Here is a 55,667-nt window from a genome sequence, read left to right on the forward strand (position 1 = left end):
TGTTGAGAGTACGTTGGATAAGCAGAGAGAGCGCCTGACGGCGGATATGGCCGGACTCGGTGAGCGCCTGGATGAACAAGGTGAAGTGCTGGCTGGACAGCTGGCCGGGCTTGCGGAGCAGGTTGGTTCGGTGGACGGTCTGGTAGACAGCCGTTTGCAGCGATTCCTGCAGGAGCGCCGCCTGGCCGATGAGGAAGTAGCAAGCCGGCTGGCTGCGTTGGAGCGGCAGGTTAGCCAACAGGCCGGCTCGGCGGAGCTGACGCAGGTGCGAAACCGGCTCACCGAGCTTGAACAGACCGTTAAGTCGATTGATGCGTCCCGCGCTCAGTTGACGTCCAGGCTGGTCGGACTGTCTGAAGAGCTGGCCAGGCTACGCCAGGGCGGTGGGGGGCAATAGACAGGCCCGCCGACAGCATCGCCGAAGACTTTGTAACGGATTGTAGTCATCTCTTGCGGTAGCTCTCAGTTCCCCTGGTGATCTGTTGCTAGTATTGCAGCATTCACCACGGACCTGGAGAGCTACAATAATGAAACCGTCCCTGCTGGCCAAAGCCGCCATGGCTTTATCCTTTACCCTACTGTCCGGGTGCCTGTACCAGTCTATTGGAAAGAGCACCGGAGCCTTCCTGCACCCGGTGTCTGGTCACAATTTCGTCCATATTGGCAATGATGAGTGGAGCCGCAGCAATGCCTTGCTGTACTTCTACCGAACCCATTCCCAGTGGGCTGCAGATGAGATTGAGGCGCCCAGCGTCTACATTGATGACAGTCATTACTTCAACATTCGCGACAACAGCTTTACCTGGTTAGAGGTCAGTCCCGGTGAACGCCATATCGCTATCCGTCGCCCGCTTCTGGGGCTGGAGGGGATGGGGGGCTTCAGCTTGAGCCTGATTGCCGATGCGAACTTGATGGTGGAGCCCGGGAAAGTCTATTACCTGCGCTACAACGAGCTGTCAGAACCAGAAACCCCTCACCCTGATCTCGACCCGGAACACCCGCTGGCAACCGGTGATTTGCAGCTGGTGACCCGTGAGGTGGCGATGGCCTTTGACGAGATCGTGTCCACTCGTTTTCTGAACAGTGACCTTTTAGCGCCCAATCATGCGGCCACGTCGATCGTGGAAGATAACCAGGATGCGGCATACGAACGGGACATGGCCCGTCTGGATGAAGAGCGGGAGGAGGAAATCGAACGCTTGACGGCCGAAGGACGGTACCAGGAGTCGCCTTGGTACTGGCCGTTTGGTGGCGAAGCGACGCCACTGGAAACCGACCGTAAAATCCGCGAGCGGGAGAATGCCTACGCCATGATTGAGCGGGAACGCGAACGCCAGCAGGAGTTGGCTGATCAGGCCTCAGGAGGTTGGTGGCCATTTTGATGTTGGTAGTGTGACTCCTGTCTCGGATACGTTGGCCAAAATGGCGTTGGCGGTTTTCGTTTATGCAATTGTTCCTCCGGTAGGTGGCTACTACACTAAGGATTGGTGAAATGGAGGGTAGGGAAATGTCGTTAAAGGATTCGTTGATTTCACGCATTCGCCAGGTATCCGACGACTGGGTGCCAGGCGTGAAATCGTCACTGGCAGATCGGATGGAACACATCCGCACCCGGATGGATGCACTGAACTGCTCTCTGGCGAGTAAGGCGCTGCCTGAGGGGCGTCGGGAGAGGGTGCGTGACCTGGTGCTTGACCAGAAAGCTATGTTGGCTGCTGGCAGCCGGAAAGTGGTTGGTGGTCACCGTGGGCGGAAGGTGTAAATCGGGTGAAATTTCACCAAAGTGTATGATGATTGAGCATTTTTGGGTGTGTTTCATTTTTTTTAAAGAAAATTCCTGAAAACGTTTGACAGCCTCAGAGAAATGCTTAAAATGCGCGTCTCAATTGGTTCAGACAGCAACGCTGACTTAGCCAATATTGAATGCTGAAGAGTTGGGCGGTTAGCTCAGCTGGGAGAGCATCGCCCTTACAAGGCGAGGGTCACTGGTTCGATCCCAGTACCGCCCACCAATTTTTCAGCATGCTGGGTAATTTACCTGGCACATGATTTGAGGTCATTCGTGACTTCGAGTCTATGCGGAGCGGTAGTTCAGTTGGTTAGAATACCGGCCTGTCACGCCGGGGGTCGCGGGTTCGAGTCCCGTCCGCTCCGCCAATTCCTTTCTCTGGGTGGTTAGCTCAGCTGGGAGAGCATCGCCCTTACAAGGCGAGGGTCACTGGTTCGATCCCAGTACCACCCACCATTTTCCCAACATTTAAAATCCTGTCGTTTATTGCTTACCTGGTCGGTTTTTGGCTGTCTGGGGTTTTCGCCTGTCTGATGGTTTTTACTTGGGCTTGTTTTGATGGCGGGTGTTCCCCGAACCCTGATTCGGGTCCGGGGTTATCTGGACGGTTTACTTGCCGATCAGGGATTGGCCGCACACCCTGACGACGTTGCCGTTGACGCCTACAGAGGTTGGGTTGCAATACCAGCCAATGGCTTCGGCCACATCTACAGGCAGTCCGCCTTGAGACAGACTGTTCATCCGACGGCCCGCCTCACGGATGGTGAGAGGCATGGCGGCGGTCATCTGGGTTTCGATGAAGCCCGGTGCGACGGCGTTAATGGTGATGCCGTTCTTCAACTGCTTGGCCATGGCTTCGACATACCCGATCACGCCGGACTTGGCGCAAGCGTAGTTGGTCTGGCCGAAGTTGCCAGCGATGCCACTGATGGACGATACGCAGACAATCCGCCCGTTTTCCCGTAGCAGGTCTTGTGACAACAGTTCTTCATCGATGAGTTCTTCAGCGGTCAGATTGACCGCGATGGCCATGTCCCAGAAATGCTCAGGCATGTTGCCGAGGGTTTTGTCCCGGGTAATGCCGGCATTGTGGATGACCAGGTCGATGCCGCCGAAATGCTCTTTTGCAAACGCTGCAATCTGTTTGGGGGCCTCTGCGCTGGTAATGTCGCAGGCCAGGGCTTTGCCTTTGATGCGGTCTGTCACCTTTTGCAGGTCTTCCATCGCTTGTGGAATATCCAGGCCGATGACGGTAGCGCCATCGCGGGCAAGGGTTTCAGCAATGGATTCGCCAATACCTCGGGAGGCGCCAGTGACCAGGGCTACCTTACCGGTTAGTGGTGCGACCGGGTTGGTGGCTACTTCGCTCTGGCTGGACTTGCTGATGCGGGCGACCTGTCCGGAGACGTAGGCAGAGCGTGGAGACAGGAAAAAGCGAACGCTGCTTTCCATCTGCTTTTCTGCGCCAGGGGCCAGCCACAGCAGGTTGGCGGTAGAGCCTTTTTTCCCAATTTCCTTGCCTACGGCTCGTGTAAAGCCTTCCAGCGCACGCTGGGAGGCGGCTTGGGCAGCGGATTTACAGTTGGCTGGGTCCTGGCCAATGATCAGGACGCGGGCATTGCCGCTCAGTTTACGAATGGTTGGGTGGAAAAAGTCGTACAGCGCCCGTAGTTCAGCGGTGTCCTTCATGCCGGAGGCGTCAAATACCAGGGCCGCGAAACGCTGGTTGGTGTCGCTTGGCACCAGAGCGGTCGACTTGCTCCCTGCTTTTGCGGAGTCTTCCAGGCTGGCTGGCGCGCTGGCGTGGAACAGTTCTGCCGGACTGGCACCAAGAATGGTTCCGAGGCTGGCAATGGCCTTTCCACCGGCGGATGCGCCAACCAGCACATGTCCTTCAATGAAAGGCTGGTCCGGGCGCTTCCAGCGGCTCAGGGGTACCGGGGACGGCAGTCCAAGGGTCTGGGCAGCTGACTTGCCGACAGGTGTGTTGACGAACTTAAGGTAAAGGTCTGACATGTTGTGTCCTTGTCCCTGGCGTGTTGTGAGCGCCTTTTTTCAGGGTTGGCTGTGAGTGGGTTTTATTTGCTTATCGGTTTGCTAGATTAAAGAAACTGCACCCATTTGAATTGACTTAATGCGGGGTCGCTGTTGTCAGGCCTGCCAATGAGCGGGGGTGTCGGCGCGTTAGACTGCTTGCCAGCACTCTTTGTTGAACTCAATCCAATCAGGACACCACTATGGCACAGACAAAAACTTCTACCCAGCGCAAGCGTTCGAATCCAGGCAGTCAGGCTGGAGGTGTTCGCCGGGTTGCGGTGATTGGGGGGAATCGGATTCCGTTCGCCCGTTCAAATACCGTTTACAGCAAGATCAGTAACCAGGAGTTGCTGACGGCGGCATTGCGCGGTTTGGTTGACCGCTTTGGGCTTCAGGGGCAGCGTCTGGGCGAAGTGGTTGCCGGTGCGGTGATCAAGCACTCCCGGGATTTTAACCTGACCCGGGAGGCGGTACTGAGTTCGGGATTGGCCCCTGAAACCCCGGCTTATGATATTCAGCAAGCCTGTGGGACCGGGCTTGAGGCGGCCATTCTGGTGGCCAACAAGATTGCTTTGGGGCAGATTGAATGCGGTATCGCGGGTGGTACCGATACCACGTCCGATGCGCCGATTGGTGTTGGCGAGGGGCTGCGGGAAATCCTGCTGGACCTGAATCGCGCCAAAACCAACGCGGAACGGCTGAAGATACTGGGTCGTTTCCGCCCCAGCCACTTGGTGCCGACGATTCCGGAAAACGGCGAGCCGCGGACGGGGATGTCGATGGGCGACCATTGCCAGGTGACCGCGCACGAGTGGGCGATTCCGCGGGATGAGCAGGACCAGCTCGCTTACGAAAGCCACCAAAAGCTGGCGGCGGCTTATGGTGAGGGGTTCTTTGAAGATTTGATGACGCCGCTGGCGGGTCAGGAGGTGGACAATATCCTGCGACCGGACACCACGCTGGAAAAACTGGCCTCCCTGAAGCCCTGTTTCGATCGTGAGAATGGCACCATGACCGCTGCAAACAGCACCGCGTTGACGGATGGTGCATCCTGCGTCCTGCTGGCCAGCGAAGAGTGGGCGAAGAAGAATGGATTGGAGGTTCAGGCGTACCTGAGTTTCTCCGAAGTGGCGGCAGTGGACTTCGTTGAAAAGAAAGAGGGGCTTCTGATGGCGCCGGCCTATGCGGTGCCCCGTTTGCTGGAGCGCGCTGGGCTGACCTTGCAGGACTTCGATTTCTATGAGATTCATGAAGCCTTTGCGGCTCAGGTGCTGTCCACGCTGAAGGCCTGGGAGGACCCGGCGTTCTGTAAGGAGCGCCTGGGCTTGGAGGCGCCGCTGGGTAGTATTGATCGCAGTAAAATGAACGTTAAAGGTAGCAGCCTGGCAACCGGGCACCCGTTTGCAGCGACGGGTGGTCGTATTATTGCGACTTTGGCCAAGCTGCTGGAGCAGAATGGTGGTGGTCGAGGTCTGATTTCAATTTGTGCGGCCGGGGGGCAGGGCGTAACGGCCATTCTGGAGCGTTAAGAGTGCCGATGATGTACTGATCTGAAAGGCCAACCGAGAGGTTGGCCTTTTTTGTGTCGGCCTGAGCTTGATCCTGTTGGGCGCAGTTCGCTGGAGTAGACATGTTTTCTAGGAGCTTTCAATACCATTTGTGTATCTATAGCAAGTGCACCTGTCACAAAATGCCAAAATTATAGTGACTTAATAGTATAAAAAATGAGCGCTATGTTCATATTTTTCTATTAAATCAAAGTGCTGTCGTTTTTCTTACCGACTTCTGTCGGAAAATTGACAATTCTGTAATTAGGCAGATGGCTCTCAGCACCCAGATAATCGATCGCGTTTTATACAGTTTTACAAAATCGACGAATATTTGGTGTGGAAAGCTTATGAATGGTGTCATTAAAAAGTCGCGAACGGCCCTGGCTTCTCTTCTGGTAATGGGCGCAGCCACTCTGGTTGGTTGTGGAGGCTCCGGTGGTGGAGATTCCTCCAACGCAAGCGGCTTGGATGGGACCCCTGGCACTCACTCGGCAACCCTGAGTTGGAATGCCCCGGCGACCCGTATCAACGGTGACGGCCTGGCCATGGGCGAGCTCCAAGGGTACGTGATTAACTACGGCCAGGAAGCGGGCAGCCTGTCGAATAAGGTCAGGATTGGTGATGCCAATGTGATGGACTACACCATCGGCGGGCTTGGTAATGGGGCCTGGTACTTTACGATTCAGGTTGTGGATACGAATGGCCTGATGAGTGCGCCGTCCGCGATGGTCAGCAAGACAATCTGATCCATCTCGTCAGTTGGGGATAGGGGCCGCTATGGGTAGCTTGATGGTAAAGGATGACCCCTCACCCAGCGTAGATTCCACTTCGATATGCCCCCGATGTTTTTCAACAACAACGCTCACAAACGATAACCCCAGACCGGCTCCCCGGTTTCCGGATACTTCACTGCTTTTCTGGCGGCGGTAGCGGTCAAACAGGTGAGGAATCTCCTCCTGTGCAATGCCTACGCCCTCGTCGCTCACAGTCAGGCAAGCCTGATATCCGGCCTGGTACACCTGAATGGTAATGGTGGACCCGGGCTCACTGTACTGAACCGCGTTGGTCAGCAGGTTGATAACCACTCGCTCCAGCAACTCGGCATTTCCCCTTAACCACAAGTCTTCATAACCCTGCAGCAGCAGTTTGATGTCTTTGTTGGCGGCCTGTTCGATCACGCTGTCCCTGGCGTTCTCAACAATGCTGAGAAATTCGCACTCGTAAAAGCGGGTCTCGGTCAGCTGCTCGGCGCGGGCCAGCTGAACAAACTCCTCGGCAAGCTGATAGCTGCGTCTGGCCAGTCGCCCGAGCTGCTCAAGCTGGCTGCTCTGGATGTCGGATGGGTTGCGTTTCAGGTGTTCAATCAGGGCAAGCTGGGATACCAGCGGGGAGCGCACGTCATGGGAAATAAAGTCGATGGCTTCCCGGTGCTGGCGCTGCTGCTCCCGCAGCTCGGTGATGTCTGAGATATTGGCAATAATGCCCTGATGACGTGTGTCCGAGCTTTTAAAGGGGGCGAGGTGAATCAGGAAGTCCTTGCCGTGGATGCGCAGGTCTACTGTTCGGCTCTGGGCCAGTGTCAGTGTCTCCGAAACAGTTTCCTGCCATGGCGGATTGTCTCGCGGGTCGTGTCCCTGGAGCAGGCGAGTGAGCGGCAGGCCGGTCAGGCTGGGCAGGGGCTCTTTGAACCATTCCTCGATGTGCCCGTTGGCAAACTGAATAACCCCCAGCTCATCTGTCACGATAATGCCATCGGGCATGTGTTCAAAGCTCTGGAGAATGAACTTCTGGAGATTGTTCATCCGCTCGGTGGCCTGGCGTACCCGTTCAATGCGAGCGGTGATGTTCTCAGTGGATGCACCCGCGTCGTTATCCTGTGCCAGTCCCGAAGCAAGCGGGAGCTGGCGCAGATAGCGCTGAATGGCTTCGCCACCCAGGGTCTCGGGGCGCTTGAGGCCAATGATATAAACCGTGTCTTCGCGGTCGGTTCTGAACCAGCTCAGGTTATCCTTGTGCACCCACTCGTTTAGGGGCAGTCGCGGAGGAATGTAGCCACTTGGCAGATTGTGCCGCTCAATAACTTCGCCGTTTTCTGTGAGCAGCCAGCCGTCCAGCATAAATAGCGCCGTCAGGTGATCCAGAAACAGGGGGGGATGTCGTTCGGAGATGTCCCGCAAGGTGAGTTGTGGCCCCTGGCCGAGCTCGTCGAGCTGACGATTAAGGAAGCGGTTTGTCATGGCCAGTCGCCGGGCGCTCCACAGTGGGAAGGCAATGACCGGGACGAGCAGGGCATTGGCGATTGGAATCCAGCGGTGCATTAACATCATCATGACTGCGAAAAACGCCAGCAATGAGACCGCGAGTGCTGAGCATAGCAGCAGGGTTTGAGTGGGGCGCATTCGCGGCAGGGCTGAGGCAACCAGAACAATGACCGCCAGCGCGAGGATGCCGGCCAACAGGCCTGAGGTCGGTCTGATCAGAGTCTGGTTGACCAGCGCCGCGAAGCTGTTGGCGTGGAACTCCACCCCGGACAGGGGGCGGGCCATGCTCGAAAATGGTGTGGGAAGTACGTCGCCAAACCCCGGGGCGGTGGCCCCTACAAACACCGTCTTACCATTGAATTCCTGTGGCGAGGGTGGAGCCAGCAGTACGTCGGCGTATGAGTACATGGCAAAGGTTCCGGCGGGCCCGGCCAGTGGCACCGCAACATAGTCTGCGCGTACATTGACGTACGGCGGCGGCTTTCCGCCACCAGGGTTCCTGGGGGGGGAGGGCTGGCCCCGGCCGGTGTCATAGGCGGCCTTGGCCAGGCTGGGCCATAGCTGCCGGCCGAGGCCGTTGTATAAATACAGCCCCCTTGCCAGGCCATCGGCGTCCAGTTCAACATGGGCGTGGCCGAGCCCGGCTGCCGCTTCGCTTAGCGCTGGGGAGGGCAGGTATTCCGAGATCGTCTGGTCCTGGGACGGCGCCGACAGGTGGATCGGAAGCACCACGTTGCCGTGCGCAGCCATAGCATCGGCAAGCTCCTGATCGTCAGTTGATGGTTCCGGGAACAGGACATCAAAAATGATGGTTCTGGCGCCGGCATCGTCGAGCTTGCGAACCAGCTCTGCATGGGTGGATCTGGGCCAGGGCCAGCGACCAAGCCAATCGAGACTGGCGTCATCGATGGCAACAATCACCACGTTACCGGGCGCACTGCCGGGATGGCTGGTGACCATGGCATCGTATAGCCAGAAGTTGATGCGTTGGGGGATCGCCGTCAGCTGAAGCAGCAGCAGGATGGAGAGAAGCGACAGGCCGAGTGTCCAAAATGCGCTGGTGGTAGGAAGCCTGTCTCTCGTCATGAATCGTCTGTGTTGCCGGTTATTCGATAAATAGCTCCCTGCCGGGGCCCCAGCGGCTAGCCAGTGGACCTTCGGATAAAGCTTTCAGCCGGACAAAATAACGTCTTCCGGGAATCAAACGCAAGGCTGCGGTTGTATCTTGCACGGTGGCTTCCTTGACGATGTTTCGGAACTCAGGCCCCTCGGACAGCTGCAGCAGGTATCCTCCGGCTGTGTCCGTTTTCTCCCAGAAGATCCTAACCTGGCTGTCGATATAGTTGATGCTCAGAATATGGACAGGGGGCAGCGTACCATTGATGACAAAGGGCCTGGGGCTGGTGGTGGCTACTGAGTTACCTCCAGCCTCGGTGACGACACGCCAATAGTACTGGCCCGGGGTCAGTGGCCGGGATGGCAGTGCGGTGTCATCCGGTGCCCATTCGCTGGTCGCGACCAGGTTGCCGAAGTCCTCGGTTTCCGATATTTCAACCCGGCCCACCTCGTTGCTGCCCCGGTAACTCCACTGGAACTCCGGCAAATCGTCGTTAACCCCAGCGCCTTCTTCCGGCGCCACCAGAGTCGCGGGCCGGGCGGTCAGGTCTACATCGACCATGACGTTTGCGGGAAGGCCCGCAACTCCCCGGGTGTCCAGTGAGGCAATATTGATGGTGTAGCGGCCATTATCCAGGTAATTCAGGGCGTAGTGGCTGCCATGAACCTCATCGCTTTTGATCCAACGACCGCTGTCTGCTTCGAAGATATCAATGCGGTGCAGGGCGTTGCTGTTCCAGCTGAGTTCGGCGGGCAACGCCTGTAGACGAGGCGGCAGGGGGTTGGGTTCTGGCGCGGGTGGAAGCCGATAGATGTCCACTACACCTGGTCGGTTTGCGTCGACACTGGCACTGAAGCCTGCGGGAATGTTGCGGGTTTTGCCTGCCGGGCCAAACGCGACTACGCCTTCGGTTACCTGAAGGTCGGTGGTTCCTGGGTGACTCTGCAGCGAAAAGGCGGTACCACGCACCGCAGCCACTGCCGATGGTGTTTCTACTTCAAAGCGGGCTCCACCACGCTCAAGCGGTCTGACATGTGTGCTGATGCCGCCGTGATCGAGTCTCAGACGGGTATCCACCATTCCGGCTTTCCCGTACTGGGTCAGCTTGTTGAAGATCAGCCGGGAGTTGGGGTTGATGCGAATGGTAGAGCCATCTGCCAGTTCAATGGTGGCATTGCCAGTTCTTGACAGGATTTCATCACCCACACGAATCAATGTGTCTTCGGCAAGTGGTCGCTGGCGGCCATCGCTGGCGGAAATGATCCGGACGTTTCCGGTCACTGCGGTGGCCTTCGCTGGCTCCGGTTGCTGTCTGAGCCAGGACAGGGGAATGCGTAGGGTATCCCCGGCTGCGAAAACGGTATGAGCTGGCAATCGGTTGTGGATCAGTAGCTGGGCACCCGTGAATGGGGTGGCCAGCAGTTCCTGGGCAAGACCGTCGAGGTGTTCACCTTCTTTGACGGTGTACACCCAGTCAGCCCCGGTGCTGGCTTGCTGCGTGGCGGTACGTCCTGGAAGCTGAGAGCCTTGGGCCAGCGGGAGCTGAGCCTGGGCGCCCGTACAGATCGCGGTAAGCGCCGCAAGCACCAGGGCGGGCGTGCGGCGGATAAGGGCGCGATGAGCTGTCAGTGAGCGTAACATGGTCTGCCGGTCCCGCATTAATCCTGAATGACCTCGTGTGTCACCGCGTTCAGCGCTTCCAGCCGGTAACCGCGCTGGTAGATCGTTTTTATCCGATAGCCGTTATCCGGATTCAGGCCGAGGCGCCGACGCAGGCGGCTCATGTGGGTATCGACCGTCCGAGTGTTGATGTCTCGGGTCAGTCCCCAGACGCGCTCCAGTAAAACCTCTCGGGTCAGCAGCCGGCCCTGGTTCTGGAACAGGAAAAGAGTGAGGTCGAAGTCTTTATCGGTGAGGGCAAGTTGCTCCCCCTTCAGGGCAATCGACCTTACCTGGGTGTCAATGGTAAATGGGCCAAACTGGAGAACTTCTTTTTCGGTTTCCGGCGTGGTACGCCGGGCCAGTGCATTGATCCGTGCGGCGAGCTCCGCCGGGCGGGCTGGCTTGGAAAGGTAGTCGTCAGCGCCCGCATCCAGTGCCTGAACAATGTCCTGCTCGCTATCCCGTTGAGTGAGGAAGACAACGGGGATGCGCCAGTTCAACTGGGCCCGGATGGCTTTAAGTACGTCGAGGCCGGTGCCGTCGGGAATCTGCCAATCCAGAATCAGCAAATCGTAGCTGCGATGGAGCACCGAGCTGATAAAGGCCTGGGCGGTAGGGTAGGCATCGCATTCGTGATGGCGTTCGGCCAGCAAACCTTTTACGTGCTGGGCCTGTTCCTGCTCATCTTCCAGCAGAGCAATGCGCATTTTAGATTCTCCTGTTTTGAATCCAGGGGATGCCCTGTAAAGACACGGCCAGTTAAATTGGGCCAGGTTGCTGAGTATTCTGGCAAATTCCAGTGGTTGGGTGCGTGTCATTGTGTAGCTTTTCGGTAACCTTCGCCAGGCTTTGGATGGCCCGTCTAAGGCTGGTTGATCCGCACCTTAGAGTTCGGGCTTTCCATCCTGGTCATTAACTGTATGTCGGCAGCCTGGGAAATTACTGCAGCCCCAGAACCAGCCTTTTGGCCCGCGTCGGCGGACGAGGGGGGAATAGCAGTGGGGGCAGGGTATGGGCTTTTGGCTGGTCCCGTCCTCTGGTGCTTGAGCTTCCAGTGGGCGAGTGCCTTTGCAGTCCGGATAGCGGGTGCAGGCGTGGAAGCGGCCGAACTTGCCGTCGCGGATGCGCATCGGGGCACGGCATTTCGGGCAGTGGACCGCGAAATCGTCCTGGTCCTGCTGGGCAGCATCCTTTCCGGCGGGTGCTTCGATGTACGCCTGAATCTGCTGTTGCAGGTCGCCGAGAAACGCCCGAGGGTCGCCATCGCCCTGGCGGATCTGTTCCAGGGTTGCTTCCCATACTGCCGTCATGTCTGGCTGGGTGATGGCGACTGGCAGGCTGTTGATCAGCGTTTGGCCCTTGTCGGTGGAGCGGATGTGGCGACCGTCCCGGACCAGGTAATCGCGACGGAAAAGCGTTTCGATAATCGCTGCTCGCGTCGCTTCTGTGCCCAGTCCATCGGTCTCGCGAAGTGTCTTACGCAGTTCGTCATCACTGACAAACCGGGCGATGTTGGTCATGGCCGCCAGTAGGGTGGCGTCGGTGAAATGCAGGGGTGGCTTGGTCTGCCGTTCTTTAATGTCGGCATGATCACAGAGAACCGGGTCTTCCACGTCTAGTCGGGGAAGGGGTGGTTTGGTTCGCTCTGGGTCGCCGTCCCGCTGGCGGATCTCCAGTCGTTTCCAGCCCGGGGTGGCAATGGCGGTTTCATTGGCCCGGAATTGGTGTTCGCCAATAGCGAGGTTCAGGCGCCCTTCCCGGTGGACTGCATCGGGATAGAACTGCATCAGGTAGTAGCGGCTGATCAGGTTGTATAGCTTGCGCTCGGCCTGACTCAGGCGGCCCTTGGCGGCGGCTCGGCTGGTGGGAATAATGGCGTGGTGAGCATCCACCTTGCTGTCGTTCCAGGCGCTGGAGCGGCGGGATGGGTCTGCAGTCGTGCACGCTTCGGTCAGGTCTGAATCCACCCGGCCGATGGCGTCAATCACTGACTGGCGTTGCTCGAAATGACCTTCGGGCAAGTAACGACAGTCGGAACGCGGGTAGGTGATGAGTTGGTGCCGCTCGTAGAGACTCTGGGCGGTATCCAATACATCCTTTGCCCCCATCCGGAACAGCCGCCCGGCTTCGATCTGTAGCGCAGACAAAGAGAACGGCAGTGGTGGCCGTTCCTTGCGGTCACGGAAGCGCGCTTCGGTAATACGGCCGGGGCGGCCTTCAACGTCGGCTTTGATCCGGTCAGCCAGCGCCTTGTCCAGCAGACGGTTTTCGTCATCCAGCTGATCCTGGAAACGCTCGTCGGGAAGCCAGCGGGCTTCAAATGTCGGTGAACCCGGTGCGGATTCCAGTTCGCGGACATGGGCAAGAATTCGGTAGTAGGGCTTGGGCTCGAAATTGGCGATGGTTTTGTCGCGCTCGACGACAAGCCCCAGAACCGGGGTCTGAACCCGGCCAACGGAATAGACCCCCTCGTTACCCTGTTGCTGATACGACAGGGTGTAAAAACGGCTCAGGTTGATGCCATAAAGCCAGTCCGCCCGTTGCCTGGCCAGGGCGGAGTGGGACAGGCGGCGGAACTCGCGGTTGTCCCTGGGGGTGTTAAGCGCGCGGGCGACCGCGGAAGGCGTCAGGTCATTGATCAACACCCGCTCCACCGGACAGCTTGCACCGCAATAGCGAATCACTTCGTCGACCAGCAGCTGGCCTTCCCGGTCTGGGTCTCCAGCGTGGACGATGACATCGGCTTTGCGAATCAGGGATTCCAGAACCCGCAACTGCTGGACGACGCTTGCCTTGGGGGTAACCTGCCAGCGCTCGGGAAACATTGGCAGATCCTGCAGGCGCCATTTCTGCCAGCGGGCATCGTAATGGCCTGGTTCTGCCGGCTCCAGCAGGTGCCCAATACACCAGCTCACCACGACCGCCTGCTTTCCCGAACCGCACCGTAACAGGCCGGGTCCCTTTTCCATCGGGCCGGGCAATGCCGCGGCAATGGCGCGACCGAGGCTTGGTTTTTCGGCGATATACAGGCGCATGTGCGAGAGTCTGCTGTGGGGAAGGGGGCGTTCAGGGAGTGGGACGATGGCGGTTTACCCGGAAACTGTCAAGCGTGAGGCTCCCTGGGTGTAGTAGACTGTATTGATATCACTGGAATCTTAACTGGGAGTGTGTCGATCCATGTCGGTGCAGAATACCATCGAACAGAAACTGGGCAGCGGATTCCGCGTGGAATTCCTGCAGGTGGAAAACGAGAGTCATCGGCATAGTGTGCCGCCAAATTCTGAAACTCACTTCAAGGTCACGCTGGTATCCGGTGATTTTGAAGGGCAGGGTAAGGTCAAGCGTCACCAGGCCATTTACCGGGTGCTGGCGGAAGAGCTTGCTGGTGAGGTTCATGCCCTGGCACTGCACCTCTATACCCCGGAGGAGTGGTCGGCAGTCGGGGCAGCGCCAGCGTCACCAAATTGCATGGGCGGGTCAAAACACGACCCCGCACTCAAAGGATAAGGAATCCTGCCATGAGTCAGTTTTTTCAGATCCACCCGGAAACCCCACAGAAGCGTCTGGTAAACCAGGCGGTGGACATCATCCGCAAGGGCGGGGTAGTCGTCTATCCAACGGATTCCGCTTACGCCATTGGTTGTCACCTGGGCGACAAGCAGGCGGCAGACCGTATCAAGCGGATTCGAAAGTTGGATGACAAACACAATTTTACCCTGGTGTGTGCCGACCTGTCGGAAATCGGCACCTACGCAAAGGTTGATAACAGTCAGTACCGATTGTTGAAGAATTACACCCCCGGGCCCTACACCTTTATCCTCGATGCCACCAGCGAAGTGCCCCGGCGCCTGCTTCACCCCAAGCGCCGTTCCATTGGTCTGCGGGTTCCGGACAACGCCATTGTCCAGGCCCTGTTATCGGAGCTGGGGGAGCCCATTATGAGCAGCACTCTGATTCTGCCGGGCGAAACAGACCCGATGACGGACCCCTACGAAATCCGCGAAACACTTGAGCACGAACTGGACCTGATTATCGATGGGGGGTTCTGTGGATTCGAAGCGACCACGGTGGTGAACATGCTGGAAGATGTTCCAGAAGTCACCCGGGTTGGTAAAGGCGACCCGGAGCCCTTCCAGAACGCCTGATCTGGGCTCAGGCCCGTGCGTTCAGGCTGAACGCGTAGTCTTGCCGGGTGCCAGCGGCTTCCAGTTGTTCGGCCCCCACCATACGGCGGATGCTGTCATACCGGTGGGACAGGTCGCCAAGCCCGTTGAAATGGTCATTTTCGCTGACCAGTGAGTCGAGTAGCGGGTTGCTCACACCATAGGCTTTGTTCAGCTTCATGGCGGTATCAACAAACGCCACGGTTGGTTCGTGGGTGCTCAGGCGCTGGAAAGCTTCGCGGAAGGCTTGGGTGTTATTCAGGTCCTGTTCAATCTGCTGGCGTTTCTCGGCTGGAATGGCAGCCTGCAGCGCCAGCGTTCCCTCTGGGCTCTTGCTGACGGACAACCGGGTACCGGGGTGTATGCCGTACTCGGCAATTTTATGCCGCAGGGTTTCCCGCACGTAATGGGAATCCTGGCCCACGGTGGTTTTGTATTGACCAATCGCCAGGCGGGATGAGGCCTTGGGCAAGGGGGCGCCAGAAAGTGTGACCTCCTCCGGGCTAACGCTGAGGGTGTCTGCCGGCGACTTGGCGGGCGAGGCCTCGGGCTGGTGTTGTGAACGTTGGCTGGCAGCCTGCTGCAGCCCCGCGCTCATGCGGGCAAGAGAAGTAAGAAGGGACACGGCAAGGTTCCTCCGGTGTCGGCAAAAAATCAGCGTTCACTACCGTATAAGCAAGGAACGTGCCTGAAAACCTATTTGTGACATGGGCATAATTTGTGGCTTAATCAGCGCCAACAATGGGGTTGAGTCATCGATGAGTAGCATTCAGTCTTATCAGCGATCGGGATACGCTGGCCGGCAACGTGCCTGGCTGGTTCTGGTGCTGTGCTGCTTCCTGCTCCAGGCCCTGACCCCACGTGGCTATATGCCCGCGACCAGCACCGAGGGCTTCCCGGTGCTCGGTTTCTGTGGTGACCCGGTCCCGGGGCTTGAACAGCTGCTGGGTATTGAGGCTTTCCCCGACACTGAATCTGACCATCCGGACCTTGCCCACGAGCAAATCCATTGTGTGTTTTCCGTGGTGGCACAGGTTGCTGCGGTTGCACAACCACTCTCGCCGCCTCAGGCGCCACGAGTTGTACAACTTCCTGCGGCTAGCGCCGTGCTGGCGGTGGCCAGCAATCTCCCATACCAGCTTCCCGATACCCGGGCCCCACCAGTACAGACCGCCTGACGTTCTCCTATTCCAGCCAGATCGCAGTTCCGCATAGGGGAGCTGTGCGCGTTCGCGCCAGCCTGTCCCGCGGGTAACTGTGCCGCCCCAACGGTATGGGGCTGATTTCGGCTGGGCACATTACACAGGTTGTTTCCTTGATGCTCAGCCCTTGTTGCGACCGGGCCAGGGAAATGACGGTATCGAGATAAGGAATGGTTATGTCTGTATTGAAATCAGTATCGCTGGTGGCGTGTACGTCCCTGTTGGCAGCCTGTGGGGGCGGCTCGTCCTCGACGGCGGAAACTGCAGGAGTCACAACCGCCAGCGTGACACTGCCGTTTGAGGCGGTCTACAACAGCAACAACGATCCGGTTAGCTGCAATGTCACCATGACCGGGCTGGGAGCCGGAGTCGATGCCCAGCTTCTGGACTTTCGCCTCTATGTGCATGATGTGACAGTGACGACCACTTACCAGCGTGAACTTGCACTGACCCTGGACAGCAACGCCTGGCAGGGGGCTGGGGTGGCGCTGCTGGATTTCCGGGACTACATCTCTTGCGAGACTGATCCCCAGGAGCCGCGGACAGTAATTACTGGCCAAGTGGATCTTGAGGAAGGTGAAGCTCTGTCCGGGGTGTACTTTACCCTGGGCGTGCCAGAAACCCTGAACCACAATAATCTCGCCACTGCGCCGACGCCGCTGAATGTACCCACCCTGCACTGGAGCTGGCAGACCGGATACAAGTTCCTGCGTATGGATGTCAGCGTTGACGGAGGTCAGGCGTTCAATCTGCACCTGGGCAGCACCGATTGTGCCGGTGATGCCACGGCCGGAGAATCCGTCAGTTGCAGTCGCAGCAATCGTCCAGAGGTGGGCTTTGCTGACTTCACCTTCGGACAGGATGTCATCGTCATCGACTATGGCGCCATGGTTGCAGGTGCAATTGACGGCGTTGACGATGGCGGAGCGCTGGGGTGTATGTCCGGGGTAACCGATCCTGAGTGTGGCCCGGTCTTCTCTGTGCTGGGGCTTGATCTGGATACTGGGGCGAGCACTGGAACCCAGACCGCTTTCCGTCTGAAGTAATGGGAGGCGAACGATGCGGACAACCTTAGCGTCCCATCGTTCCCGCCCCGGCCAGCTGCTCCTCCTGCTGTTGATGACGGTGGGGCTCGCTGGCTGTGGTGGCGACGGTGAAACGACTTTTGATGATGGCTCGCTAACAGCGACTGCCTTTGACTGGCGCGTGCCGGCTGGCACGCCACTGCCGGTGGAGCCGCTGGATAATCCCATGTCTCAGGCCAAGTTTGAACTTGGTCGGCATTTGTTCTACGACCCGCGGCTGTCCGGTAACGGGACCCTGGCCTGCGCAGGTTGCCACCTGCAAAGCCTTGGCTTCACGGATGGCGTCGAACGCTCGTTGGGGTCCACCGGACAACAGCACCCACGCAATGCCCAGCCGTTGCTGAACGTGGCTTACCACTCCACCAAAACCTGGGCCAACCCGTCACTGCTGACCTTGGAACAACAGATCCTTGTGCCGCTGTTTGGCGAATCTCCGGTCGAGCAAGGGCTTTCCGAGACCAACCTTGAACAGGTCTTGGACCGGTTGCGAAATGACCCGGTCTATCCACCGTTATTTGAAGCAGCGTTTCCGGAAACCGGGTCTCCGATCGACACCGGGGCAATTGTCAAAGCACTGGCGTCCTTTGTGCGGGGTATGGTGTCGTTCGAGACCGCCTTTGATCGTTTTGAACGGGGGGAGCTGGCGGCGTTGTCGCCCAGTGCCCGGCGCGGCCGCACCCTGTTCTTCAGTGAAGAGCTGGAATGTTTCCATTGCCACGGCGGTTACAACCTCAGTGACTCTACCCTTGACCGAACCATGAGTTTTGTTGAGCGGCCGTTCCACAATACCGGCCTGTTCAACATTGCCGGTACGGGGGATTACCCGGCAGATAACCAGGGGATTTTCGAGGTGACCGGCGACCCGTCGGATATGGGCAAATTCAGGGCGCCCTCGTTACGCAATATCGCGCTTACCGCGCCCTATATGCATGACGGCAGCATGGCGGACCTGGCGTCGGTATTGGAGTTCTACGCCGCCGGGGGCCGTCTTATCAGTTCCGGACCTGAGGCTGGAGACGGCCGTTTGAACCCGTTCAAGGACGGCTTCGTCAATGGGTTCGCCATGACCGAGCAGGACAAGGCAGACCTGCTGGCTTTTCTGGACAGCCTGACCGATTTCTCGTTCATCAATGACGCCCGTTTTTCAAATCCCTGGGAGGTTAGCCAATGAGGATGTTCATGCTGAGAGTGGTTTGGCCATTGGTTATGCCCAGCCTGGTGTTTGCCCATGCCGGGGAAAACCATCGCCGGGAGGCAGCAGCGCCCGGCCTGACACTGGACGCCGGCATTTCCACGACCTACCGGAGTGGGACAGCCATACCTGAGGACGGGGTATGGCAGGTGCCGGGGATTCTCATGGGCGGGGATGCTCATGGCGCCGATGAGGCATTCAACCTCGACAGCGCCAATATTCATCTATTGTGGGTAGGACCCCAGGGCGGCTACGCATCCCTGGATGTAGGCTCCCACCATGATGGCGAGGTGGAACTTGAGGAAGCCCGGCTCGGATATAAAGTTGCAGACGCATGGCCGGTAGTTCTGGAAGGCGGCAGGATGAAAGCCCGGTTCTCCCCGGAAAACCTGGGGCATGCCTATGCGCGGCCATTCAGTGAGAACAACCTTGTTTACGATGCCTTTTATGGGGGCCATTACGCCGACGATGGGGTTCGCCTGAAGACCCTGCCACTACCGGGTCTGGAACTGGGCATCGAGGCGTGGCGGGGTGACCATTACCCGGCAACCAGCGGCGGCGACGGCATGGCGCAGGATGCCTATATCCGTTGGCTGGCTGGTAGCGGGGTGTGGCAACTGGAAATGGGCGCCTGGGTGATGCTGGCTGATGCCAATGAGCGGCCAGATGATCGTCTGGTTGGAGGGCATGCCCATGGGGCCAGTGCGGATCAGAATACCGATCTGGTTTTCTCGGGCAACCAGGACAGTGCCGGTGCCCGCTTTTCTCTGGCCAGGCAGGAGCCCGGGGGCTGGTTGTTTGCCCTGACCGGCGAGGTGGTTACCGTCGATGTGGAAGGGGAGTTAAAAGATACTCTTCGCCAAGCTCATCTTGAAGGGGATTACCTGGGCTGGTGGGTTCAACCGGAATTGGGTTGGCAAAGGCATGCTCTGGCTGTTCGCTACGCCCAACTGACCCTGGACAACCACCTGGTTGGAGCCGGGGGAGCGATTCTTGCGGACGAGGCTGGGCTCATGTCCACCGGGACTGACCCTGACTGGCTGGGGGTGAGCTATCGCTACCAGCTGAGGGATGGGCTTGGTGTCCGTGCGGAGTGGACCCGGAACCGCTCGACCGGTACTGAGGAGGAGTACATCGGTCTCGGCATCTATTGGGCGCAGCGGCTCTGGTCGTCCTCGGGCGGTTGATGGAAGGGGCGGGCTTGCAGGGCGAATGCCAGCACAACCAGGATGCCCAGACTACCGGCCAGGACCAGCAAAAAGGTGTAGCTGGTGGTCTGGGCAATCACCCCGCCAAGCAATCCGAACAGACCAGCGCAGACCACCTGGATAGACGCCTGAAGTGTGAAGTCTGTGCCTTCCCACCCAGCCCGGCACAGCGCCATCATGACTGCGAACAGAGCAACCGTGGAGGCGCCATCCGCAGCTTGTTCCAGAATGCCCAGGCTGTAGACCAGGGCGGGTGCCGTGCCGTATTTGGCGGCAACGGCCCAGGCTGCCACGGTTATCGCCTGGGCCAGTCCCAGGTAGATCAGGCTGCGGCGGCTACCCAGTAGCTTGTACAACCAACCACCCGCGATTGCGCCCACGATGCCAGTCAGTGTGGAAACCAGGGTGAAGGTGCCGATGTCGGACTTGCTCCAGCCGCCATCGGTCAGCATGGGGCGTATCATGCCGGAGCCCATGGCATCCGCAACCTTGTAGGTTGCCAGCAGGGCCAGCCAGGGCAAAATGCCGGGTAAACGGAGGAGCCCGGTGAGGCCTTCCCGGAACGACGGTGCCGATGGTTCAGTGATTGCCAGGGGGCGCTGAACCTGGGTTGCCCCGGCAACCAGCCCATAGCTGAGTAGCAGTAGCAGCACCGGCACCGAGAGTGCGGCACTAAAGCCGAGTTGCTCAGCCAGCACCAGCAGTAGGGCCCCACCGACGAGCATGCCGGTTTTGTAGCCCGCTACCTGTATGGCGTTGGCCAGCCCCCGCCATTGCACCGGGATCCAGCGCACCGCGAGCCCATCGGTAACCACGTCCTGGGTTGCCATCAGCACATTGATTACAAGTACCAGGCCAACCACCATGGCCAGCCCAAGATTGCCCATCGATATCCCTATCAGGGCCAGAAGTCCCAGAGCCCCGGTTGCAGCGAGCTGGAGCCGGGTTATCCACCGCAGCGGCGGGGTTCCGCGCTGCAGGCTTCGGTCAATGGCGGGCGCCCACAGCGCTTTAAGCACCCATGGCAGGGCCAGTAACTTCAAGGCGCCAATCCATGCCAGAGACACCCCGGCTTCACGCCAGAATACCGGCAGGGCGTGGGCGAATAGCCCAGAAGGCAACCCCTGGGCAAGGTACAGCGCGGCCAGTACTCCCCATTGTGCGGTTAAAGGCTGGCTTGAGTGGGTGGCAGACGTGGGTGCTGGGTTGGTCATTGGTCGCAGTTTGGTGTGAGGGCGCGGGCTATGTTCCTTTAATGACAGACCGGGCGCAATATCCCATAGTTCATAAAGGGGTCTCATGCCCATTCCGGGGCTGGAGGCGCAGAGTGGTGATGGCATGTCGTGCGGGGAACCGTTATGAACCGTGTCAAAGTAGCGGCCGTCTGTCTGCTGGCTGGGCTTGTATCGATAGCCTGTGCCGAGCCTCGCTTCGATGACGAGCGCCAGGTCTGGGCGCTCTCCATCGACAATGACTTCTTTGCGCCCGGACAAACGGACCGTGATTTCACGGGTGGGTTGGCTATCACTTACTCCGGGTTTCGGGGGCTGCGATTCTGGCGGCCGCTGGATCGGTTGCTGGCGTGGACCGATGAAGCGGTAGGTGCGGATAATGCGATGCCTGAACCGGTCCTGGTGACGCCCTCCATTGAACTTGGCAGCTATGGCTTCACCCCGGACGATATTGAATCGCCGGGCGTTGTCGTTGATGACCGGCCTTATGCCAGCCTCGTTTACTTCACTGCCGGACGTACCTACTGGGACCGCATCAGTGGCGACGCCTGGACGTCGTCCTTGACCTTCGGCGTGCTCGGGCTGGACGTCTTTGAGTCGGGCCAGAGACAGGCCCATCGGATATTTGGCAACAAGGATGCAGCAGGCTGGGCCCATCAGATTTCCGATGGTGGCGAACCAACGTTGCGATACCACCTGGCGTTCCACGACTCGTTGCTGGATCAGTCGCCATCCGCTAAGCTCAAAGCCACCTACTATCTGTCGTTGGGCTATTTGACCGAGGCCGGATTAGCGCTGAGCTATCGTAATGGTTTGATCTCGTCACCAGACCACCGTTTCAATCCGGAGCTGACGTTCTACGGCGAGCGCGTCAGCGAGGGCAACTCGGGATCTGTCCAGGGCAATGAAAGCTATTTCTGGGGAGGGCTCGCCATCAAGGCGAGGGCGTACAACGTGTTCCTGCAAGGTCAGTTCCGGGACAGTGACCACACCCTTGATCGAGATGACGTCCGCTGGCTGCTGGCCGAAGCCTGGGTGGGCTATACCGCGTCCCTCGGGCGGGATTATTCGTTGAGCTACCTGCTGCGTGCCCAGTCGTCTGAAATTTATCATGGTCAGGGTGACCGGGCGCTGGTTTGGGGCGGTCTTGTGCTCAGCCGGGTATTCCGGTGAGCATGGGGGGTTAGCCCCAGCGATCCGAGACGAACGGGTTGGTTGCGCGCTCGGTGCCGAAATCGGACATTGGGCCGTGGCCGGGAATAAAACGGATGCCATCACCCAGTGGGAACAGCTTTTCACGAATGGAGCGGATCAGGGTGTCGTGATCGCCCTTTGGAAAGTCCGTGCGCCCAATGGACCCTTGAAAGAGCACGTCACCCACCAGGGCAAGGCCCGTTTCCGGCTCGTAAAAAACCACATGGCCAGGAGTGTGGCCGGGGGTATGAATAACCTTCAGTTCAACCTCACCAACGGTCACGGTGTCGCCGTCTTCCAACCACCGGTCCGGGGTGAACACGTCCGGAACCGGAAAACCAAACATCTGGCCCTGCTGTGGCAATGCCTGAATCCAGAAATCATCTTCCCGTTGCGGACCTTCAATGGGTAAGGCCAAGTCCTGGGACAGCTCGGCGGTGCCGCCGGCATGATCTATATGGGCATGGGTCAGCAGGATTTTTTCGACGCTTACGCCTTCTTCGGCAATGGCTGCCTTGATGCGATCCAGGTCACCGCCGGGGTCCACCACGGCCGCTTTACTGGTTTTTTCACACCAGATCAGGGTGCAGTTTTGCTGGAAGGGGGTAACCGGAATAATGCGATATTTCATTGCGTCGAATGTCCGTGAACATAGGGAGCCGGCAGTGTATTACGCAGACGCAGGTGTTTCAAATGGCGGCGGAGCACCACACCGAAACCAGCATTCTGGGGGGCGGGAGTCGTGGTTGGGTAAGCTCACTCTGTACGCGGGGTTTTCACGACCCCTTCCCACCCGGCACCTACTTCTACTCGAATATCACGTGCCGTAACAGGCTCACCACAGTGAGAGCATGTAGTCACCGGTGACATTCGGTGTCCGCAGGATTTGTGGATGTGTATCAACGGAGCGCCATGCTCATCATCGGTCATGTAGGTGTTGCCCCAGTGAACCAGAGACATGATCACTGGGTGCAGGGCCAGGCCTTTTTCTGTAAGGCGGTACTCCTCCCGGCGAGGTTTCTCCTGATACGGGGTTTTGACTAAAACGTCATTCTGCACCAGTTTCTTCAATCGGTCCGTCAGCACATGGCGTGTAATACCGAGCCGGCTTTCAAACTTTTCGAACCGCCTCACACCGAGAAAGCAGTCTCTCAGGATGATCAATGTCCAGCGATCCCCGATCACCGAAAGGGTTCTCGCAACAGAGCACGGCTCTTGATCCAAATGTTCCCAGCGCATGATTTGATTTCCCTGACCTTAGGGATTTATTTTAGCTTGACAAGTTCTAAAAAGGAACTGACTATTTGTTGGTTCCAAAAAAGAACTTTGGGTAAATTTCCATGAAGAAGAACGATCAAAAACCTGTATCAAAGGTAGCTGTGGTCATCGGTGCTGGCGATTCGACGGGTGGTGCAATCGCAAGGCGGTTCGCTCGAGAAGGGTATACGGTTGTTGCAACACGACGTCATGAGGATGCGCTAAACCCACTTGTTCAGGAAATTGAGGCAAGTGGGGGCTCGGCAGTCGGGTTTGGTTGCGACGCTCGTGACGAAGCAGCCATGGGAGCACTGTTTTCAACGATTGAAAACGAGATCGGGGAAATCAGCGTGGTTGTATTCAATATCGGCGCAAACGTGCGCTTTTCGATAATTGAAACCACGGCCCGTGTTTACCGCAAGGTATGGGAAATGGCAGCGTTCGCGGGATTTCTTGCCGGCCGAGAGGCAGCCCGGGTCATGGTCCCGAGGGGCCGAGGAACCGTCATTTTCACAGGTGCAACGGCGTCGCTCCGTGGCGGGTCGGGTTTCTCCGCATTTTCCGGTGCCAAGTTTGCCCTTAGGGCCTTAGCCCAGAGTATGGCCAGGGAGCTGGGCCCCAAAGGTATCCATGTGGCCCATGCGGTTATTGATGGTGCGATAGATACGGCATTTATCCGTGACAGCTTCCCTGAACGATATGCTTTGAAAGAGCAGGGCGGGATTCTTAACCCTGAGCATATTGCAGAGCAGTATTGGCAGCTTCACCAGCAGTCCATGGACAGTTGGACGCACGAACTGGATCTGCGGCCATGGATGGAAACCTTTTGAGGAGAGTGTCATGGCAAAGACGATAGATTTTTACTTTGATGTAGGAAGCCCAGCGAGCTACCTGGCATGGACACAGCTGGCCAACCTAACCGACGCAACGGGAGCCGAAATCTCCTGGAAGCCAATGTTATTGGGCGGTGTGTTCAAGGCAACCGGGAATAGCTCCCCGGCAGTGATTCCCACGAAATCCAGGTACAACCGTATGGATATGTACCGTTTCGCCTCACACTACAACGTGCCTTTCAACTTCAATCCCTACTTTCCTGTCAACACCTTGTACCTGATGCGGGGAGTGGTCGCCTATCTTGGAACTGCTCAATTTGACCGCTATCTGGAGGCCATTTTCAACGGAATGTGGGTGGAGGAAAGGAACCTCGGCGATAGTAAGGTTGTTGCAGAAGTGCTTGCCAATGCAGGCTTCGACCCTAATGACACTCTTGCCCAATGTGAAGATCCGGCAGTCAAGGCGCGCCTGAAGCAGTTGACGGAAGAGGCTGTTGAGCTAGGCGTGTTTGGTGCTCCGACGTTTTTTGTCGGGGATGAAATGTTTTTTGGGCAGGACCGCCTGGAGCAGTTGAAAAGGTATCTGCTCTCGAACTGAACGCTTAACCAATGCACTTGTGTTATGAAGGCTCAACTATGAATCAGAAAACTGCTCTCCACGCATTTGATCAAGCCGTGGCGCTGGAGTCCGTCGGGACTGACACCTTTTGTGGGCGCTCCCCTGAAGCTTACGCCAATATGGTGGGCCCTTACGGCGGGATTATTGCTGCTACGTTATTGAATGCGGCTCTTCAGCATGACGAGCGCCAGGGAGACCCCATATCCATGACGGTCAACTTCGCCGGCCCGGTGACTGACGGGGGCTATCAGGTTGTTGCCTCGGCTCGACGAACCAATCGCTCCACCCAGCACTGGTTTATTGAACTTTCCCAGCAAGGTGTTGTGGCAGCGACTGCGACTGTGTTGCTCGCAGTACGTCGGGATACGTGGGGTGACACTGAAGTATCCATGCCCCATGTCCCTCCTTTCGAATCTATTGACCGACTCGATATTGGACGGTACCTGACCTGGGTTAAGAACTATGATTTCAGAGTGGTGCAAGGGCATTTCGACCCCGGTGGGGCTATTGAGGACACCGGTGACTCGTTGACGAGACTCTGGGTTAAGGACCTGCCGCGACGGCCGCTGGATTATCTTTCTCTAATGGCAATCAGCGATTGCTTTTTTCCAAGAATATTTGTTCGTAAGCAACAACGAATGCCGGTTGGCACGGTATCACTGACCACATATTTTCATGCTGATAGGGACAGTCTTGCCCGACAGGGCGACCGGCCACTATTGGCTGAGGCCCATGCTCAAAGGTATAGCCAGGGGTACTTTGACCACACAGGAAAGCTGTGGGGGGAAGATGGAGAGTTGCTCGCCACGACTCACCAAATGGTTTATTTCAAAGACTGAGAGTTCTGTCCCGTCAGCCCTGAAGTGAGCGCCAGGCAGCGGCTGCAAGTTGCTCACGGAAGTCGCTTGGCGAGGTCTGAACCCTTCCGGAGAGCCAAGCCCTGCAGTAGTTTTCCGAAGCCCCGATGATCAGGGACGGCAGCAACTCGAAAGGCGCAGAAATCTTGACGCCGGAGGTATCTACGGCCCCGAGCTTCTCCTTCAGCCCCTTTAGCTGCCTGGCGTTTCGTTCCGCCAGGGCATGTCGGTGGGGGCCTTTTGCGACTGAGGCGCGAGCCTGAAACTGGAATCTTGCCCATTCCGGATTCTGTACGACCCAGTCGACGTAGCTGATCACGAGAGCAGAGACGAAGGCCTCCAGGCTTCTAGCCTTGTCCAGATAATGCTCGAAGAACTCGTGCTGATCATCCAGCACTGTGAAAAAGAGCGCGCCAAGAATCCCCTCCTTATTACCGAAATGATGGTAAATCGCGCCAACACTCGCTTCACAGCGGGCTCTGATTGAATCAATGGTGGTGGCTTCGATCCCTGTTTCGTTAAAGCAGGCCAAGGCCTGCTCGAGTATTTCGCGCTTTAAACCCGCCCTACGACCTGGAAAGCGTCTTTCCAGGATACTGAGTTCATTCATAAGTTCTTCGCCACCTGAGTTGGCTAACTGGAGCCCTGTTGAGGATGTGCATTCTAACGCTTGACGCGAACGCACTAAACAGAATAATGTTCTCTAACAGAATAATACTCTGTTTAGTGTGTTTAATAACCAATGATCAGGAACAATGGAGAGATCCCTATGAGTCAAGCCCTTGCCGCATTCAATGCCTTTGGAGCTGAAAACTTCTCGAACATGGTGTGCCAGCAGGCGCCGTACTTCAGCACCATCAGTCCGGAATTGACCGAACTTAAACCTGGCTTGGCCGAAGCCCGCGTTCCTTTCAGGAAGGAAATAACCAATCACCTGGGGACCGTTCACGCCATTGCGATGTGTAACGTCGCCGAACTGGTAGCTGGGTTGATGACCGATGCCTCTATTCCCAGTGATGGAAAATGGATTCCCCAGGCGATGACGGTTAACTACCTGGCGAAAGCAAAGACGGATTTGCGAGCGGTCGCCAATGGCGATTCGATTGACTGGGAAACCACAGGTGAAAAGGTCGTGCCTGTTGAGGTCTTTAATACTGAGGGCGATAAGGTGTTTACTGCGCAAATCACCATGAACGTGAAGGTTGGCTGAATGCGCTGAGCGCTAACAATGTCGTGATAAAAGTGGGGCGACTTTTACACACTGTTTTAGCGCGACCGTCGATTGCTTGGCGCCCTTGAACATGATCCTCAGGAGTCGATGCAGAACTGCAGTTCCTGCTGTAGGCATGAATGTTCAGTGTTGTTCCGGGACACAACGGTTGGAACTCAGCGGGCCAGGCCCGGTCGATGAAGTTTTCTATAACCGTTGGGTAGTTTTCTATGCGGGACTAGAAGGGGGAATGGTACCCCCGGCAGGACTCGAACCTGCTACCTTCCCCTTAGGAGGGGGACGCTCTATCCAGATGAGCTACGGAGGCATTGCGCGATGAAGGCCGGTATAATAGCGGGCCGGGCGCCATCACTCAAGGTGGACCTCCAATGCTCGTGGCGGGAGGCCAGTTTGTCGGAGTTGTTTAAGGTTAGTGTGGTTATGCCGGTGTGGCGGGAAGAAGCCAGCATTGAGGTCGCATTGACTGCTTTGCAAGCACTGCGTGAGCAAGGGCATGAAGTGATTGTGGTGGATGGCGGCAGCGACGACAGGACCGTTGCTTTGGCTACGCCGCTGTGTGACCGTTTGGTGGTCTCAGCGCCGGGGCGGGCACTCCAGATGAACGCGGGGGCGGGTTGTGCCCAAGGGGAGGTGCTGCTGTTTTTGCATGCCGATACCCGCCTGCCACCTTCTGTCATTCCGCACCTTGAGAAGATTCGTTCTGGCCGACGTGTCTGGGGACGGTTTGACGTTCGGCTAAGTGGCCAGCGCTCCATGTTCCGGGTCATCTCGGGGTTCATGAACCTTCGTTCTCGGTTGACTGGAATTGCAACGGGAGACCAGGCCATGTTCGTTCGCCGGGATGTGTTTGAGGCACTGAATGGCTTTGCCCCCATTGCCCTGATGGAAGACGTTGAGCTTTCCAGTCGCCTACGGCTGGTTTCCCGACCTTACTGTGCCCCAGATCCGGTGATTACCGACAGCCGGCGCTGGGAGCAGCATGGCACCTGGCGTACTATTTTTCTGATGTGGCGTCTGCGCTGGCGCTATTGGCGGGGAGAATCCCCAGACTCCCTCGCGAAGGCATACCGTTCCGATGTCCGAAACTAATCCTTTCCAGAAATCGCCCGTTTTAATCATTCAATTTGCCAAGTGGCCCCAGGCGGGCAGGGTCAAGACCCGGCTGGTTCCTGCGCTCGGGGAACAGGGGGCGATGGAGGCCCATATCTGTTTGAGTCTTCAGGTTCTCGACAATCTGTCCAAGTCTGGGTACCCGCTCCAGTTGTGGTGGGATCGCCCACTGGACCAGCCACCAATCGAAGCGCAGTCTTTATTAGCGAAACTGTCGCTGGTCGGTGCCGAGCAGTGTTTCCAGTCTGGCGAAAACCTTGGCGAGCGTATGTCCCGGGCTTTGGCGGAGGGGCTGACCCAGTACCCGCGAGTGATCATTGTGGGTAGCGACTGCCCGTCGGTGAACGCGGGGTATATCGATGAAGCCCTTCTGGCGTTGGAGCAAAACGACGTTGTGCTGGGCCCATCGGATGACGGGGGCTATGTCTTGATTGGGACAAGGAAAGTTGTGCCTGATATGCTCGCCAACATCCAGTGGGGGACAGACCGTGCCTTGGCAGAAACCGTTGAGCGGCTAACCGAAAACAAGTTAACGGTGGCTCTGTTGGAAACCCGGTGGGACGTGGATGAGCCCGACGACTGGCAACGTTTCTTGCGCGAGTCGCCGGGCTTCTGAAGTTGGAAAGCGGGGCCGGGCGTTAGCCCTTCGGTACCCGTTGCTGCCCGGTCAGGGTGGAGGTGATGGGCGTATTGTCCTGGGCCTCTCGTGAGGTGGTCGCCCGGAGAGCCCGCTGACGCTGTTCCAGAACGGCGCGGTAGGTTGCCATCAGTGTCTGATGGCTGACCTCGCCAATGGCGTCCACCAACTGCTCCCGGGTATCAAAGTGTGTGTTAGCCCGGTCGATTTCCTGCCAGTAGCGGTTGGAGGCATCCCCCAGCTTGCGGTCCTGATCCAGCAAGGTGCTGATGACGGCGAGCTTCTCCCGGTTCAGTGTTTCAGTATCCATCTCTCCTAGCAGGGCCTCAAAGGCGCTGGTGAACTCCCGTACTGCCTGGTCAATGTCGTCAGCGCTGGCTTCCGGTGATTGTACCACCAGTCCCAGGGCAGGGGTGTCCAGCATTTCGAAGGAGGTGGCGTAGACAATGTAGCCCAGCTGGCGCTGTGTCCGGATCTCTTCGTAGAAAGGCCCGCTGATGATTTGACCCAGCAAACGGAACCGCGCTCGTTCCGGGTAACCGGTATTGTTGCCCTGAAGGTAGAGGGTATAGCCCGTGTCCGGGTGCTGGACTTCCAGGCTCACATCGGTTTCACCATCCGGCAACCGGCGAACGCCACTGCGGGGAACGGAAACTGGCTGGTTGTCGGTGAGCAGCAATGCCTGGACCTGACGGGTAATGTTGAGGGCAGAGGCTTCGGTCAGGTTGCCGTGGGTCAGCATGACCGGGTCCAGTTGGGTGACAAATTGATCAGCAAACGCCTGCAAATCGCTGAAGGTGATCGCTTCCGCTTCTGCCAGCCGCGCCTGCACGGACCAGGCCCCTTCGAGCAGCATTGTCTGGACGAACTCACTGGTTTGTTCAACAGGCCGTGCCTGGGCCTTATTGCGGAGGTCATCCAGCAGGTTGCGACGGGCAATCTGGAATCGCTGTTCGGTCAGGGTCGGATGAGCCACCTGGACCAGGATTCGGGTCAGCAGGCTGTGGAGCTTATCGCTGTATCCGCCAACTCGAATGGTGATGCCGCGAAGGTGGGGGTAAACGCTGTAGTCCAGCCCTGCAAGCCGTGCCGGATAAGCCCAGGCGTTGAGGCTGCTGTTGATGGCATCGACGTAGAGGTTGGTCAGCACCGAATTGCGTGCAGAGGCACGGGCAATAGGGGAGCGAAGGCTCAGGTAGATGTTGGCCTTCGGTGTCTCAAACCGGGTGTCCCTGGCGTACCAGAGTGGGAAGTTTCCGGAAGAGGTCAGTGCTTCCGGTTTCATCATGGTAGCACCGGTGACCAGACTGAGGTCTTCGGGGATAAATGGGTTGGGGTCCGGCAGCGCCAACTGACGGCTCAGCGCCACAGGAGCCCGGTCGGACGCCATGTCTGATACTGCCAGAGACTGAATGGTATAGGCCGTATCATACCAATGAGTTCGCGGCGCAGACTCCTCCAGAGCGTTCTGGGAAAGAACTGAGACCAGCACGTTTTCAGGCGTCAGGTGATTCAGAACCGCTTTGTAGCCCTCAGGGTCATACTGCGCCATCATCCAGGGTGCCCTCAGCACATCCTCGGGAGCAACTTCCGCGAGTTGCATGGACAGCCCGGTTACTTCATGAATGGGGTCCTGGCGTTCTTTGAAGCGAAAGCCAATCTCCGCCAGCTGTTTCATTTCCTCAAAGCGGGCCTCGCTGATGCCCTGTTCTCGGACCCTGTTGATGTAGGCAAAGGTCAGGCTGAGGATCTCGTCCTGATGGGACATGCCTTCAGGCGTCAGGTCCATACCAAGTTCCAGGGTCGCCTCAATGCCAGTATCTGTGCCCGCACCAGCGGACAGGCTTTCCACCCAGCCGCGATTTTTCAGCACATCCAGCAAGCTGCCGGGGCCTTCGTGGCCGAGCAGGTTGGCCACATAGCTGGCGGGCTTGGTGCGGTAATGGTCACGTTGCGAAGGGATGGGGAACGACAGGGTCAGATTACGGATGTCGCGCAGGGCCTCCACTTCAAGCTTTGCCGGTAGCTGCTCTGGCTCGAACAATGGCTGGTCGTGGCTGATCGCAGTCAGGCCCCGGTTTTCGATAGCGCTGAAACGGGGGCGCACCATGGCTTCAAGCTGGTCCAGCGATTGTGGCCCGATCACCACCAGGGTCATCAGGTTGGCTGAATACTGTTGCTGCCAGAATTGCACCAGGTCCGGGCGAAGTGGGCGTTCCTCGCTGTCTTCCAGTGTGGTCAGGTTACCAACGGCATAGTGGGAGCTCGGATGCGCCGGGTTCAGCGCCTGCTTTCGCGCGGAGTAAAAGCGGCGACCGTCTTCCTGAATCTTGGCGGTATATTCGGAGTGCACGGCCCGGCGTTCCCGCTCGACCAGGTCAGGGGTGAACAGTGGTTCGGAAAACTGCTGGGCGAACCGGTCGAGGGCGGCTTCCAGGTGGTCGGCCTGGATGTCAAAGAAATAGTTGGTGTCCTGGAACGCCGTAAAGGCGTTGTGTTCGCCGCCATGGCTCTTGATGAACTGCTGGTACTCACCCGGCTCTGGGTATTTCTCGGTGCCTAGAAACAGCATGTGTTCCAGAAAGTGCGCCATGCCCTCCCGCCCAATGGGGTCATTACCGCTTCCGACCTGCACGTTGAGAGAGGCGGCAGCCTTTTCGGAGTCCGGCGCAGACGCGAGCAGCACTCGCAAGCCATTATCCAGCTCAACAAAGCGGTAATCATTGCGGTCATTAGGACTTTTGACCGGGATAACGGAGCCGTTCGCGGAGATGGCCAGGACAAGCAGGCAGAGAAAACTGAGCAGCTGTGCCGCTACCGAACGGCCCTCAGGGCGTGGTTTCCGGGTATGACGCATTGTGTGTTCCCGTTACTGGATGGTCAGTGGATGATGGCGTTGCGGGTGCTTTCCGGTTGCTGGTCCAGGGTCTTGCGAGCCAGTTCCGCAGCAGCGCCAGCGTCAAGCTGGCCAGAGGCTATTCGCTCAAGCACCGATGCCATGACCGCAACCGATTGACGATACTCCGCAAACTCCGCCTGGAAGGCCGTGTCGATGGCTTGGTAGACCGCCTGGATTTTCTGCTCCCGGCTGGCCTGGTCAGAGGCTGCATCGTTGATGGCCTTGAGGCAGGCACGGGCTATAGCGATGTAACGTTGGGCATTAGGATCTGACTTGGACATGAAAAGTTCCGACTAAAGGTGAGTTTTATCCAACTTACGGACAGATGGTGCTCCATGGTTAGGATTATGTCATTGCTGAGAGCCGGTTTCATGTCGGTATTGCTGCGATCGTTCCGGCATCGCCAGCGCAGGGCTTTGTGCTAGTCTCAGAGGACGTGCCTTTACTTGAGGCACGGTTTGCCCGCTGTCCAAAGTAGCACTTTTTAGAGTTGTTGCTCTAATTAAATCAATGACATAGAGAGCAAAAGCTCTAATAAAGTTCGATACTTGTAGGCTGCACTAAAGTACAATGCGAACCGTTTTAGGGGTCAACCAAACGCTTGTTTAAGGTTGAGGCATGCCTTGCGGCATCGCGAAAAAAATAACAGAGCATTAGTCAGGATGGATATGCAATGAATTATTTTTTGACGGGTGGTACTGGGTTTATCGGACGTTTCCTGGTGGACAAACTGTTGGCCAGGGGTGGTACGGTTTACCTTTTAGTCAGGGAACAGTCCGTAGACAAACTGGATCGTCTGCGGGAACGCTGGGGTGCGGATGCGGACCGGGTCCGTGCAGTAACCGGCGACCTGGCCAGCCCTGGGCTGGGCATTCAGGATGCAGTGCTTAACGACCTGAAGGGAAACATTGATCACTTTTTCCATCTTGCTGCGATCTACGACATGGGCGCAGATGAAGAGGCGCAGCAGGTTGCCAACATTGAGGGTACTCGTAATGCCCTGGATGCGGCCAAAAACCTGAACGCGGGCTGCTTCCACCATGTTTCCTCCATCGCAGCGGCGGGCCTGTTCCGCGGTACCTTCCGAGAGGACATGTTCGAGGAAGCGGAGAAACTCGACCATCCTTACCTGCTGACGAAACACGAATCCGAGAAGGTTGTTCGTGAAAGTTGCGAAGTGCCGTTCCGCATCTATCGTCCCGGAATGGTGATTGGCCATTCCAAAACCGGTGAAATGGACAAGGTTGACGGCCCTTACTACTTCTTCAAGATGATTCAGAAGATTCGTCATGCACTGCCGCAATGGGTTCCGACCATCGGCATCGAAGGCGGTCGCCTGAACATTGTCCCGGTGGACTATGTGGTGGATGCCATGGATCACATCGCCCACACAGAAGGCGAGGATGGCAACTGTTTCCACCTGGTGGACCCTGAGCCCAACAAAGTGGGTGAGGTTCTCAATATCTTCTCGGATGCCGGCCATGCTCCCCGGATGGCCATGCGGATTGACTCCCGCATGTTTGGCTTTATTCCGCCCTTTATTCGTCAGAGCCTGAAGAACCTGCCTCCGGTCAAACGGCTGACCGGTGCCGTGCTTGATGACCTGGGCATTCCACCTTCGGTGTTGTCTTTCATTAACTACCCGACGCGCTTTGACGCTCGTGAAACCGAGCGGGTCCTGAAAGACAGTGGCATCGAGGTGCCGCGTCTTGAAGACTACGCCGCAGTGATCTGGGACTTCTGGGAACGTAACCTGGATCCAGACCTGTTCAAGGACCGCACGCTGAAAGGTACCGTGGAAGGCAAGGTCTGTGTGGTAACCGGCGCTACGTCCGGTATCGGTCTTGCGGTTGCGGAAAAGCTGGCGGAAGCCGGCGCCATCCTGGTCATTGGCGCCCGTACCCGGGAAACACTGGATGAAGTGGCTGCAAGCCTGGAAGCGAAGGGTGGCAATGTCCACGCCTATCAGTGCGACTTTTCCGATATGGAAGACTGCGACCGGTTTGTGAAAACGGTCCTGGACAACCACGGCAAGGTGGATGTGCTGGTGAACAACGCGGGTCGTTCCATCCGCCGTTCGTTGGCGCTGTCGTTCGACCGTTTCCACGACTTCGAGCGCACCATGCAGCTGAACTACTTCGGTTCTATCCGGCTGATTATGGGATTTGCTCCGTCCATGCTGGAGAACAACCGTGGCCACGTAGTGAACATTTCCTCGATCGGCGTACTCACCAACGCACCGCGCTTCTCGGCGTATGTGGCGTCCAAGTCTGCGCTGGATGCGTTCAGTCGTTGTGCCGCGGCGGAGTGGTCTGACCGCAACGTGACGTTCACCACCATTAACATGCCGCTGGTGAAGACGCCTATGATTGCACCGACCAAGATCTACGATTCGGTGCCCACCCTGACGCCGGAGGAAGCCGCGCAAATGGTGGCGGATGCCATCGTTTACCGGCCCAAGCGCATTGCCACCCGCCTGGGTATCTTCGCCCAGGTCATGCACGCGCTGGCACCGAAGATGGGTGAGATCATCATGAATACCGGCTACCGGATGTTCCCGGATTCTGCGGCTGCTGCTGGCAGCAAGTCCGGCGAAAAGCCGAAGGTGTCCACAGAGCAGGTGGCTTTCGCGGCAATCATGCGCGGAATCTACTGGTAAGTGGCTCCATAAGGGCGTACACGCGCCCTTCGGTGACCCGTTTGAATGACGAAAAAGCCCCGCAACTTCGGTTGCGGGGCTTTTTCGTTCCTGTCAACGTGGAGCTGTCACGGTAGCCTGTGTATAGTTCCTGCAGCGGGTTGAATTAGCTGTTTTCACCCCTATATCTCTCGCTGACTAGATTCAGTAAGCCTGGGCTGTCAGGCCCGGGTGTTATCCACAACCAATAACCAAATGGAGATTGAACCATGGGCGTACTCGTAGGCAAACCGGCTCCTGATTTTACCGTTCCAGCCGTACTGGGCGATGGCACCATCGTTGACTCGTTCAACCTGGCGGACGCTATCAAGGGCAAGCCGGCCATCATTTTCTTCTACCCGCTGGACTTCACGTTCGTATGCCCGTCCGAGCTGATTGCTCTGGATCACCGTATGGATGCCCTGCGCGAGCGTGGCGTAGAAGTGATCAGTGTTTCCATTGACTCCCACTTCACCCACAACGCATGGCGTAACACCCCGGTGAACGACGGTGGTATCGGTCCGGTCAGCTACATCATGGCTGCCGACATGAACCACGACATCAGCCGCGCTTACGACGTTGAGTCTGAAGGTGGCATGGCTTACCGTGGCGCTTTCCTGATCGACAAGGAAGGCATGGTTCGTTCCCAGATCGTTAACGACCTGCCGCTGGGCCGTAACGTGGATGAGCTGGTTCGTCTGGTTGACGCGCTGCAGTTCCACGAAGAGCACGGCGAAGTATGCCCGGCTGGCTGGAACAAAGGCGACAAGGGCATGAACGCGTCTCCGGACGGCGTGGCCAAGTACCTGTCTGAGAACGCCGAAGGCCTGTAATTGACGCCTGGTGTTTGATGTATAAAAAAACCCGCAGCTTCTGCGGGTTTTTTTATGGGGCTGGGTTCAGCCTTCGAACTCGTCGTCCAGCACGGGCGGAGGGAAGCCCCCAAGGTCGCGCCAGCGGTTGACGATGCCGCAGAACAGGTCCGCTGTTTTCTCGGCGTCGTAGGCTGCCGAATGGGCTTCCTTGTTGCTGAAGGGGATACCCGCAAGTTTACAGGCCTGGGCCAGAACCGTATGGCCATAGGCCAGGCCGGCCAGGGTCGCCGTATCAAAAGTCGAGAACGGGTGAAACGGATTGCGTTTGATGTCTGCCCGCATTGCGGCGGCAAACAGGAAGTTGTGGTCGAAGGTGGCGTTATGGCCGACCAGGATCGCGCGCTTGCAGTCGTGCGCCTTAACAGACTTTCGAATGGGGCTGAAGATTTCGCTCAGCGCTTCCGTTTCCGGGACGGCTTCGCGGTCCGGGCTCCAGGGGTCAATGCCCGTGAAGTCGAGAGCCGACTGCTCCAGGTTGGCGCCTTCAAATGGATCAACGTGCTGAACGTAAGTCGCTTCGCGTCTTAGTGTGCCGTCCTCATCCATGGTCAGCAGGACTGCCGCAACTTCCAGCAGAGCGTCAGTGCGGGCATTGAAACCGCCGGTTTCCACATCCACCACCACAGGCAGATAGCCACGAAAACGGGTGGACATGGGGTGGGGCGCTTGTTGATCGTCAGTCACATAGGCTCCTGAGAATTCGGATTGATAAATAACGGGGCTGTTCGTTGTGGATTACCGCTCGGAATCCGCCAGGGACCACCTGAGTTGCTCGCCCGCCCTCAGGGGGACGATGTCGCCGCCTGCCAGGGGGAGGGACTCGGGCATGGTCCAGGCTTTCCGGACCAAGGTAATGGTGTCCTGGTTGCGTGGCAGGCCATAGAAGTCTGCACCGTTGAAGCTGGCAAAGGCCTCGAGCTTGTCGAGGATGCCCAGGTCTTCAAAGATTTCGGCATACAGTTCAATGGCGCCGTAAGCCGAGTAGCAACCGGCACAACCGCACGCCGTTTCCTTGCGATCGCGGGCATGAGGTGCCGAATCGGTGCCAAGGAAAAAGCGGGGGTTGCCGCTGACCACCGCATCCTGGAGGGCCTGTTGGTGCCGATTGCGCTTCAGGATGGGCAGGCAATACAGGTGTGGACGGATGCCCCCCACCAGCATGTGATTCCGGTTGTACATCAGGTGCTGCGGGGTCAGTGTTGCGGCCAGGTTGGCGCCGGTGTGGTTCTGGACAAACTCGGCGGAATCCGCGGTGGTGATGTGCTCAAGGACAACCTTGAGACTGGGGAAGCGCTCGAGTGTCGGCGCCAGGACCCGATCAAGGAACACCTTTTCCCGGTCAAAGATATCGATTTCGGTGTCGGTTACCTCACCGTGCACCAGCAGGAGCATACCGCACTCGGCCATGGCCGCCAGCACATCATCAATATTGCGGATGTCGGTGACGCCAGAAGCGGAGTTGGTGGTCGCTCCGGCAGGGTAGAGCTTGGCGGCGACGATGCCGGCTGCATGGGCTTCCCGAATGTCGTCGGCGGTTGTTGCCTCGGTGAGGTAGAGCGTCACCAGGGGGGCAAAGTCATTCCCTTCTGGGCGGGCGGCCAGGATGCGCTCACGATAGGCCAGGGCTTGCTCGGCCGTTATCACGGGTGGAACCAGGTTAGGCATGATGATGGCCCGACCAAAACAGCGGGCGCTGGCAGGGACGACGTCATTGAGGATGTCCCCATCACGGACGTGGAGGTGCCAGTCATCAGGGCGGGTTATGGTCAAGGTGTCGGTCATCGAAAGCTTCCTGGTCCAGTTACACGAACGGCGTGAGTATACCAGAAGGCGTTTTTGATTGGTGGTGGATTGGTGCTAAAGAAAACGGGTTGCTTGCCGTTAAACCTCCTGTCACCGGATTTCATTGGACAAGACCCCATGTTCAGGAAGAAAACAGCATCGATTATCCTCGCTCTGGGAGTAGCGGTCGGAGCGGGACCCGCTTCAGCGGGTACCTACGGTGCGGGAATCGAAAACAGCCAGTGGTATCTGGCGGAGTCGGTCTTTGGCTGTTCTCTGACCCATGAGGTGCCGGGTTATGGTAAGGCCGTGTTCAATCACCGTGCCGGCGAGTCAATGACGTTCTACCTGGAATCGGATATCCCGCTGATGCAGCCCGGTCGGGGCCGGGTAGTGGTCGAGGCACCGGTATGGCGGCCGGGAACCGCCCCCAGAAATGTCGGGGATGTGATGGTCTCTGACGGGCCGAGGCCGGTCTCCCTGGGCTCGCGGGAGAGCATGGTGCTGGTCCAGGGCCTGTTGTCCGGTATGGCGCCGACGGTGACTCGTGCTGCCTGGTATGGCAGCGAGCCTGTGAGGGTTCAGGTGTCTAACATTAATTTCGCCAACCGGTATGCCGCGTATCGTCAGTGCGTGGGTGGTTTGTTGCCGGTGAATTACGACCAGATAAAGCGCTCGCGCATCCCCTTTGCTGCCGGCAGTAGTGACCTGTCCGATGCCGACCGGCACCTGTTGGATAACATCGCCACCTATATCCTGGCGGATAGCACGGTAGAGCGTATCTTCGTGGATGGTCACAGCGACCGTTACGGTAGCCGGATTACGAACCGCGCCCTTTCTGAGGAGCGGGCGAATGTGGTTGCTGAGTACCTTCAGTATCAGGGGGTGCCCGAGGACATGATTACCGTTCGTGCCCACGGGGACCGCTTTCCTGCATCTTCCCGCGCGGCGGACAACCGGCGTGCGACCATCCGCCTGCAACGGCAGGGTGAACGGCCGGAGATGCAGCAGGCAACCGGCTACGGTGGCTCACCCAGCAATGGCTAATGGGGCTAGCGTATGGCCACCAGCCCTTCGAGGTGGGCACACACGCTTTGCGCCAATGCCTTCGGGTGATAACCCCCTTCCAGCGTAGAGACCAGGCGGTCGTTGGCGTGATCGTGTGCCACGCTGGTCAGCATGTCGGTCAGCCAGCGGTAGTCCTCTGCTTCGAGGTTAAGCTCCGCCATCGGGTCGAGCCGGTGGCCGTCGAACCCTGCTGATACCAGCACCAGTTGAGGGCGGAAGTCCTGCAGCCGGTGCAGCCAGTCTCCTTCCACCCTCTTGCGGTATTCTGCGGCAGATGCGCCGGCCTCAATCGGCGTGTTGATGATATTGCCGGCTTGCTGGTAAACGTGCGAGTGCGGGTAGAACGGGTGCTGGAAACTGGAGCACATCAGTATCCGTTCATCCCCACCAACAATATCAACGGTGCCGTTGCCCTGATGCACGTCGAAATCAACGATGGCAACCCGTTCCAGCCCGTGGAAATTCAATGCCCTCATGGCCGCCAGGCTGATGTTGTTGTAGAAGCAGAATCCCATCGACTTTGAGCGTTCGGCATGATGACCCGGGGGGCGAGCGCACACGAACGCGTTTGTCACCTGGCTGCTGAGCACCATATCCACCGCTTCGATATTGGCTCCGGCGGCCAACTTTGCGGCCCGGAGCGTGTCCGGCATCATGGCGGTGTCGGGATCGGTGAAGACCCGGCCCTGGGTCGGCTGCATCAGGTCGAGCTGATGAAGGTATCGTTCCGGGTGTACTGACAGCAGCTGGTCCCGGGTAATCTCACCAGGTCTGATCCAGTCCAGCGCCTGTTCCAGTTCGGTGTCGGCGAGGTAACTGATGATCGCGGCCAGGCGATCGGGGGACTCCGGGTGCTCGGGCCCCATATTGTGCTTGGCACAATCGTTGTGGCTGAAGAACGCTGTTGTCATGTCGTATTAACTATGTGCCGCTTGAAGAGTTCTTTTATTTTGCCCCATGTTAGCAGGGAACAGGGGCAGTCGCCCCGTTTCTTTGGTCGTATTCGTGCTGCGACCATCGGGCCAACTCGGGAATTACCGAATCATCACAAACTTTTGATGGGATTATCGTTTCACATCAAGTCATGAATGCCTAAGATAAGGTAAAACACGGCGCAACAACCTGATCCGAAGGGAGTTCTGACCTTGGGTACCCGTTACCTGGAAAGCCTTTTTAATCCTACCTCCATTGTTGTTGTCGGTGCCTCTGAGCGGGCGGACAGCCTCGGTGGCATGGTGCTTCGTAACCTGATGAGTGGTGAGTTCCCGGGCCGCCTTCTGGTGGTGAACCAGAACGATTACAACGACGTTCACGGGGTGCCCTGCGTCAGGAAAGTCTCGCGCATGGGGTTTGTTCCAGATCTTGCGATCGTGTGTACGCCGCCAGATACCGTCCCCAAGATGATTCGCCGATTGGGGGAAGAGGGGGTGCGTACGGCCATTGTCATGACCGGTGGTATGTCACGGGCGCACAGTAAAACCGGCCAACCGCTAATGTATTCGGTGCGCGATGCTGCCAGAGAAACAGGAATCCGGATCCTGGGCCCCAATACGATTGGCCTGATGGTGCCGGCACGTAGCCTGAATGCCACTTATGCCCATATGGGCGCTTTGCCTGGCAAGGTGGCCTTCATCGGGCAATCCGGAACCATTGCCAGTTCGGTCATTGACTGGGCCTTTGCCCGGGGTGTTGGCTTTTCCTACTTCCTCACCCTGGGTGACGGCATGGACATCGATCACGATGACTTGATCGACTACCTTGCTCAGGACAGCAAGACACGAGCCATCCTGCTTCATATCGAGAACATTCCCAATGCCCGTCGATTCATGTCGGCGGTCCGGGCAGCATCCCGTACCAAGCCCGTGATTGCGGTGAAGAGCGGCCGGGTGCCGGAGTCGGAGTGGTTCCCCTACGACTTGCCCGCCGGGCTGCACCGCTCAGATCCGATCTTCGACGCCGTGCTTCAGCGCGCCGGTGTATTACGGGTGGATGGCTTGGGCCAGATGTTCGATGCGCTGGAAACCCTGACTCGCATGCGGCCATTGCGACAGGAGTCGTTGGTGGTGATGGCCAATGGGGTTGGCCCCGGGGTCTTGGCAGTGGACCGTCTGGCCCATTCCGGCGGGAAACTGGCGAACCTGTCCCAGAAAACCGTTGATGAACTGGCCGAGCTGCTGCCCGACTTCTGGACCCGACGAAACCCGATAGACCTGAACTACGATGCCTCGCCGGAGCTTTACGCCAAGGCCATCAAGATCCTGGCAAGGGACCCTGAGGTGGCGAACATTCTTGTGTTGTATGCCCCGAGCCTGACCGAGGATAGCCTGCAAATTGCCGATGCGGTTGTGCAGGCGGTCAAGGGAACCCGGCTCAATGTGCTGACCTGCTGGCTGGGCCAGAGCACCGTGCTGGACGCCAGGGAAGAGTTTTACCGCGCAGGCATTCCGTCGTTTTTCGCACCGGAAAAAGCGGTCAAGGCGTTTATGCAGCATGTGAATCACCAGCGAGTGCAGCGCCTGCTGGCGGAAACACCGGAGTCGTTTACTGACCATTTTGCCGACCACACCCGCAGCCGCAAGATGGTGCTCAGGGCCTTGCGTGCCAAACGGATGATGCTGTCCAACAAGGAGGCCCGGGAGGTCTTGCGGGATTACGGCATTCGTACCATTGATACCGTGTACTGCGATGATGTGGAAGAGGTGATTGAAACCTTCTCCGTCGAACGGAGGCCGGTTGATGTCACGCTGGTTCACGAGCAATCCTGTCACCCCTTTATGGAGCAGAGCACCGGGCGGGGGCGCTATAAGTCGACCATCCAGGGGTTGAGCAATGAGCCGGCGATCATCGATTCCTGCAAACAGCTCATGGACGAGTATCAGAGACACTTCCCCGACAGCGGTTTCCTGGGGTTTGCGGTCCAGCGCTCCTCTCAGCATGTGGGCGGGGTGGAGTTCAGTGTTGGCATTACCCGTGACGCCAACTTTGGTCCGCTGGTGGTGTGTGGCGCGTCTGGCGCCCAGATCAACGTCATCACCGACCGCCAGATCGCCTTGCCGCCTCTGAACATGGTGCTGGCCCGTGAGCTGTTGCGCCGTACCTATATGTACAAGCTGTTGCAGGAATACAGCTTCCACCCGGAAGAGGACATACGTGCGGTATCTGAAACCCTGGTGACCCTGTCGCAAATCGTGATTGATATTCCTGAGATCAAAGGGCTCGAGATTTCCCCTTTGCTGTTCAACAATCAGGGGGCGATTGCAGTGGATGTGGCCATTGATCTGTCCGAACAGGCCGGTCGCCCGATTATCCAGCCCTACCCACGGGAGCTTGAAGAGTGGATCCTGCTGCCAAAATCCGGGCGTCGGGTGATTATCCGGCCGGTACTGGCGGAGGATGAGCCTGCCCATCGCGTGTTCCATCAATTGCAGTCGCCCGAATCCATTCGTTACCGGTTCTTCCAGTACCGCAAGCATTTCTCCCGGGAAGATGTGGCCCAGATGGTGCAGATCGACTACGACCGGGAAATGGTGTTTATCGCCAATGCACCGCGGGAAGACGGCAAAGGGGAGGAGACCTTGGGAACGGTACGGGTGTGGACCGATGCCGATAACCTGCGCTGTGAATTCGCGGTCATGGTGCATGACAACATGAAAGGCGAAGGGCTGGGGCTTGCGCTGATGCAGAAAATGATCGACTACTGTCGTTCCAGGGGCACTATGGAAATGGTCGGCAATGTGTTGCCAGACAACCGACCCATGCTGACGCTGGCGGAACAGCTGGGGTTTGAGGTGACCTACAACCGCGACGAGGAAATCATGGACTTGCGGATGGTGCTGAATGAACCGGAGAAAGACTGGCAGCGGGAACGCCTGCGTACGACGTCCCACTGACGGTCAGGTTGAGGCGTCAGGCAGCCTCGACAATCGCGGAGCGGTCTTCGCCCCCCAGTGCTTCGAGAAGCCCGGGAATCAGCCTGGCCAGCTCCAGGGTCATCAACGAGAATGCAGCATCGAAGCGGGCGACGGCGTCATCAGCCTCGACGTCGTCAAGCTTTTCCTGCAGGGTGTCGCCAAACTTCAGTCGGCGGATGCCCAGCTCTTCATCCAGAATGAAGGACAGGCTGTCTTCCCAGGTCAGGGCCAGGCGCGTGGCCTGCATGCCAGCATCCAGGTGGCTGCGGATTTCGTCGCCCTGAAGGTCCAGTCCCTTGCAACGAACTACACCACCGTCTTCTGAGGGGTCTTTCAGTTCACATTCGTCGCCCAGGGTCAGTGACGAGGGAACATCAATAGTTTCGTTGAGCCAGCCGGTCAGAGTGAAGGTGGGAGCCTGCTCAACGGCGGGTGGCCGCACGGGCAGGGAGCCAAGGCTTTTGCGCAGGGCCGAGGCCAGGTCTTCAGCCTGTTTGGCGGAACTCGCATCGACAATCAGCATGCCGTCTTTTGGCGCCAGATAGGCGTAGCAGCGACGGTTCTTGGAGAAGGCTTTGGGGAGCATCTCCAGCATAACCTGTTCCTTGAGCTCGTCTTTTTCCTTGCGAGGCACTTTTCGGCCCTGTTCAGCCTCGATCATCTCGACCTTTTCTTCAACCAGTTCTTTGATCACCGGCCCCGGCAGGATCTTTTCTTCCTTGCGAAGGGTGACCAGGTGATAGCCGCCGGCACTGTGGACCAGCTGCTCACCATGTTTGCCCAGAGGTGGAACCCAGCCCTGGCGGGTGGTTTCCTGCGGGCCACAGGGCTTGAAGACATCTTCCAACAGTTTTTCTTCCAGCGCTTCGGCAGTGATGTCAAACGGCTTGGTGAAGCGGAAAACGCGCACGTTGCGAAACCACATGGTGATCAGGTCCTCTTGAGTAAGATCATCCCGAAGCAAACGACGGGGAGTGAAAAAAGGGAAGGCATCATACGGCCACCCTGCGGCGGCCGTAAAGAATCATATCTGCATGATTTCGACCAGAACGGTTTTGACAATGAACCCGAGTACACCGGCACCGAGTACGGTGAACAGGGCAATTGTGCCGAACTTTCCGGCTTTGGATTTTTTGGCGAGGTCCCAGACAATGAACCCCATCCACCCGATGAGGGCGGTCAACAGTACTGACATTGCCAGTTGGGAAAAAACAGCCTCACTCATGGCAGCTCCTGGACGTTAGAAAGTAGGTATTACGGAAATCGAGAAATCAGTCTTCCCGACGCAAGAACATCCAGTTGTCCTGGTCAGATTGCTCGGGACTGAAGCGGTAGCCCTCGAGGTCAAAGCCTTTGAGGTCATCCGCCTGGGTGATCCGGTTTTCGATGGCGTAGCGGCACATCAGGCCTCGGGCTTTCTTGGCGTAGAAACTGATCATCTTGTACTGGCCGTTTTTCCAGTCCTTGAACTGCGGCGTGACCAGCCGGCCAGCGAGGGTCCTCTTGCGAACGCTCTTGAAGTACTCGTTGGAGGCAAGGTTCACCAGGACGCCATCATCCGCGGCCAGAAGGCGGTTCAATTCGTCGGTAATCTGGTTGCCCCAGAAAGCGTAAAGATCCTTGCCCCGGGTATTCTCAAACTTGGTGCCCATCTCCAAACGGTAGGGTTGCATGAGATCGAGGGGTTTCAGTATTCCATACAGCCCCGAGAGCATCCGCAGATGCTGCTGGGCGAATTCGAAGTCGGCTTCTTTGAACTGTTCTGCTGCCAGCCCGGTATACACATCGCCCTTAAAGGCCAGGATGGCCTGACGGGCATTGTCGGGGCTGAAAGGTAGGCTCCAGGTCTGGTAACGGTCGGCGTTCAGCTGCCCAAGTTTATCGCTGATGTGCATCAGGTTGCTGATCTGGTGGGGCTCAAGGGTCTTGAGCTGGTCGACCAGTTCGCAGGCTTCGTCCAGAAAATCCGGCTGGCTGTAGCGCTCAGTCGCCAGTGGGCTGTCGTAGTCCAGAGTTTTCGCTGGAGATATCACCATCAGCATAGGGGGTGTCCTCAAAAGCTGGAATGCATCGTTACGGGCTAGTTGCCAAGGAAGGCCAGCAGCTGGTCGCGATCAAACGGCCAGTCCAGTTCTTCGCCGGTATCGTTGCGGCGCAGTACCGGAATTCGCGTGCCGTACTGCTCCACCAGGGCGTCAGACTGGGCAATGTCCACGGCATCGACCGGTATGGGAGCCGGCATGGGGGTATTGATGAGCAGAGCCTCGGCAAGCTCACACAAATGGCATTGTGCCGTGGTGTAGAAGACCAGTTCCATGAAACGCGCCCCTTACTTGGCCTGGGGTTTAGGCTGAGCGTCCAGTTGCTGACCGTTAATGTCAGCACTGTCGGGCCCCATCAGGTACAGATAAATGGGCATCAGCTCTTCCGGGGCCGGGTTCTGCATCGGGTTTTCGGCAGGGTAGGCGTGGGACCGCATGTTAGTGCGTGTCGCGCCGGGGTTGAGGCTGTTGACCCGGATGTTGTGGCGCTCATCATCAAGCTCGTCAGCCAGCAGCTGGCTGAGGCCTTCAATCGCAAACTTCGAAACCGCGTAAGCGCCCCAGTAGGCCTTGGCCCGACGACCAACGCCGGATGAAGTGAAGATGACGGAAGCACCATCGGACTTGCGCAGCAACGGGATCAGAGCGCGGCTAAGCAGGAAGGGCGCGGTGGCATTGACCTGCATGACCCTGTTCCAGGTTTCCGGATCATAAAGTTCAACGGGGCTGCGAGCACCCAGGATAGCCGCATTATGGAGGATGCCATCGAGGCGACCAAAGGTCTCTTCAATGGTCATGGCCATTTCCTCGTACTCCTTGACCGCAGCACCTTCCAGGTTCATGGGAACAATGGCGGGCTGCGGATAACCGGCAGCTTCGATTTCGTCGTAAAGCTCTTCTAGCTTGGCCGTGGTGCGGCCCAGCAGGATTACCGTGGCACCGTGTGCAGCATAGGTAAGCGCTGCGGTGCGGCCAATGCCGCTGCCGGCACCAGTCACCAGGATTACACGATCTTTCAGCAAATCGGCCGGTGCTTGGTAGTCTTGCATAGAAACTCTCCGGTTTGGGGAATACATCAAGGTTCTGAAAATCAGCGGTATTGTATCAGGTTTGTCAGGTCGCTGACGGTTTCGGCGACCTGGTCGGCACGCCAGTGCTCGACCTCATCGGGGTGCTCAATGTAGCCGTAACGTACCGCAATGGTTGACATTCCGGCATTGCGCCCCGCCTCAATGTCACGGACATGATCGCCTACGTAGATACCGCTGGTGGGGTCTACGCCGATCTGCTTGCAGGCCAGCAACAAGGATTCGGGATGCGGTTTGCGTTGCGACACATGGTCCGGACAGATCACGGCTGCGCAGCGTGTGTCCAGGGCCAGGGCGGTGAGCAGGGGCGCTGTGAAGCGTTCCGGCTTATTGGTGACAATGCCCCAGGGGATGGTTTGCTGGTCAAGCCAGTCGAGCAGTTCGGCTATACCCGGGAACAGCACGGTTTCTTCGGCCACGCCAGTTTCATAGAGATCGAGAAACGCGGTGTGGCGGTCCAGGTAATCACTGTCTTCCGGCGTCAGGCCAAAACCGACCTCAATCATGGCACGGGCCCCGTTGGAAACGGATCGTCGAATCTGCTCCGCTGGCAGGGCACTCATGCCGTGCTGATGGCGCAGCAGATTCAGGCAGCGAATAAAATCCGGCGCCGTATCAATCAGCGTGCCGTCCAGGTCAAAAAGGACTGTGGATGGTCTTGGGGAGCTGTTTGTCACGCTTCGTCCCGCCCGTCTACGGCGTGCATCATGTAGTTAACGTCAACGTCCCGGCCGAGGCGGTACACCTTGGTGACGGGGTTGTAGGTCATACCGGTGAGGTCACGAATTTCCAGGTCCGCGTGGCGCAGGTAGTCGGACATCTCTGAGGGGCGGATGAACTTTTTCCACTCGTGGGTGCCCTTCGGCAACATACCCAGCACATACTCCGCACCAACGATGGCAAACAGGAACGACTTGGGGTTGCGGTTGATGGTGGATACAAACAGGTGTCCACCAGGCTTCAACAGGGCCGCGCAGGCTTTGATCACCGACGACGGATCTGGAACGTGCTCCAGCATCTCCAGGCAGGTGACCACGTCGTACTGACCGGCATGCTCCGGGTCAGCGGCCAGCGCCTCGACGGTGGTCTGTCGGTAATCTACTTTGATGCCGCTTTCCAGCCCATGGAGCTTGGCGACAGACAGGGGCGCTTCGCCCATGTCGATACCGGTGACGTGCGCGCCGCGTTGGGCCATACCTTCGGACACCAGGCCGCCACCGCAGCCTACATCGAGTACCCGTTTGCCAGCCAGCGAGGCCTTTTCATCGATGTAGTTCAGCCGGAGGGGGTTAATTTCATGCAACGGCTTGAATTCGCTGGTCGGGTCCCACCAGCGACTGGCCAGGGCCTCAAACTTGGCGACTTCGTTCTGGTCTACGTTTTGATTGGTCATAGGTCATTTCCAAATGGGATAAGGCGAACCGGTCAGTCGGCGCTTTGCGCCGCTGGTTGGCGAATCTGTTCGGCCCAACCTTGAACTTTCAGAACCAGGTCAGGAACATCAATGCGGGTCAGGCAGCCATCCTGGACCTGGGGCACTCCACCAATCCAGCTGTGGCTGACTTGCCGGCTATGGCAGCTGTAAACCAAGTGGGATGCCGGGTCATACACCGGCTGCAGGAATGGGTCACTCAGATCCACTGCAATAATATCGGCCAGCTTTCCGGCTTCCAGAGAGCCAAGTTCATGGGCGCGTCCCAGGGCGCGGGCTCCGTTTATGGTCGCCATTTCGAGTGCTTCGTGGGCTGACAGCGCAGCGGCGTCTTCGGCAACCACCTTTGCGACCATCGCGGCGGTTTTGAGCTCGCCAAGCAGGTCCAGGTCGTTATTGCTGGCGGCGCCGTCGGTTCCGATGGCGACATTGACGCCCGCCTTCAACAAACGGTCAACCGGGCACAGGCCGCTGGCCAGTTTGAGATTGGATTCCGGACAATGGATGACATGGGTGCCGCTTTGCTGAAACAGGTCAATATCCGTCTCGTCGATCTGGGTCATGTGTACGCATTGGGTCGCCGGGCCCAGCAGCCCCAGGTCAGCCAGTCGTTGGCTTGGTCGTTTCCCGGTCTTTTCCAGGGCTTCGGCGACTTCGAAGGCGGTTTCATGGAGATGAATCTGGATGGGGGCACCGGTTTGGCTGGCGAGGTCTCGAATCTGCTCAAGAGGGCCATCGGAAACCGTGTAGGGCGCATGTGGGCCAATGCCTACGGTGACAAAGGTGTCTCCCTTCCATTGTTCGATCAGGGCCTGGCCCTTGCTCAGGTACTCGTCCGGGCCGGAAGCCCACATGGTGGGAAAATCGAGGACAGGGAAGCAGACCTGAGCGCGAATGCCGATGTCGTGAGCCACCTGAGCGGCCACCTCCGGGAAAAAGTACATGTCGGAAAAGGTGGTGGTGCCCGTGCGCAGCATCTCGGCAATGGCGAGGCGGGTACCGTCGACCGTAAATGCGTCGCTGACGTACTTGCCTTCGGCCGGCCAGATGTGGTCGTTAAGCCAGGTCATCAAGGGCAAGTCATCGGCCATTCCCCGAAACAGCGACATCGCAGCGTGGCCGTGCATGTTGATCAGGCCGGGCAGCACTACATGGCGGTCGAGATTGACAGACTCGCGGGAACGAAAGCGTTGGTCGGCTTCCTGTTGGGGCAGTACGGCAACGATTTTGTCGCCCTGAACCAAGACGGCATGGTCCTCAAGTACGGTCCGGGCGGGCTCGATCGGAATCACCCAGCGGGCGTTGATACGAAGGTCCGCTGCCACTATGGTTTCTGCTGTCATGGGTTCCCTTAATGTGGTGCCTTGGCAATGTGCCGGAAAGTATAACGAGCGGCAGGTACTGTCACCACCCTGAGGCCGACAAAACGGATATACTGACGCACTTTCTGTCTGACGCATTTCTTTCTATAGCGGAGTTACTTCGATGATTGACCCCTCCTCAATTTCACCGGATTCTGCGACCCAGCGGACCATCGGTACGGTAGCCATCCGGTGGCATGGCCATCAACTGGAGTTGCTGGATCAGCGCCTTCTGCCAGAGGAGGAGCGTTGGTTGGCGATGACGGATGCGACCGGCGTGGCGGACTGTATTCGCGACATGGTGGTCCGGGGGGCGCCCGCGATTGGCATCAGTGCGGCTTATGGTGTGGCGTTAGCGGCTCGTTCGTTGATGGAGGAAACGTGGCGGGAAGCTCTGGCAGAGGCTGTTGCCGTGCTGGCGGCATCCCGGCCAACTGCAGTGAACCTTTTTTGGGCGCTCAGGCGAATGGAAACGGTAGCGGGAAGCTGTGAAACCCTGGTCGAGGCCCAGCAGCGACTGACCGAAGCCGCTGAAGCCATTCATGCCGAAGATTTGGCAGCGAATCTGGCGATGGCAGACCATGCGTTGTCCGTGATGGATGAAGACAAGCCGTTCTCCGTGTTGACCCATTGCAACACCGGCGCCTTGGCGACGGGAGGGTATGGCACGGCGCTCGGCGTTATACGCAGGCTGCATGAAACCGGCCGTTTGGAGCGGGTGTACGCGGATGAAACCCGTCCCTGGCTCCAGGGAAGCCGGTTGACCGCCTGGGAACTCAGCAGGGAGGGGGTCCCGGTGACTCTGAATGCGGATGGCGCCGCGGCCTGGATTATGGCGCAGGGGAGTGTGCGCTGGGTGATCGTCGGGGCTGACCGAATTACCGCAAATGGGGATGTTGCGAACAAGATCGGCACCTATAGCCTGGCTGTTCTGGCCCGCCACCACGGTATTCGCTTCATGGTTGTGGCGCCGTCGAGCACGGTCGATATGACCTTGGCGTCTGGCACTGAAATTCCGATTGAAGAGCGGGAAGGAACCGAGGTCAAACAGATCCGTGGGGCTGTTTTGGCGCCTGAGTCGGTCGATGTGTTCAACCCGGTGTTTGATGTGACCCCGGCGTCCCTGATTGATGCCATTGTGACGGAGCAGGGGGTTATTGAGCAGCCGGACGCAGAACGGATGGCGAAGGTATTCCTTCCGGGCTGAGTTGACCGTTAGCCGGATTTCTTCTGTGTGTTGGAATCCGGCTCGTCAGCCTGTGCTTTCAAGGCCTGCAATTCGGTCTTGAGCTGTTCGATCTCAAGCTCTTGCTGTTCAATGAAGTGCAGCGACATCTCAAAACTTCTGCGGGTAAAGTCGAGAACCTTGCGGAAGCCTTCATCCGACAAGTTACGGGCGTCATCGTGACGCCGGAAAATATTGATGAACTCCCGTTCGCGTTCGAACTGCAGCGGCAGACGGCCCACACCCCAGTTGTTCAGTACCTGCCAAACCTCGGGGTTGTAGTTCCGCGCGGTGCGCAGGATAAACGGAATCGGGTCGTTTCTGGCCACCAGCGCTGCGAGGCGCAGAATCAGTTCGAACGACAGGGTAGAGGTACCATCCTCGATCGCTTCGAGGATGGATTTGTCTTGCAGGTTGAGAGCGTCGCTCATCTCAGACAGCGTCAGCCCTAGCACCTGGCGAATGTCGCTTAGGGATTTGCCGGCCGCCAGCATGACCCGCAGCTGATCCTGGGACTTCATCAACGCTCGCCCCACTTTCAGGGAGGCATCGGTTGAGCGTGAGGCAAAACGCATAGCCGAGCCCGTCAGGCCCGCTATGCGATCCATCAGTGACGATTCGCGATCATCATCCTTACCACGTTGGCCGGCTGTCGACTCGCCATCGTTGAGATTCTGGACCTGATCCATGAATGCCATGGCGTGCATGGCATCCATCATCATGTCCTGCAAAGCCCTGGCGCGCTGGCTGTCGTCTTTGGCCATTCGGTCGCCCTGACTCAGTTGGCTTGGGCGGCGATGGCTCTCTGGGTCTCGATAGACGCCATGCGCCGGTCAAGTTCGAGCATATCAGCCATGATGTAACCACCTTCCCGTACGATGAAGTCCAGCGCTTCGTCCTGATTGTCCGGATCGGCGGCCTGCAGGTCCTGCCAGTCTTCCAGCTCTTCCAGTGTTGCGAACGGCACTTCGCCACGAATCTCCCGGCGGGCATTGGCAATGGCCAGACGGGTGTTCTCGATGCGCTGTTGTTCCTCCTGGCGAACATCAGCGTTCAGGCTGACCGACGTCTGCTGACGCTGCTCTTCCAGGAAGTCGATTTCCTGCTGCAGCAGCTGGAACTCGGGGTTGCTGGCGAACCGGTGATCGTGGTTATCGCGCAACTGGTCGATGATGCTGCTGAAGTCGTAGTAACGGGTATGAGGAACGGCCTCAATCTGATCCCAGGGCAGGGCATGCTCAAGGGCATCCTCGCCGATCCGGGTATTGTCGACCCGGGATGGAATCACGATATCCGGCATGACGCCTTTATGCTGGGTGGAGCCACCGGAAACCCGGTAAAACTTGGATTGAGTGATCTTGAGCTGGCCGTGGTTCAACGGCCGTACGGCCTGAACGGTGCCTTTGCCGAAGGTCTGAGCGCCCACCACCAGGCCGCGACCATAGTCCTGGATGGCGCCGGCAAAGATTTCCGATGCGGACGCGCTCATCCGGTTCACCATGACCACCAGTGGGCCATCGTAGGCCACGGAGGGATCCTGGTCGGTGAGCACCTGAACTTCGTTGGTGGCGTTGCGGATCTGAACGGTGGGGCCCTCGTCAATAAACAGGCCCACCAGGTCATTGGCTTCATGAAGCGCGCCGCCGCCATTGTTGCGGAGGTCCACCACCAGACCGTCAATGCCTTGCTGTTCGAGTTCGTCGATCAGTCTCCGTACGTCGCGGGTGGTGCTCTTGTAGTTCGGGTCGCCCTGCTGCATGGCCCGGAAATCCGCATAGAAGGTCGGAATGGTGACCACGCCGATGCGGTAGTTGCCGTTATCCCGTTCCAACTCGATCACTTCGCTGCTGGCGCTCTGTTCTTCCAGCTTGACCTGATCCCGCTTGATGGCAATCGTGCGGGTGACCGACTCGTCGGTGGCGTTTGCCGGGATAACTTCCAGCGTGACCACGGACTCACGAGGCCCGCGAATCAGGTCGACGACCTCATCCAGCCGCCAGCCGATGACGTTGATCGGAGTGTCCTGATCTTCCTGGGTCACCGAAACAATGCGGTCTGCCGGTTGCAACTGACCCTGCCGTGAGGCCGGGCCACCGGGAACCAGACGAACCACCTTGGTGTATTCGTTATCCGATTGCAGGACGGCGCCAATGCCCTCAAGGGACAGGCTCATGTTGATGTTGAAGTTTTCTGAGGTGCGCGGCGAGAAATACGATGTATGCGGGTCCCAGATGCTGGTGAACGCATTCATGTAAGCCTGGAAAGCGTCTTCACTGCGCACTTGGCTGGCCCGGTTCAGCTGGCTTTCGTAGCGGCGGTGCAGGGTGTCTTCAATGGCATCGTCATCCTTACCATTGAGACGTTGGGCCAGCACCGCGTTCTTGATGCGGCGTACCCAGAGGGCGTCAAGTTCTTCCTGGTTGGCTGCCCACTCAGTGTCAGAGCGGTCGAGCAGTAAAGTCTCGTTGCCAGTGAAGTCCATTTGATCCAGGCCGCCGTCGATGACGGACAGGGCAAACTCCAGTCGCTCGATGATTCGCTGCTGGACCGTGTTGTAGATATCGAAACCGGGCTGCAGCTGACCGGTTTTAAGGGCCGAGCCGAGGCGTTGGCGTAACGGGGCAAACGTTGCCAGGTCTTCCTGGGTGAGATAAACCCGTTGCCCGTCGAGGTAGTCCAGGTAAACGTCAAAGACTTCGCTGGATAGCTCATCGTCAATGGTCAGGTCGCGGAAGTGGGTAAACTGCAGTTGCCTGGCAATCAGGATATTGGCCCGAGCCTGGTCAACCGTCGGTGCGACCGGGTTGTAGGGGGCCTCCCGGTCGATGGCCGCTTGCAACGCCAGGGGGCTGACCATCAGGGCGACCGCGATGGCGCGCCCAAGCGTACTGAACCGTCCTGTGCGGTCACCGCGTGCAGTAAATCTGAATCGTTCCGCAATGTTCATAATTATCATTACCTGAAGCTGTGTTTAGAGCCCCGGCCGCCGAATGGTGAAGGCCAAAGTGCCTGGGGGTCACGCCAGATAGACCAGAAACGTCTGAATGGGCCCAGATCTGTGCCGGCCCGAAGGATGGGCGGACGGATAAGACGGGGCCAATTCAGAGACTCCCGCTTTCGTTTCATTGTAGGCAAGCGGTAGTTGCGTTGCCACAGTTCGCTGGTGTCGCAATGTGACAATATGTCCATCATATGGTCAGTTGCAACGGATTGTTATCAGCCACTTACAGCAGAGATTGGGGCAGAGGGGGAGAACTCAAGGGAAAGAAGCCCGAAAAGGAAGGTGTTCCTTTTCGGGCCATAGGCTTATGCGAACGGTGTGTTTGATTCAGCTTTGGCCAGCAGCAGCGCTGGTGGGGTGAAGCGGCTACCGTACTGTTCGGCCAGCTCCGTAGCGCGGGCCGTAAATTCCCGCACACCGTACTGGTTGATGAACTGAATGGCGCCACCGGTCCAGGGCGCGAAACCAATACCGAAAATACTGCCGATGTTGGCGTCTTCGACGGAGCGGAGAACGTCTTCTTCCAGACAGCGAACGGTCTCAATGGCCTGGATGAACAGAATGCGGTCCTTCAGATCCTGAAGCTGCGCCTGCGTGGCCTTCTCCCGGTCGACGAAGAGTGACTCGAGTTCCGGCCACAGGTATTTCTTGCCCTGTTGCGGGTATTCATAGAACCCGGCGCCCGCGGCCTTGCCTTTGCGATCCTGGGTGTTGACCATCTGGTCAATCACCGCTTCCGCCGGATGGGGAGCCCAGGTGCCTCCCGCCGCTTCCGTGTCTTTCCGGCTCTGAGCACGGATATGCTGCATCAGGGTCAGGCTGACCTCATCTGAAATCGCCAATGGGCCGACCGGCATGCCAGCCAGGACTCCGGCGTTCTCGATGCTGGACGGGTGGATGCCCTCAGCCAGCATGGCAATCCCTTCGTTAACGAAGGTGCCGAATACGCGGGAGGTAAAGAAGCCACGGCTGTCGTTGACCACAATGGGGATTTTGCCAATCTGCAGTACGTAGTCGAAGGCACGGGCAAGGGTTTCATCGGAGGTCTTTTCACCAACGATGATTTCCACCAGTTGCATCTTGTCCACCGGGGAGAAGAAGTGCAGGCCGATGAAGTTTTCCGGTCTGCCGGATGCTTCCGCCAGTTGGGAGATGGGGATGGTGGATGTGTTGGACGCAAAAATGCCGTTGTTGACCAGCTTTGGCTCGGCCTCCTGGGTGACCCTGGCTTTAAGCGCACTGTCCTCGAACACAGCCTCAATGATCAGGTCGCAGCCGGCGAGGTCGTCAGCGGAGTCGGTCGCGGTGATGCGGTTGAGTACCGCCTCTTTCTGTTCCTCGGTCATTCGTTTGCGGCTGACCTTTTTGCCCAGCAACATGTCCGAGTAGCCTTTGCCCTTTTCCGCGTTCTCAACGGACACGTCTTTCAGGACCACGTCAATGCCGCGGCTTGCGGTGGAATAGGCAATGCCAGCCCCCATCATGCCCGCGCCGAGTACGCCCACTTTAGTGAATGTTTCTCTGGCGACGCCTTCGGGACGGCTGCCACCGGCCTTGATGGCGTTAAGCTGGAACCAGAAGGTTCCGGTCATGTTCTTGGCGACCTGGCCGACCACCAATTCAGTAAAGTAGCGGGTTTCGATCAGACTGCCGTTGTCAAAGTCCACCTGGCAGCCTTCAACGGTGGCAGACAGGATACGCTCAGGTGCCGGGTAGCAGCCTTTGGTTTTCTGCTTAAGCATGGCCGGTACTATGGCCAGCTTTTGTGCCATCGCCGGGTGGTGAGGGGCTCCGCCCGGAAGTTTGAAGCCTTTTTTGTCCCATGGCTGCTGACAGCTCGGATTGGCATCGATAAAGGCTTTTGCTTTGCTGATCAGCTCATCCCCAGAGCTGGCAAGCTCGTCCACGATGCCCGCCTTCAGGGCGGCTTTTGGGTTCACTTTCTTGCCTTCCATCAGGTAGGGGAAAGCGGCCTCCAGACCAATCATCCGGGGCAGGCGCTGGGTGCCGCCCCCGCCAGGCAACAGGCCCAGGGTGACTTCAGGCAGGCCAAGCTGGATTTTGTCATCATCAAGCACCACCCGGTGATGGCAGGCAAGACAAAGCTCAAGGCCGCCGCCAAGGGCCGTGCCGTTAATGGCGGCGACAACCGGCTTGCCGCTGGTCTCAAGCTTGCGCATGGCGCTTTTCAGGCCGTTGACCATATCTTCAAACGCCTGTGCGTCGGCACGGGTAACTTTGTGAAGTTCGTTGAGGTCGCCGCCGGCGAAAAAGGTTTTCTTGGCGGATGCGATGATGATGCCTCGAATTTTGTCGAGGTCGGCAAGCACTTTGGTGGTGGTGTCATCCAGAGCGTCCCGGAACACCGAGTTCATGGTGTTGGCGGACTGTCCCGGCATGTCGATGGTCAGGGTGAGGGTCTGGTCGGCACCCAGTTCATAGCGAATAGCACTCATAATCTGTTCTCCTCAGGTGTCGGCTCAGCAGCGCTCGATGATTGTAGCGATTCCCATACCACCGCCTACGCACAGGGTGGCAAGGCCGTAGCGCAGCTCGCGGCGCTCCAGTTCGTCGAGCAGGGTGCCCAGAATCATGGCGCCGGTGGCGCCCAATGGGTGGCCTAACGCGATGGAGCCCCCGTTTACATTGACTTTGTCATCTGGCACCGACAGTTCCTTCTGAAAGCGCATGACCACTGAGGCAAAAGCTTCGTTCACTTCGAACAGATCAATCTGGTCAACCGTCAGGCCAGCTTTTTCCAGTGCCTTGCGGGCCGCCGGAGCCGGGCCGGTGAGCATGATGGTCGGGTCCGTGCTGGTTACTGCGGTCGCAACGATGCGAGCTCGGGGAGTCAGTCCCAGCGCTTTGCCCTTGGCCTCGCTGCCAATCAGCATGGCCGTGGCACCATCCACAATGCCCGAGGAATTGCCGGCATGGTGGACGTGGTTGATCTTCTCAACGTAGTGGTATTTTTCCCGGGCGACTCCGTCAAAGCCCATTTCACCCATCATCTGGAACGAGGGTTTTAGCTGGCTGAGGGATTCCAGGGTGGTATTGCCCCGGACATGCTCATCGCGGTCGAGAATGGTGACCCCATTCTGGTCCTGGACCGGAACGATGGAGCGGTTGAAATAACCTTTTTCCCAGGCATTGGCCGCTTTTTTCTGAGAGTTGACAGCAAACTGGTCAACATCTTCCCTGCTGAAGCCTTCCAGGGTTGCAATCAGGTCGGCGCCAATACCCTGCGGCATAAAGCCGGTGTGCAGGTTGGTGGCAGGGTCCATGGCCCAGGCGCCGCCATCGGACCCCATGGGAACCCGGGACATCGCTTCAACACCACCAGCGACCACGAGGTCTTCCCAGCCCGAACGTACTTTCATAGCCGCCAGGTTAACGGCTTCAAGGCCGGAGGCGCAGAAACGGTTCAGCGTTACGCCGGCAACGACTTCATCCCAGTCTGCCGCCAGTGCGGCGGTTTTAGCGATATCGGCACCCTGGTCACCTACAGCCGTTACGCAACCCATCACAATGTCGTCCACCTGGGCGGTATCCAGGTTGTTCCGTTCCTGCAGTGCCTTTAGCACAGTGGTCATCAGGGTTATGGGTTTAACGCTGTGCAGGGCGCCGTCTTTTTTGCCGCGGCCTCTTGGGGTGCGCACTGCATCGAAGATATAGGCCTCAGTGCTCATGGTCTGTCCTCAGAGTTGGTTGTTGTTGACCACTTACCTTAGCCTGTCGTTCCCGTTACGGGTAATGACGCTCGCTGCCAATTCAATTGGCGAAAGCGCTCATGACAATTGTCCGGACCACAACTATGGTGTTAGTGGATCCCCTGGGCGATAGGTGTCCGCGCCCAGATTCGGGTGCATGCATTCAGTCAGGTGGTGTTGGTGTTTCAGTAGAGTGGAGGTGTGAATGTCGTTACGGGATGCAATCGACAACTTTTACGAGGGGCTTGTCGCTGAAGCGGTGGAGCTCAGTCGTGAGCAGGGCGATGGCGAGGATTTCCTGGCAGATGTCATGTGTGTGGCGCTGAATCGTTTGCCTTCCAGGTACTACCGTTTTGCCAT

Annotated in this window: 51 protein-coding genes and 4 tRNA genes (2 of these 55 cut by a window edge); 27 read left to right on the top strand and 28 right to left on the bottom strand. The window is 58.1% G+C overall.

Annotated features, from left to right (window positions below; genetic code table 11):
- From BMZ67_RS12505 to BMZ67_RS12530, 6 genes are all read left to right on the top strand, one after another.
- Nucleotides 1-397, top strand: partial view of a coiled-coil domain-containing protein gene (locus BMZ67_RS12505; protein WP_092023092.1) — the 3' portion only. Its footprint begins 542 nt before the window's first position; 397 of the gene's 939 nt are visible here — the last part of the coding sequence; its start codon lies off the left edge, out of view; the stop codon is at nt 395-397.
- Between the two features lie 130 nt (nt 398-527).
- Nucleotides 528-1,382, top strand: coding sequence for a DUF2846 domain-containing protein (locus tag BMZ67_RS12510; protein WP_092023094.1), 855 nt, complete (start codon nt 528-530; stop codon nt 1,380-1,382).
- Between the two features lie 125 nt (nt 1,383-1,507).
- Nucleotides 1,508-1,762 (top strand): hypothetical protein, encoded by a 255-nt coding sequence (locus BMZ67_RS12515; protein ID WP_139214373.1) that lies wholly within the window; start codon nt 1,508-1,510, stop codon nt 1,760-1,762.
- Nucleotides 1,763-1,936: 174 nt separating this feature from the next.
- Nucleotides 1,937-2,012 (top strand) — tRNA-Val (locus tag BMZ67_RS12520).
- Between the two features lie 68 nt (nt 2,013-2,080).
- A tRNA-Asp gene (locus BMZ67_RS12525) sits at nt 2,081-2,157 on the top strand.
- Between the two features lie 12 nt (nt 2,158-2,169).
- Nucleotides 2,170-2,245: transfer RNA gene (locus BMZ67_RS12530), tRNA-Val, on the top strand.
- 153 nt (nt 2,246-2,398) lie between these two features.
- Here BMZ67_RS12530 and BMZ67_RS12535 read toward each other — a convergent pair.
- Complete coding sequence (locus BMZ67_RS12535; protein ID WP_092023098.1) at nt 2,399-3,805, bottom strand: 3-oxoacyl-ACP reductase; 1,407 nt, start codon at nt 3,803-3,805, stop codon at nt 2,399-2,401.
- A 221-nt stretch (nt 3,806-4,026) separates the two neighbouring features.
- Here BMZ67_RS12535 and BMZ67_RS12540 point away from each other — a divergent pair, with 221 nt between their 5' ends.
- Nucleotides 4,027-5,355: an acetyl-CoA C-acetyltransferase gene (locus BMZ67_RS12540; RefSeq protein WP_092023100.1), complete on the top strand. Its 1,329-nt coding sequence runs from the start codon at nt 4,027-4,029 to the stop codon at nt 5,353-5,355.
- A 368-nt stretch (nt 5,356-5,723) separates the two neighbouring features.
- Nucleotides 5,724-6,122 (top strand): fibronectin type III domain-containing protein, encoded by a 399-nt coding sequence (locus BMZ67_RS18745; protein WP_245749964.1) that lies wholly within the window; start codon nt 5,724-5,726, stop codon nt 6,120-6,122.
- 9 nt (nt 6,123-6,131) lie between these two features.
- Here BMZ67_RS18745 and BMZ67_RS12550 read toward each other — a convergent pair whose 3' ends face one another.
- The 4 genes from BMZ67_RS12550 to BMZ67_RS12565 form a co-directional block, all read right to left on the bottom strand.
- A complete protein-coding gene (locus BMZ67_RS12550; protein WP_092023102.1) occupies nt 6,132-8,723 on the bottom strand; it encodes a CHASE2 domain-containing protein in 2,592 nt (863 codons plus the stop codon).
- A 19-nt stretch (nt 8,724-8,742) separates the two neighbouring features.
- On the bottom strand, nt 8,743-10,395 hold the full coding sequence (locus tag BMZ67_RS12555; RefSeq protein ID WP_092023295.1) for a FecR family protein: 1,653 nt from the start codon (nt 10,393-10,395) through the stop codon (nt 8,743-8,745).
- A gap of 17 nt (nt 10,396-10,412) precedes the next feature.
- Nucleotides 10,413-11,123, bottom strand: a complete 711-nt coding sequence (locus BMZ67_RS12560) for a response regulator transcription factor (protein WP_092023104.1) — start codon at nt 11,121-11,123, stop codon at nt 10,413-10,415.
- A 177-nt stretch (nt 11,124-11,300) separates the two neighbouring features.
- Nucleotides 11,301-13,451 (bottom strand): DNA topoisomerase III, encoded by a 2,151-nt coding sequence (locus tag BMZ67_RS12565; protein ID WP_092023106.1) that lies wholly within the window; start codon nt 13,449-13,451, stop codon nt 11,301-11,303.
- 142 nt (nt 13,452-13,593) lie between these two features.
- On the opposite strand from BMZ67_RS12565, the gene BMZ67_RS12570 reads away from it, so the two are divergent.
- Nucleotides 13,594-13,923 (top strand): BolA family protein, encoded by a 330-nt coding sequence (locus tag BMZ67_RS12570; RefSeq protein WP_092023108.1) that lies wholly within the window; start codon nt 13,594-13,596, stop codon nt 13,921-13,923.
- Between the two features lie 11 nt (nt 13,924-13,934).
- Nucleotides 13,935-14,561, top strand: a complete 627-nt coding sequence (locus tag BMZ67_RS12575) for an L-threonylcarbamoyladenylate synthase (protein ID WP_092023110.1) — start codon at nt 13,935-13,937, stop codon at nt 14,559-14,561.
- 7 nt (nt 14,562-14,568) lie between these two features.
- Here the strand turns inward: BMZ67_RS12575 and BMZ67_RS12580 are convergent, their stop codons facing one another.
- The gene (locus BMZ67_RS12580) at nt 14,569-15,204 is read right to left on the bottom strand and encodes a hypothetical protein (RefSeq protein ID WP_092023112.1); all 636 of its coding nucleotides are present in this window, start codon (nt 15,202-15,204) and stop codon (nt 14,569-14,571) included.
- A 133-nt stretch (nt 15,205-15,337) separates the two neighbouring features.
- On the opposite strand from BMZ67_RS12580, the gene BMZ67_RS12585 reads away from it, so the two are divergent.
- From BMZ67_RS12585 to BMZ67_RS12600, 4 genes are all read left to right on the top strand, one after another.
- Nucleotides 15,338-15,757 (top strand): DUF2946 family protein, encoded by a 420-nt coding sequence (locus tag BMZ67_RS12585; RefSeq protein WP_139214374.1) that lies wholly within the window; start codon nt 15,338-15,340, stop codon nt 15,755-15,757.
- Nucleotides 15,758-15,957: 200 nt separating this feature from the next.
- Nucleotides 15,958-16,827, top strand: a complete 870-nt coding sequence (locus BMZ67_RS12590; RefSeq protein ID WP_175481916.1) for an MbnP family copper-binding protein — start codon at nt 15,958-15,960, stop codon at nt 16,825-16,827.
- Nucleotides 16,828-16,840: 13 nt separating this feature from the next.
- Complete coding sequence (locus BMZ67_RS12595) at nt 16,841-18,037, top strand: methanobactin export MATE transporter MbnM (protein WP_092023118.1); 1,197 nt, start codon at nt 16,841-16,843, stop codon at nt 18,035-18,037.
- Nucleotides 18,038-18,045: 8 nt separating this feature from the next.
- The gene (locus BMZ67_RS12600; protein ID WP_139214375.1) at nt 18,046-19,245 is read left to right on the top strand and encodes a hypothetical protein; all 1,200 of its coding nucleotides are present in this window, start codon (nt 18,046-18,048) and stop codon (nt 19,243-19,245) included.
- On the opposite strand, the gene BMZ67_RS12605 is transcribed toward BMZ67_RS12600, so the two are convergent.
- Complete coding sequence (locus tag BMZ67_RS12605; protein WP_175481917.1) at nt 19,206-20,567, bottom strand: MFS transporter; 1,362 nt, start codon at nt 20,565-20,567, stop codon at nt 19,206-19,208. The two genes, BMZ67_RS12600 and BMZ67_RS12605, sit on opposite strands and share 40 nt — an antisense overlap.
- 57 nt (nt 20,568-20,624) lie before the next feature.
- Between BMZ67_RS12605 and BMZ67_RS12610 the strand changes: the two genes are divergently transcribed.
- Nucleotides 20,625-21,671, top strand: coding sequence for a lipid A deacylase LpxR family protein (locus tag BMZ67_RS12610; RefSeq protein WP_092023124.1), 1,047 nt, complete (start codon nt 20,625-20,627; stop codon nt 21,669-21,671).
- Nucleotides 21,672-21,681: 10 nt separating this feature from the next.
- Here BMZ67_RS12610 and BMZ67_RS12615 read toward each other — a convergent pair whose 3' ends face one another.
- Nucleotides 21,682-22,323, bottom strand: coding sequence for an MBL fold metallo-hydrolase (locus tag BMZ67_RS12615; protein ID WP_092023126.1), 642 nt, complete (start codon nt 22,321-22,323; stop codon nt 21,682-21,684).
- A gap of 125 nt (nt 22,324-22,448) precedes the next feature.
- Entirely contained in the window at nt 22,449-22,931 is a 483-nt protein-coding gene (locus tag BMZ67_RS12620) for a winged helix-turn-helix transcriptional regulator (protein WP_092023128.1), read from the bottom strand.
- 101 nt (nt 22,932-23,032) lie between these two features.
- Here BMZ67_RS12620 and BMZ67_RS12625 point away from each other — a divergent pair, with 101 nt between their 5' ends.
- Genes BMZ67_RS12625 through BMZ67_RS12635 form a run of 3 tightly spaced genes read left to right on the top strand, consistent with a single transcriptional unit; the run spans nt 23,033 to nt 25,240 of the window.
- Nucleotides 23,033-23,779, top strand: coding sequence for an SDR family oxidoreductase (locus tag BMZ67_RS12625; RefSeq protein ID WP_092023130.1), 747 nt, complete (start codon nt 23,033-23,035; stop codon nt 23,777-23,779).
- Between the two features lie 10 nt (nt 23,780-23,789).
- Nucleotides 23,790-24,380 carry a 2-hydroxychromene-2-carboxylate isomerase gene (locus BMZ67_RS12630; RefSeq protein ID WP_092023132.1) on the top strand — a complete coding sequence of 197 codons (591 nt, stop codon included), beginning with the start codon at nt 23,790-23,792 and terminating at the stop codon, nt 24,378-24,380.
- Nucleotides 24,381-24,418: 38 nt separating this feature from the next.
- Entirely contained in the window at nt 24,419-25,240 is an 822-nt protein-coding gene (locus BMZ67_RS12635) for an acyl-CoA thioesterase (RefSeq protein WP_092023134.1), read from the top strand.
- 13 nt (nt 25,241-25,253) lie between these two features.
- Here the strand turns inward: BMZ67_RS12635 and BMZ67_RS12640 are convergent, their stop codons facing one another.
- A complete protein-coding gene (locus BMZ67_RS12640) occupies nt 25,254-25,868 on the bottom strand; it encodes a TetR/AcrR family transcriptional regulator (protein WP_092023136.1) in 615 nt (204 codons plus the stop codon).
- Nucleotides 25,869-26,027: 159 nt separating this feature from the next.
- Here BMZ67_RS12640 and BMZ67_RS12645 point away from each other — a divergent pair, with 159 nt between their 5' ends.
- Nucleotides 26,028-26,468 (top strand): hotdog fold domain-containing protein, encoded by a 441-nt coding sequence (locus BMZ67_RS12645; protein WP_092023138.1) that lies wholly within the window; start codon nt 26,028-26,030, stop codon nt 26,466-26,468.
- A gap of 251 nt (nt 26,469-26,719) precedes the next feature.
- Here BMZ67_RS12645 and BMZ67_RS12650 read toward each other — a convergent pair.
- A tRNA-Arg gene (locus BMZ67_RS12650) sits at nt 26,720-26,796 on the bottom strand.
- 83 nt (nt 26,797-26,879) lie between these two features.
- Between BMZ67_RS12650 and BMZ67_RS12655 the strand changes: the two genes are divergently transcribed.
- Nucleotides 26,880-27,578: a TIGR04283 family arsenosugar biosynthesis glycosyltransferase gene (locus BMZ67_RS12655; protein WP_245749965.1), complete on the top strand. Its 699-nt coding sequence runs from the start codon at nt 26,880-26,882 to the stop codon at nt 27,576-27,578.
- A complete protein-coding gene (locus BMZ67_RS12660) occupies nt 27,565-28,215 on the top strand; it encodes a TIGR04282 family arsenosugar biosynthesis glycosyltransferase (RefSeq protein WP_092023142.1) in 651 nt (216 codons plus the stop codon). The genes BMZ67_RS12655 and BMZ67_RS12660 overlap by 14 nt, the downstream gene beginning before the upstream one ends.
- Before the next feature lie 22 nt (nt 28,216-28,237).
- Here the strand turns inward: BMZ67_RS12660 and BMZ67_RS12665 are convergent, their stop codons facing one another.
- Nucleotides 28,238-31,093: an insulinase family protein gene (locus tag BMZ67_RS12665; RefSeq protein WP_092023144.1), complete on the bottom strand. Its 2,856-nt coding sequence runs from the start codon at nt 31,091-31,093 to the stop codon at nt 28,238-28,240.
- Nucleotides 31,094-31,116: 23 nt separating this feature from the next.
- Entirely contained in the window at nt 31,117-31,416 is a 300-nt protein-coding gene (locus tag BMZ67_RS12670) for a hypothetical protein (protein ID WP_092023146.1), read from the bottom strand.
- A 392-nt stretch (nt 31,417-31,808) separates the two neighbouring features.
- On the opposite strand from BMZ67_RS12670, the gene BMZ67_RS12675 reads away from it, so the two are divergent.
- Both BMZ67_RS12675 and BMZ67_RS12680 read left to right on the top strand, forming a co-directional pair.
- Nucleotides 31,809-33,794 carry an SDR family oxidoreductase gene (locus tag BMZ67_RS12675; protein ID WP_092023148.1) on the top strand — a complete coding sequence of 662 codons (1,986 nt, stop codon included), beginning with the start codon at nt 31,809-31,811 and terminating at the stop codon, nt 33,792-33,794.
- A gap of 248 nt (nt 33,795-34,042) precedes the next feature.
- The gene (locus tag BMZ67_RS12680; protein ID WP_092023150.1) at nt 34,043-34,645 is read left to right on the top strand and encodes a peroxiredoxin; all 603 of its coding nucleotides are present in this window, start codon (nt 34,043-34,045) and stop codon (nt 34,643-34,645) included.
- Between the two features lie 66 nt (nt 34,646-34,711).
- Here the strand turns inward: BMZ67_RS12680 and rnt are convergent, their stop codons facing one another.
- Both rnt and pyrC read right to left on the bottom strand, forming a co-directional pair.
- The gene (gene rnt, locus BMZ67_RS12685) at nt 34,712-35,341 is read right to left on the bottom strand and encodes a ribonuclease T (RefSeq protein WP_425434243.1); all 630 of its coding nucleotides are present in this window, start codon (nt 35,339-35,341) and stop codon (nt 34,712-34,714) included.
- 81 nt (nt 35,342-35,422) lie between these two features.
- Nucleotides 35,423-36,469, bottom strand: coding sequence for a dihydroorotase (pyrC, locus tag BMZ67_RS12690; RefSeq protein ID WP_092023154.1), 1,047 nt, complete (start codon nt 36,467-36,469; stop codon nt 35,423-35,425).
- A 138-nt stretch (nt 36,470-36,607) separates the two neighbouring features.
- On the opposite strand from pyrC, the gene BMZ67_RS12695 reads away from it, so the two are divergent.
- The gene (locus BMZ67_RS12695; RefSeq protein ID WP_092023156.1) at nt 36,608-37,516 is read left to right on the top strand and encodes a flagellar protein MotY; all 909 of its coding nucleotides are present in this window, start codon (nt 36,608-36,610) and stop codon (nt 37,514-37,516) included.
- Between the two features lie 5 nt (nt 37,517-37,521).
- On the opposite strand, the gene BMZ67_RS12700 is transcribed toward BMZ67_RS12695, so the two are convergent.
- Nucleotides 37,522-38,448, bottom strand: coding sequence for a histone deacetylase family protein (locus BMZ67_RS12700; protein ID WP_092023158.1), 927 nt, complete (start codon nt 38,446-38,448; stop codon nt 37,522-37,524).
- A gap of 234 nt (nt 38,449-38,682) precedes the next feature.
- On the opposite strand from BMZ67_RS12700, the gene BMZ67_RS12705 reads away from it, so the two are divergent.
- Complete coding sequence (locus BMZ67_RS12705; protein ID WP_092023161.1) at nt 38,683-41,427, top strand: bifunctional acetate--CoA ligase family protein/GNAT family N-acetyltransferase; 2,745 nt, start codon at nt 38,683-38,685, stop codon at nt 41,425-41,427.
- Between the two features lie 16 nt (nt 41,428-41,443).
- Here the strand turns inward: BMZ67_RS12705 and rdgC are convergent, their stop codons facing one another.
- The 8 genes from rdgC to BMZ67_RS12745 all read right to left on the bottom strand — a co-directional run bounded on the left by rdgC (nt 41,444) and on the right by BMZ67_RS12745 (nt 47,353).
- A complete protein-coding gene (gene rdgC / locus BMZ67_RS12710) occupies nt 41,444-42,373 on the bottom strand; it encodes a recombination-associated protein RdgC (RefSeq protein ID WP_092023163.1) in 930 nt (309 codons plus the stop codon).
- A 99-nt stretch (nt 42,374-42,472) separates the two neighbouring features.
- Nucleotides 42,473-42,673, bottom strand: coding sequence for a DUF2788 domain-containing protein (locus tag BMZ67_RS12715; protein ID WP_092023165.1), 201 nt, complete (start codon nt 42,671-42,673; stop codon nt 42,473-42,475).
- Nucleotides 42,674-42,719: 46 nt separating this feature from the next.
- Entirely contained in the window at nt 42,720-43,490 is a 771-nt protein-coding gene (gene yaaA / locus BMZ67_RS12720) for a peroxide stress protein YaaA (RefSeq protein ID WP_092023167.1), read from the bottom strand.
- Between the two features lie 38 nt (nt 43,491-43,528).
- Nucleotides 43,529-43,765, bottom strand: a complete 237-nt coding sequence (locus BMZ67_RS12725) for a glutaredoxin family protein (protein WP_092023169.1) — start codon at nt 43,763-43,765, stop codon at nt 43,529-43,531.
- Nucleotides 43,766-43,777: 12 nt separating this feature from the next.
- The gene (locus tag BMZ67_RS12730) at nt 43,778-44,539 is read right to left on the bottom strand and encodes a YciK family oxidoreductase (protein WP_092023171.1); all 762 of its coding nucleotides are present in this window, start codon (nt 44,537-44,539) and stop codon (nt 43,778-43,780) included.
- 41 nt (nt 44,540-44,580) lie between these two features.
- Nucleotides 44,581-45,255 carry an HAD family hydrolase gene (locus tag BMZ67_RS12735; protein ID WP_092023173.1) on the bottom strand — a complete coding sequence of 225 codons (675 nt, stop codon included), beginning with the start codon at nt 45,253-45,255 and terminating at the stop codon, nt 44,581-44,583.
- The gene (gene ubiG, locus BMZ67_RS12740; protein WP_092023175.1) at nt 45,252-45,971 is read right to left on the bottom strand and encodes a bifunctional 2-polyprenyl-6-hydroxyphenol methylase/3-demethylubiquinol 3-O-methyltransferase UbiG; all 720 of its coding nucleotides are present in this window, start codon (nt 45,969-45,971) and stop codon (nt 45,252-45,254) included. The genes BMZ67_RS12735 and ubiG overlap by 4 nt, the downstream gene beginning before the upstream one ends.
- Nucleotides 45,972-46,003: 32 nt before the next feature.
- Entirely contained in the window at nt 46,004-47,353 is a 1,350-nt protein-coding gene (locus tag BMZ67_RS12745) for a TRZ/ATZ family hydrolase (protein WP_092023177.1), read from the bottom strand.
- A 142-nt stretch (nt 47,354-47,495) separates the two neighbouring features.
- On the opposite strand from BMZ67_RS12745, the gene mtnA reads away from it, so the two are divergent.
- A complete protein-coding gene (mtnA, locus tag BMZ67_RS12750) occupies nt 47,496-48,578 on the top strand; it encodes an S-methyl-5-thioribose-1-phosphate isomerase (RefSeq protein WP_092023179.1) in 1,083 nt (360 codons plus the stop codon).
- An 8-nt stretch (nt 48,579-48,586) separates the two neighbouring features.
- Here mtnA and BMZ67_RS12755 read toward each other — a convergent pair whose 3' ends face one another.
- The 4 genes from BMZ67_RS12755 to BMZ67_RS12770 all read right to left on the bottom strand — a co-directional run bounded on the left by BMZ67_RS12755 (nt 48,587) and on the right by BMZ67_RS12770 (nt 55,286).
- Nucleotides 48,587-49,360 carry a RodZ family helix-turn-helix domain-containing protein gene (locus BMZ67_RS12755; protein ID WP_092023181.1) on the bottom strand — a complete coding sequence of 258 codons (774 nt, stop codon included), beginning with the start codon at nt 49,358-49,360 and terminating at the stop codon, nt 48,587-48,589.
- A gap of 14 nt (nt 49,361-49,374) precedes the next feature.
- Entirely contained in the window at nt 49,375-51,543 is a 2,169-nt protein-coding gene (locus BMZ67_RS12760) for a carboxy terminal-processing peptidase (protein ID WP_092023183.1), read from the bottom strand.
- 359 nt (nt 51,544-51,902) lie between these two features.
- Entirely contained in the window at nt 51,903-54,053 is a 2,151-nt protein-coding gene (locus BMZ67_RS12765) for a 3-hydroxyacyl-CoA dehydrogenase NAD-binding domain-containing protein (protein ID WP_092023185.1), read from the bottom strand.
- A gap of 24 nt (nt 54,054-54,077) precedes the next feature.
- A complete protein-coding gene (locus tag BMZ67_RS12770) occupies nt 54,078-55,286 on the bottom strand; it encodes an acetyl-CoA C-acetyltransferase (RefSeq protein WP_092023186.1) in 1,209 nt (402 codons plus the stop codon).
- A 226-nt stretch (nt 55,287-55,512) separates the two neighbouring features.
- Here BMZ67_RS12770 and BMZ67_RS12775 point away from each other — a divergent pair, with 226 nt between their 5' ends.
- Nucleotides 55,513-55,667, top strand: partial view of a late competence development ComFB family protein gene (locus BMZ67_RS12775; protein ID WP_092023188.1) — the 5' portion only. Its footprint extends 109 nt past the window's final position; 155 of the gene's 264 nt are visible here — the first part of the coding sequence; its start codon is at nt 55,513-55,515; the stop codon falls past the right edge of the window.

It is taken from the genome of Marinobacter zhejiangensis, assembly GCF_900114775.1.
Lineage (GTDB): Bacteria > Pseudomonadota > Gammaproteobacteria > Pseudomonadales > Oleiphilaceae > Marinobacter > Marinobacter zhejiangensis.

Excerpts from the sequence above, each read along its gene's own strand:
- BMZ67_RS12510 (WP_092023094.1), top strand. The coding sequence starts at position 528 with ATGAAACCGTCCCTGCTGGCCAAAGCCGCCATGGCTTTATCCTTTACC.
- BMZ67_RS12515 (WP_139214373.1), top strand. The coding sequence starts at position 1,508 with ATGTCGTTAAAGGATTCGTTGATTTCACGCATTCGCCAGGTATCCGAC.
- BMZ67_RS12535 (WP_092023098.1), bottom strand. The coding sequence starts at position 3,805 with ATGTCAGACCTTTACCTTAAGTTCGTCAACACACCTGTCGGCAAGTCA.
- BMZ67_RS12540 (WP_092023100.1), top strand. The coding sequence starts at position 4,027 with ATGGCACAGACAAAAACTTCTACCCAGCGCAAGCGTTCGAATCCAGGC.
- BMZ67_RS18745 (WP_245749964.1), top strand. The coding sequence starts at position 5,724 with ATGAATGGTGTCATTAAAAAGTCGCGAACGGCCCTGGCTTCTCTTCTG.
- BMZ67_RS12550 (WP_092023102.1), bottom strand. The coding sequence starts at position 8,723 with ATGACGAGAGACAGGCTTCCTACCACCAGCGCATTTTGGACACTCGGC.
- BMZ67_RS12555 (WP_092023295.1), bottom strand. The coding sequence starts at position 10,395 with ATGTTACGCTCACTGACAGCTCATCGCGCCCTTATCCGCCGCACGCCC.
- BMZ67_RS12560 (WP_092023104.1), bottom strand. The coding sequence starts at position 11,123 with ATGCGCATTGCTCTGCTGGAAGATGAGCAGGAACAGGCCCAGCACGTA.
- BMZ67_RS12565 (WP_092023106.1), bottom strand. The coding sequence starts at position 13,451 with ATGCGCCTGTATATCGCCGAAAAACCAAGCCTCGGTCGCGCCATTGCC.
- BMZ67_RS12570 (WP_092023108.1), top strand. The coding sequence starts at position 13,594 with ATGTCGGTGCAGAATACCATCGAACAGAAACTGGGCAGCGGATTCCGC.
- BMZ67_RS12575 (WP_092023110.1), top strand. The coding sequence starts at position 13,935 with ATGAGTCAGTTTTTTCAGATCCACCCGGAAACCCCACAGAAGCGTCTG.
- BMZ67_RS12585 (WP_139214374.1), top strand. The coding sequence starts at position 15,338 with ATGAGTAGCATTCAGTCTTATCAGCGATCGGGATACGCTGGCCGGCAA.
- BMZ67_RS12590 (WP_175481916.1), top strand. The coding sequence starts at position 15,958 with ATGTCTGTATTGAAATCAGTATCGCTGGTGGCGTGTACGTCCCTGTTG.
- BMZ67_RS12595 (WP_092023118.1), top strand. The coding sequence starts at position 16,841 with ATGCGGACAACCTTAGCGTCCCATCGTTCCCGCCCCGGCCAGCTGCTC.
- BMZ67_RS12600 (WP_139214375.1), top strand. The coding sequence starts at position 18,046 with ATGCTGAGAGTGGTTTGGCCATTGGTTATGCCCAGCCTGGTGTTTGCC.
- BMZ67_RS12605 (WP_175481917.1), bottom strand. The coding sequence starts at position 20,567 with ATGAGACCCCTTTATGAACTATGGGATATTGCGCCCGGTCTGTCATTA.
- BMZ67_RS12610 (WP_092023124.1), top strand. The coding sequence starts at position 20,625 with ATGAACCGTGTCAAAGTAGCGGCCGTCTGTCTGCTGGCTGGGCTTGTA.
- BMZ67_RS12615 (WP_092023126.1), bottom strand. The coding sequence starts at position 22,323 with ATGAAATATCGCATTATTCCGGTTACCCCCTTCCAGCAAAACTGCACC.
- BMZ67_RS12620 (WP_092023128.1), bottom strand. The coding sequence starts at position 22,931 with ATGCGCTGGGAACATTTGGATCAAGAGCCGTGCTCTGTTGCGAGAACC.
- BMZ67_RS12625 (WP_092023130.1), top strand. The coding sequence starts at position 23,033 with ATGAAGAAGAACGATCAAAAACCTGTATCAAAGGTAGCTGTGGTCATC.
- BMZ67_RS12630 (WP_092023132.1), top strand. The coding sequence starts at position 23,790 with ATGGCAAAGACGATAGATTTTTACTTTGATGTAGGAAGCCCAGCGAGC.
- BMZ67_RS12635 (WP_092023134.1), top strand. The coding sequence starts at position 24,419 with ATGAATCAGAAAACTGCTCTCCACGCATTTGATCAAGCCGTGGCGCTG.
- BMZ67_RS12640 (WP_092023136.1), bottom strand. The coding sequence starts at position 25,868 with ATGAATGAACTCAGTATCCTGGAAAGACGCTTTCCAGGTCGTAGGGCG.
- BMZ67_RS12645 (WP_092023138.1), top strand. The coding sequence starts at position 26,028 with ATGAGTCAAGCCCTTGCCGCATTCAATGCCTTTGGAGCTGAAAACTTC.
- BMZ67_RS12660 (WP_092023142.1), top strand. The coding sequence starts at position 27,565 with ATGTCCGAAACTAATCCTTTCCAGAAATCGCCCGTTTTAATCATTCAA.
- BMZ67_RS12665 (WP_092023144.1), bottom strand. The coding sequence starts at position 31,093 with ATGCGTCATACCCGGAAACCACGCCCTGAGGGCCGTTCGGTAGCGGCA.
- BMZ67_RS12670 (WP_092023146.1), bottom strand. The coding sequence starts at position 31,416 with ATGTCCAAGTCAGATCCTAATGCCCAACGTTACATCGCTATAGCCCGT.
- BMZ67_RS12675 (WP_092023148.1), top strand. The coding sequence starts at position 31,809 with ATGAATTATTTTTTGACGGGTGGTACTGGGTTTATCGGACGTTTCCTG.
- BMZ67_RS12680 (WP_092023150.1), top strand. The coding sequence starts at position 34,043 with ATGGGCGTACTCGTAGGCAAACCGGCTCCTGATTTTACCGTTCCAGCC.
- rnt (WP_425434243.1), bottom strand. The coding sequence starts at position 35,341 with ATGTCCACCCGTTTTCGTGGCTATCTGCCTGTGGTGGTGGATGTGGAA.
- pyrC (WP_092023154.1), bottom strand. The coding sequence starts at position 36,469 with ATGACCGACACCTTGACCATAACCCGCCCTGATGACTGGCACCTCCAC.
- BMZ67_RS12695 (WP_092023156.1), top strand. The coding sequence starts at position 36,608 with ATGTTCAGGAAGAAAACAGCATCGATTATCCTCGCTCTGGGAGTAGCG.
- BMZ67_RS12700 (WP_092023158.1), bottom strand. The coding sequence starts at position 38,448 with ATGACAACAGCGTTCTTCAGCCACAACGATTGTGCCAAGCACAATATG.
- rdgC (WP_092023163.1), bottom strand. The coding sequence starts at position 42,373 with ATGTGGTTTCGCAACGTGCGCGTTTTCCGCTTCACCAAGCCGTTTGAC.
- BMZ67_RS12715 (WP_092023165.1), bottom strand. The coding sequence starts at position 42,673 with ATGAGTGAGGCTGTTTTTTCCCAACTGGCAATGTCAGTACTGTTGACC.
- yaaA (WP_092023167.1), bottom strand. The coding sequence starts at position 43,490 with ATGCTGATGGTGATATCTCCAGCGAAAACTCTGGACTACGACAGCCCA.
- BMZ67_RS12725 (WP_092023169.1), bottom strand. The coding sequence starts at position 43,765 with ATGGAACTGGTCTTCTACACCACGGCACAATGCCATTTGTGTGAGCTT.
- BMZ67_RS12730 (WP_092023171.1), bottom strand. The coding sequence starts at position 44,539 with ATGCAAGACTACCAAGCACCGGCCGATTTGCTGAAAGATCGTGTAATC.
- ubiG (WP_092023175.1), bottom strand. The coding sequence starts at position 45,971 with ATGACCAATCAAAACGTAGACCAGAACGAAGTCGCCAAGTTTGAGGCC.
- BMZ67_RS12745 (WP_092023177.1), bottom strand. The coding sequence starts at position 47,353 with ATGACAGCAGAAACCATAGTGGCAGCGGACCTTCGTATCAACGCCCGC.
- mtnA (WP_092023179.1), top strand. The coding sequence starts at position 47,496 with ATGATTGACCCCTCCTCAATTTCACCGGATTCTGCGACCCAGCGGACC.
- BMZ67_RS12755 (WP_092023181.1), bottom strand. The coding sequence starts at position 49,360 with ATGGCCAAAGACGACAGCCAGCGCGCCAGGGCTTTGCAGGACATGATG.
- BMZ67_RS12760 (WP_092023183.1), bottom strand. The coding sequence starts at position 51,543 with ATGAACATTGCGGAACGATTCAGATTTACTGCACGCGGTGACCGCACA.
- BMZ67_RS12765 (WP_092023185.1), bottom strand. The coding sequence starts at position 54,053 with ATGAGTGCTATTCGCTATGAACTGGGTGCCGACCAGACCCTCACCCTG.
- BMZ67_RS12770 (WP_092023186.1), bottom strand. The coding sequence starts at position 55,286 with ATGAGCACTGAGGCCTATATCTTCGATGCAGTGCGCACCCCAAGAGGC.